Here is a 55309-nt window from a genome sequence, read left to right on the forward strand (position 1 = left end):
GGCGAACACCAGCCAGTTGAGCAGCAGCGCCGGCGCCAGGCCCAGTTCCTTCACCAGCGAGACCGGCTTCAGTTGCGGCAGCGAGGTCCAGAAGGGCATGTGCGCGGTGGCGATCACGGAGCCGGCGATGAAGGCGAGCAGGGTGACGATCATGCGCGTGCTGCCGCCGCCGACCGTGTACAGCGTGCCGGAGGCGCAGCCGCCGCCCAGCTGCATGCCGATACCGAACAGGAAGGCGCCGATGACCACCGAGGTGCCCGCGGGCGAAACCAGGCCGTTGACCGGATTGCCGAACAGCGTGCCGGCGGACAGCGCCGGGAAGAACAGCGCCACGCCGACGGCCAGCATGATCATCTGTGCACGCAGGCCGGCGCCACGGCCGTCCGCGATGAAGACGCGCCAGGACGAGGTGAAGCCAAAGGCGGCGTGGTAGAGCGCGAGGCCGAGCAGGGCGCCGACCACGAACAGCGCGGCCTGTTTGACGCTGACGGCCTGTGCCAGCCAGAGGGCGCCGATCAGGATGAGTAAAAGGGAAACGCCGAGCGGCTTCGGATTGATGTCGACACGGCGCGGAAGAGGCAAAGTTGCAGAATCGGACATGGTAAGTGTTTGAATTTGAAACGGAATCCGCTATTTTCGCGCGTTTTCGATTTTCGTGCTGGCGGCCTCTGCCCAGCCTTTGTGCACGAGGCGCGCACGATTCGAATGCGTCCTGCTTGAATCCGGCCGGGTTTTGTCCTAAGATAGTTAGGTAGCCTACCTAATATAATCATGAAGACACGAAAACCCGACCGTAGCCTGCAGGTGGCGGAAGACCTGCGCGACGCCATCAAGCTCCTGATGCGCGAAATCCGCCGCGACGCCGAACGCCACACTTCCGGCCTGTCGCTCATGCAAGCGATGCTGCTGGGCGCCGTCGGCCACCAGCCAGGTATCGGCGTGGCCGAGCTGGCGCGCATGAAGCAGGTCCGCACCCCGACCATGAGCGCGCAAGTGAAAGCCCTGGAAGAGGCGGGCCTGCTGGCGCGCGCCGCGCCCGATCCCGAAGACCGCCGCCGCAGCGGCCTGCGGCTCACCGAGGCCGGCCAGGCCATGCACAACCAGCTGCATGCGCAACGCCTGGACTGGCTGGTCCAGCGCGTCGGCCGCCTCGACGACGCCCAGTTGGATGCCCTCGCCGCCGCCATCGAACCCCTCAAGCTGATCGCACGCCCATGACCCAGACCCCGCACGCCACCGCACCCGTTCCGGCCCCGGTCACCGAAAAGGAGATCCGGTCCGTCTACTTCGCCCTGATGGCCGTGCTCGGACTGGGCGCGCTCGACCAGAGCATCGTCGCCACGGCCCTGCCGCGCATCGTCTCCGACCTGGGCGGCATGGCCCATCTGTCCTGGGTGGTGACGGCCTACGTGCTGGCTTCGACCGCCACCATGCCCCTGTACGGCAAGATGGCCGACCAGTACGGCCGCCGCCCGATGATCTTCACCGCGCTCGCCACCTTCCTGATTGGCTCGGTGCTGTGCGGCCTGGCCGGCAGCATGACGCAATTGATCGTGTTCCGCGCCATTCAGGGCATGGGCGCGGGCGGCTTCATGCCGCTGGCCCAGATCATCATCTCCGACCTGGTGGCGCCGCAGGACCGCGCCAAGCGCCAGGGCTCGATCGCGATCGTGTTCGCCGTCACCAGCGTGCTCGGGCCGGTGCTGGGCGGCTTCATGACCGACCTGCTGTCCTGGCACTGGATCTTCTTCATCAACCTGCCGGTCGGCGCCTTCGCCTGCTGGGCCATCGCGCGCTCGCTGCGCAAACCCGTCATCACGCATGCCCACCGCATCGACTATCTCGGCTCGGTGCTGCTCACCACCAGCATCGTCTCGCTGCTGCTGATCCTGGCGCTGGGCGGCACCGAATGGCCGTGGGATGCGTTCGAGATCAAGGTCTGCGCCGCGCTCACCGTGGTGCTGGGCGCCTGGCTGGTGGTGCACCTGCGCCGCGCCGCCGAGCCGGTGCTGCCGCCCGACTTGTTCGGCAACCGCGTGTTCAACCTGGCTAGCCTGGTGATGGCGCTGAGTTTCGTCGGCCTGATGGGATCGAGCGTGTTCTTCCCGCTCTACTTCCAGCTGGTGATGGGCGCCAGCCCGGCGCATTCCGGCATGCTGACGGTGCCGATGATGGTGGGGATGATCATCGCCTCGAGCCTGATCGGCCGCGCCGTCGCGCGCGCCGGCAAGTACAAGGAAGTGCAGGTGGCCGGCCTGGCGGTGGCGGTTGCGGCGTTTGCCGCGCTGACCTGGGCCATGGCCACGGGCCGCGGCTACCTGTTCATCGAGCCGCCGATCTTCTTCCTCGGCGCGGGCCTGGGCCTGGTGATGCCGAACATGACCATCGTCGTGCAGAGCGCGCTGCCGGTGGCGCGGCGCGGCGTCGGCACCGCCATGCTGACCTTCTTCCGCTCGCTCGGCGGCCTGCTCGGCGTGACCGGCTCCGGGGCGATCCTGGCGCACCAGCTGCATGCCCACGGCATCGAAGCCGCGGCCAGCGCCGGCACCGGCACGGTGCTCGACCCGGCCATGCGCGAGGTCTACCGCCAGGCCATCGCCAACATCTTCGGCGCCGGCACCGTGATCGTGCTGGCGGGGCTGGTGATCCTGCTGTTCATGCCGCATGTGCAGGTGGAGGGGGCGAAGGCGCCGCAGCCGGCGCAGGCGGAATAGTTACCCCGTCGTTCCCGCGCAGGCGGGAACCCAAGTTCGTGGATCAGTACAAACGCTTATTGTGGCTACTCGCCAAACTTGGGTTCCCGCCTTCGCGGGAACGACGAAGAAGGACGCGGGAACGACGGTTTCACTGTTTTGGTGCCATTCAATCAATGGTATTCTATGGCAATGACCATTGAGCCCGACACCACCGAACAAAAGCAACCCCGCGCCGCCTATGCCGACGGTCCGCGCCTGCTGGCCGACATCGGCGCGACCCATGCGCGCTTTGCGCTGGAGAGCGCGCCCGGCGTGCTGCGCAACGTCGCCGTGCTGCTGTGCGACGACTACCCGGGCATCGTCCCGCTGCTGAACGCCTACCTGGCGCAGACGGGCGGCGTGCGCATCAGCCATGCCGCCTTCGCGCTGGCGAATCCGATCAGCGGTGACTTCATCCGCATGACCAACCGCGACTGGCAGTTCTCGACCGACGAGGTGCGCCGCACCCTCGGCCTGACCACGCTGCTAATCGTGAACGACTTCACGGCGCTGGCGATGGCGCTGCCGGGGTTCAAGCCGGACGACCTGCTGCAGATCGGCGGCGGCAAGCCGCAGCCGCATGCGGTCGCCGGCGTGCTGGGTCCGGGCACGGGCCTCGGCGTCTCGGGCGTGATCCCGACCGTGGACGGCTTCGTCACCCTCGGCAGCGAGGGCGGCCACGTCAACTTCGCGCCGGCCGACGAGCGCGAGTTCGCGATCCTGCAGTACGCTTGGCGCGAATGGCAGCACGTATCGAACGAGCGCCTGATCTCCGGCCCCGGCATGGAGATCATCTACCGCGCGCTGGCCCAGCGCAACGGCGTGCAGGCGCCCGCGCGCACGGCCGCCGAGATCGCGAACTGCGCGCTCGAGCAGAACGACCCGCTGTGCCTGGAAGTGCTCGAATGCTTCGCCGGCATGCTGGGCGGCGCGGCGGCCAACCTGGCCGTCACGCTGGGCGCCTTCGGCGGCATCTTCATCGGCGGCGGCATCGTGCCGCGCATCGCGCCCTGGTTCGCGAGCTCGCCCTTCCGCGCGCGTTTCGAAGCCAAGGGCCGCTTCTCCGACTACCTGGCGCAGATCCCGACCTATGTGATCATGACGCCGAATCCGGCGCTGTACGGCGTCGCCAGCATCCTGTCGGAGCACCTGCGCGGCCGCACCGGCGCGAACACGCTGATGGAGCGCGTGCAGCATCTGCAGCACGAGCTGTCGCCGGCCGAGCAGCGCGTCGCGACCCTGGTGCTGGAGCATCCGCGCAAGGTACTATCCGAGCCGATCGCCGAGATCGCGAAGCTGGCCGATGTCAGCCAGCCGACCGTGATCCGTTTCTGCCGTTCGCTGGGCTTCTCCGGCCTGGCCGACTTCAAGCTGAAATTCGCGGGCAGCCTGACCGGCACCATCCCCGTGCGCCACAGCCAGGTGCGCATGACCGACAGCACGCACGACCTGTCGGCCAAGGTCATCGACAACACCGTGTCGGCGATCCTGAAGTTCCGCGACCAGCTGGACGTGAACTCGATCGATCGCGCCATCGAAATCCTGCGCAAGGCCAAGCGCGTCGAGTTCTACGCGATGGGGAATTCGCGCGTGGTGGCGCTGGATGGCCAACATAAATTCTTCCGCTTCCGCATCCCGACCTCGTCCTACGGCGATTCCCACCTGTTCTCGCTGGCGGCCGAACTGCTCGGACCCGGCGACGTCGTGATCGCGATCTCGACCACCGGCCAGCTGCCCGAGCTGCTGTCCGCGGTCGACACCGCGCGCGCGGCCGGCGCCGACGTCATCGCCATCACCAGCAGCAAGTCGGCGCTGGCGCGCAAGGCCAGCATCTGCCTGGCGGTCGACCACAGCGAAGACAGCACGACCTTCCTCTCGATGATCTCGCGCATCCTGCAGCTGCTGCTCATCGACATCATGGCGGTCGGGATCTCGCTGGGCCAGGAGAACGGCGAGAACGGCGAGGGCGACAGCGAGCGCCGGCGTTTGCTGATTTCCCACCTCGATATCTGACGGCGATGAAGCGCCCGGTCTACAAGGACGCAACACAGTAAGCGAGCTGGATCAATAACGTTTCCGTATGGCACTACACAATGGAGGACCCAGGTCCCCCATTGGAGAGCATCATGATGCACCCGGATGACGTCAAGACCCTGGCGATCATGGCCACGCTGATCATGCTGTGCGCATTGACGTCGGCCCTGGCCAGGCCGGCCGTCTTCTTCTAGCGAAGCCGCCCGGACCGCTTCGCGCCGTCCGGGCACCGGTTCGCCCCCGTACTATCCCGTTTCGCCACAAAGCGTTTGCCCGGCCATCCGGCCTGATTCATCCTTGCCTGAACAAATCAACAACAAGAGGCGAAGATGAAACGACGCGGACTATTGAAGGTTTCCCTGGGCGCTGCGCTGGCGGCGAGCGGCCTGCCCGGACTGGCCGGCGCTGCAAATGCAAAGGCGCTGCGCGCGCGCGTGCGCCCCGGCGCGGCCGGCTGGCCCAGCGCCGCCGAGTGGGACGGCCTGCGGCGCGCGACCTCGGGGCGGCTGCTGAAGCTGGCGTCGCCTTTCGCAGGCTGTGCGGCCGATGCAGCCAGCTGCGCCACACTGCGGGAACAGCTGAAGAACCCTTACGCCATCGGCGACAATCCCGCGCTGACCCAGACCAGCGGCTGGCAGGATGCCTGGCTGTCGCAGCCCAGCGCCTATGCGGTGGCGGCGCGCGAGACGGCCGACATCGCCGCCGCCGTCGACTTCGCCCGCACCCACAAGCTGCGCCTGGTCGTGAAAGGCGGCGGCCATAGCTACAAGGGCGGCTCGAACGCGCCGGATTCGCTGCTGGTATGGCCGCGCGCCATGAACGAGGTCAGCGTGCTCGACGCTTTCATCCCGCATGGCGGCACCGAGGCGGACGCGATGCCGGCCGTGCGCATCGGCGCCGGCGCCATGTGGATCGACGCCTATACCGCCGTGACCACCAAGGCCGGCCGCTACGTGCAGGGCGGCGGCTGCACCACCGTCGGCGTGCCGGGACTGGTGCAGGGCGGCGGCTTCGGCAGCTTCTCGAAGCGCTACGGGACCGCGGCGGCCAGCCTGCTCGAAGCGGAAATCGTCACCGCCGACGGACGGGTAGCCATCGTCAACGCCTATACCAATCCGGAGCTGTTCTGGGCCATCAAGGGCGGTGGCGGCGGCACCTTCGGCGTGGTCACGCGCATGACCCTGCGCACGCACGAGCTGCCCGAGTTTTTCGGCGGCGTGTTCGGCGATATCACGGCCACCAGCGACGCCGCCTTCAAGGCCCTGGTCGCGCGCTTCATCGCCTTCTACCGCGAGCGCCTGTTCAATGCGCACTGGGGCGAACAGGTGTCCCTGCGCGAGGGCAGGCAACTGCACCTTTCGATGGTGTTCCAGGGCCTGACCCAGGCCGAGGCGCGCGGCGTGTGGGCGCCTTTCTTCGACTGGGTACGCGCCAGCGGCGACTACAACTTCAATGAGCCGACGATCATGGCGGTGCCGGCGCGCCGCTTCTGGGATGCCGACTTCTGGAGCAAGGCGGCGCCGGGCATCATGGCGAAGGACGAGCGCGATGGCGCCCCAAGCCACCACGCCGTGTGGCAGGGCGACCGCGGCCAGGCCGGCTGGTACATCCACGGCTACGAATCGACCTGGCTGCCGGCCGCGCTGCTGGACGAGGGCGCGCAGGCGCGTCTGGTGAACAGCCTGTGCGCCGCCTCCAACAAGTGGTGGGTCGAGCTGCACTTCAACAAGGGCATCGCGGGGGCGCCGCAGGACGCCCTGGACCGGACCCGCAATACCGCCACCCACCCCGGCGTGCTCGATGCCTTCGCGCTGGCGATCATCGCCGGTGGCGGCGACCCTGCTTTTCCGGGCATGCCGGGCGTGCAGGTGGACGAAGCCCGGGCTCACCGCCGCGCCGCAAGCATCCGCGGCGCGATGAGCGAGCTGCGCAAGGTGGCGCCAAACGCCGGCGCCTACGTGTCCGAGAGCGACTTCTTCCAGCAGCGCTGGCAGGAAGCCTACTGGGGACCCAATTACGCGAAGCTCCTGAAGATCAAGCAGCGCTACGACCCGGACGGCCTGTTCACGGTCCGCCACGGCGTCGGCAGCGAGGCCTGGAGCGCCGATGGTTTTACACGCAAGGATTGAATCATGCGCATGACGAGAAACGATGCAATCGACCTGGGCCTGGCGATCGTTGGCGGGCTGCTGATGCGCTGGAGCTTCGGCCTGTATCCGCTTTGGTGGCTGGCCTGGATCGCGCCGGCGCCCCTGCTGGCGGCGGTCCTGCGCAGCACGGCGCGCATGGCCCTGGTCTGGTCGCTGCTGGCCGGGCTGATTGCCGCCAGCGCCAACCTGCATTATTTTTCCACCGTGATGCCGCTGCCGGCCGCTTTGCTGTCGATGGTGATGTCGGCCCTGTTATGGGTGCTGGTGGTGTGCCAGGCGCGCCGCGTGATGAAGGCGAGCGCATCGCCCTGGGCGCTGCTGGCCTACCCGCTGCTGTGGTGTGCGGCGGACACCCTGCTGGCCCACCTGCACCCGGACGGCAACTGGCCCAGCCTCGCGTATTCGCAGGCCGGCTTCGCGCCGGCGCTGCAGATCACGTCCTTGCTGGGCGTGGCCGGGCTGGTGTTCGTGCTGTCGCTGGCGCCTGTGGTTCTGGCCGCGGCCGCGGTGCGGGGCCGGCGCGCGGTGCGCTGGCCGCTGGGGATGGCTGCCGTCCTGGTGGCGGCAAGTTTCGGCTTCGGTGTTGCGCGCATTCCGTCATCGCCGGCGCCGCAGGGAGAACTGGTCGGCCTGGCTTCCATCGACGACTTCATCGGCCCGCGGGTGCCGGCCGCACAGGTGGAGCGCATCTGGTCGCAGTATGAGCGCCATGTGGAAGCGCTGGCCGGGCAGGGCGCGCATATCGTGCTGCTGCCGGAGAAGATCGCCGTGCTGGCGCCTGACGCTGCCGCCTTGCTGCGCCAGCGAATGGCCAGGCTTGCCGTGCGTAGTCAGGTCTGGCTGAGCCTGGGCGTGGGCATCGATGACGGCCGCACCACCAACCACCAGTGGCTGTTCGCACCCGATGGCAGCCTGGCAGCCGACTACGTCAAGCACCACCTGGCGCCGCCGGAGCGCAGCTATGCCACTGGGTCCGCCTTCGACGTGCAGGCCATTAACGGCACCCGCTACGGCCTGGCGATCTGCAAGGACGCGCACTTCGCGGAGATGGGCCGCGCCTATGCGGGGCTGGGCGCGCAGGCGCTGCTGGTGCCGGCCTGGGACTTCGGCGAGGATGGCGAATACGCCGCGCGCCTGTCCGCCGTGCGCGGCGTGGAAAGCGGCGTGGCCATGGTGCGCGCGTCCCGCGAGGGCCTGCTGACGATCAGCGATGCGTATGGGCGCGTGGTGATGGAGAAGGCGTCGGGGCCGCTGCCTGGGGTGACGATGCTGGGGCGGGTGCCGGCTGCGGCGCCTGGCGCGACCTTGTACAGCCGGGTTGGGGATGTGTTTGGCTGGTTGTGCACCGTGGCCGCAATCTTGCTGTTCGCCGTAGGGTGGGCACACCGTGCCCACGCGGTGCTTGCCATGACGGGGGCGTAATGCGTGGGCACATTGTGCCCACCCTACGTTAATCTTCCACGAACACCACCGCCGTCCTCGGCGGAATGCTGTAAGACCCGGTCGCCGGATCGAAGCTTGCCTGCGTCGCGCGCTTGTCGGCCGCATTCGGCGCCAGGAACACGGGATGCAGGCGCAGCGTCTTGCCGGCGGCCTGTTCGTCGGTGACGGTGTGGCCGATCTTGTCGACGTTGATGAAGTAGCTGATGCTCTTGAAACCAGCGCCCGGATAGCCTTCGCCGTTCAGCGCGGCCGCGACCACGGTCGGGTTCTGGGTCGAGCCGGTGTTGAAGAAGCGCAGGCGGCGGCGGATCTCCGCGGCGCTCGGCATCCGGAACAGGGTCGAGCTGGCGCGGATGGCGAGCAGGTCGCGGAAGGCGTCGCGCGCGAAGGCGATGTCGGCGGGTGCCGGTTTGAAGGCGGGGTTGGCCAGCAGCGGCTTGATCAGCGTAGTCCTTGCCGTTGTCTTCCGCCGGCGGCAGGCCGGTACCGAAGTAGTTGTCCTGGTAGGTCCAGTCGATGCGGTTGAACCAGTCGCCCGAATTGAAGCTGTTGCGGTCCAGGGACTTCGAGCGCAGCACGTCGATGCCGGCGTGGTAGTAGGCGATGCCCTGGGCGAAGGCATCGACGGCCATGGCCAGCACCTGCACGCGGGCGCGGTCCTGGCTCGAGGTCGATGCCGGCAGCTTGAACACGTCGATGTCGTACAGGGTCTGGTTGTCGTGGTTCTCGACGTAGTTCACCACCTCCGAAGGCTCGCTCGCATAGCCGGCCGGCTGGCCGCCGTAGTCGATACGCTCCAGCGGCACGGTCCTGTCGTCGAAGGTCTGCAGCTGGTAGCTGCGCAGCGATCCTGCCAGGCCGGCGCGCACCATGTCGGCCGCGCGCAGCAATTCGGCTTCTTCGTGCCTGCCGGCGTGGCCGTTCGGGTCGTATACCAGACCATTGATCCAGCCCTGGCGCGCGAACAGTGCTTCGCCCGAGTCGCCGGCCGAACCGCCGCGCACGGCGTCGCGGGTGCGGTCGTTGAAGGTGCCGATGCCGCTGCCGTTCAGGGACAGCTGCGACGCCTGCACGAAGCGCGCGCCGTCGGCGACTTCGCCGAAATTCCAGCCTTCGCCGAGCAGCTGTACCGGCCGGCCTGCGGCCGCATTCACCTTCTGCTGCAGGCGCTCCATCACGGCGCGCGGCTGGTGGCCCATCAGGTCGAAGCGGAAGGAATCGATCTTGTACTGGGTCGCCCACAGGGCCACCGAGTCGATCATCAGCTTGCCCATCATGAGATTTTCGGTGGCCGTGTTGTCGCAGCAGGTCGAGCGCTCGATGCCGCCCGCCGCGTTCAGGCGGTGGTAGTAGCCGGGCACCACGCGGTCGAGCACCGATTTTTCAACTTGTCCGGCGCTGAAGGTGTGGTTGAACACCACGTCCATGCCCACGCGCAGGCCGAGCTTGTGGAGACTGTCGACCATCTCGCGGAATTCGATCACGCGGCGGGCGCCGTCCGCAGGGTTGGTGGCGTAGCTGCCTTCCGGCGCGTTGTAGTGGTAGGGGTCGTAGCCCCAGTTGAAGCAGTCGGATTCCGCTGTCTTTTTCACGAGGGCCTGCTGGGCCTCGCCATCCGGCGCGCCCGACGGCTTGGGCACGGCGCAGCCGGTTTCCGGCACGCTGCCGAGGTCGTAGACGGGCAGCAGGTGGATGTCGGTCAGGCCGCTCTTCGCCAGCGCGGCCAGATGGCGCATGCCGTTCGATTCCGTGCGATTGAAGGCGGCGTACTTGCCGCGCAGGTGTTCGGGCACGCTGCGGTCGTTGATCGAGAAGTCGCGCACGTGCAGCTCGTAGACCACCATGTCGGTCGGGTTCCTGACCGTCTGTGGCGCCAGCGTCGCATCCCAGCCGGCAGGCTTCAGCTTCGGCGCATCGAGGCGCGTAATGTAGCTGCGCTTCGAATCGGTGGTGAGGCTAACGGAATAGGGATCGGTGACCAGGTTACGCACGATGCCTGCGCCATCGACCGGCACGTCGACCGCATACTTGTAGTACTTGCCGGTCAGGTCGCCGGCCACTTGGGCATTCCACGCGCCGGTGGCCGGGTCGAAGCGCATCTGGTAGACCGCGCGTGCCGTCGAGGCGCCCGTGTTGTAGATGCAGACCGCGGCCTGCTGTGCGGTCGGCGCCCACAGGCTGAAGCCGGTACGCTTGTCGGCGATATCGACACCCAGCTTGTCCAGCTTGCCCGCCGCCGCATACAGGTCGTCCAGCGCACCCGCCACCTGCACGCGCGTGGCCGCGCGCACGATGCCCTGTGCATCTTCCTGCACCAGCACCAGTTGCTGGCGGTGCAGCTCGCCCATCTTCAGGGCGTCGGCATCGCTCACCTGCAGCACCGGACCAGCGCCGACCCACTTGAAGCGTTCCGCCAGCGCCGGCGGCACACTGCCCTGGAACAGGCCAAGGTTCAGCGCACCGATGCTGCCGGCTACTTTGCCGCCGGCCGGCGCGGCGATCGAACCCGTCGGCGAGTGATAGAGCTTGAACACGCCATCGGCGGCAGCGCCGGGGAAGGCGATCAAACGCCGGTCGAGCCAGACGGCGCGCGCATCGAAGCTGGCGGCCGAAGGAGACAGCACGGTCTGGAAGGCCTTGCTGTCGCAGGCGTCCGGCGAAATGGCGGCATGGGCGCCGGCGGATGCCAGCAGGGCCAGCAGGCCGGCGGTGGTGGTGGTTCTTGTCATCGAAATAGCTTGTTTCAAAAATCAGGCAATCAGGTCGGATCTGTAGTTATTCACCATGCGGTAGCGGGTGGCGTACCAGCCGAACACCAATGCCGCAATAAAGGCGAAAGCCGCAAAGAAGTACATCTGGAAGGCCATCACGCCCAGTCCCGTATTGGCGATGTGGCCGAGCACGGCCTCGTTCTTGACGCTGGCGTTCACGATCAGCACCCACAGGCTGCCGACCGTCACCGCCAGGTACCAGAAGGCCATGATCACGCCCTTCATCGAGCTGGGCGCCTGGCTGTAGGCGAATTCGAGGCCGCTGGCCGAGACCAGCACTTCGCCCATGGTCAGCAGGGCGTAGGGCAGGATCTGCCAGGCCATCGAGACCGGCGTGCCGCCGTCCATCGCCACCTGGATGCTGCCGATCGCGACCCAGGACAGGGCCGACAGCGCGATCCCCGCCGTCATGCGGCGCAGCGCGGTCGGCTCCCAGCCGAGCTTGCGCAGCAGCGGGAACACGGCGAAGTTATTGAAAGGGATGAGCAGCATCACCAGCAGCGGATTCAGGGCCTGCATCTGCGCCGGCTCGAAGCGGAACTCGCTGCCGAACAGCGACAGGGTGGGGCGCAGCATCGAATTGGCCTGCACGATCCAGGTCGAGGCCTTCTGGTCGAACAGGGACCAGAAGGGCGTCACCAGCGCGAACACGATCAGCACGCGCAGCACGCCGCGCACGCCGTCCACGGCGTCATCCGGATGCAGGCCGCGCGCACGCTCCAGCTGCAGCGAGACGCCGATGCCGCCGAAGGCCAGCAGCAGCACCAGCGCGGTGCAGGCGGCGATCACGAAGCCCCAGCTCGGCGTCATGGCCAGCGAGACCAGCGCACCGACGGCGCCGACGCTGGCCACCGCCAGGCCCGGACGGTCTTCGCCCTCGCGCCTGGCCAGCAGGGCGCTCTTCGCCACGTTGAGGAATGAATGCGGATTGGCGGCGCTCGGCGGCACGTGCACGTACTTCTTGCGGCCGCTCCAGAACACCAGGGTGGCGATGAACATCAGGACGCCCGGGATGCCGAAGGCGACCGCCGCGCCGTAGTCGCGCAGGAAGATGGGCATCAGCAGCGAGGCGAAGAAGGAGCCGAAGTTGATGATCCAGTAGAAGGCGTCGAACACCACCTTGGCCTTGTCCTTGTTGGTGTGGTCGAACTGGTCGCCCACGAAAGACGCGACCAGCGGCTTGATGCCGCCCGAACCGAGCGCGATCAGGAACAGGCCAAAGTAGAAGCCCTGCACATTGCTCTCAAAAGCGGCCAGGCAGGCGTGGCCGGCGCAGTAGACGAGGCTGAGCCAGAACACCGTGTTGTACTTGCCGAAGTAGCGGTCGGCCAGCCAGCCGCCCAGCAGCGGGAAGAAGTAGACGCCGATGACGAAGGTGTGGAACACGTGCTTGGCTTCGCCGGCGCGATCAAGCTCCGGCAGGAACAGCAGCAGCGAGGAGATCAGGAAGGGCGTCAGGATGTTGCGCATGCCATAGAAGCTGAAACGCTCGCAGCCTTCGTTGGCGATGATGAAGGGGATCTGGCGCGGCATGCGACCGGTTTTGGCCGGCGGGGGGGTTTTGGTCATTGAGCGTCTCCGTTAATCCGTCGTCCCCGCGAAGGCGGGGATCCAAGTTCGGCTAGCGTGCTGCGAACAAACTTAGGTTCCCGCCTTCGCGGGAACGACGAGGTGATGGGATGCTATGCAAGCCTGTTCAACTTGGCAACAAGAACTTCTTCGGCAAGTTCGTCACCCTAACATTGAATGTGTAGTTTGACTACTACAGTGCCAACTATTCTTCACTATGAAAAATCATAAGGCAATGATTTAAAAGGATATTTAATAAAATCGACGATTTCGCAGGCGATTGTCATCGCAGTTTTGATGCTGTATATTGCGTAAAAAATTTACTAATCGGACATCATCATGACGAATCCTTCCGACGCTCAGAATCCGTGGTGGAAAGAAGCCATCATTTACCAGGTCTACCCGCGCAGCTATCTCGACACGAACGGCGACGGCGTCGGCGACCTGCCGGGCATCACTGCGAAGCTCGATTACATCGCCAGCCTGGGCGTGGACATCGTCTGGCTGTCCCCCTTCTTCAAGTCGCCGCAGAAGGACTTCGGCTACGACATTTCCGATTACTGCGACGTCGATCCGCTGTTCGGCAACCTGGCCGACTTCGACGCGCTGATCGCCAAGGCGCACAGTGTCGGCCTGAAGATCATGATCGACCAGGTCATGTCGCACACCGCCGATGCGCATCCGTGGTTCGTCGAGAGCCGCTCGAGCCGCGACAATCCGAAGTCCGACTGGTATGTCTGGTCCGAGCCGCTGGCGGACGGCAATCCGCCGAACAACTGGCTGTCGGTGTTCGGCGGCTCGGCGTGGCAGTGGGATACGCGCCGCAAGCAGTACTACATGCACAACTTCCTGGTCAGCCAGCCGCAGCTCAACTTCCATAATCCGGAAGTGCAGCAGGCCCACCTGGATGCGCTGCGCTTCTGGCTCGAGCGCGGCGTCGACGGCGTGCGCATGGACGCCTGCGTCTTCCACTTCCACGACCAGCAGCTGCGCAGCAATCCGCCTGCCCTGGTGCGCGACACATCGACCGTCACCGACGTGAACCCCTACGGCATGCAGGCCCACATCTACGACAAGACCCAGCCGGAAAACATCGCCTTCCTGCAGAAGGTGCGCGCGCTGCTGGACGAATTCGGCGCGGTCTCGATCGGCGAAGTCTCGTCCGACGATGCGCTGGAACAGATGGCCGAGTACACCGAAGGCGGTGACAAGCTGCACATGGCCTACAGCTTCAATTTGCTGACGCCGCAGTTCAGCGCCGCCCATATCCGCAAGCAGGTCGAGGAATTCAATGCGCGCGTGAAGGATGGCTGGGCTTCCTGGTCGGTCGGTAATCACGATGCGATCCGCGTGGCGACGCGCTGGTCCAGCGGTCCGGTAAGCCCGGCGCTGTCCAAGCTGGTGCTCGCCCTGCAGCTCTCGCTGAAGGGCACGCCCTGCCTGTACCAGGGCGACGAACTGGCGCTGCCGGAAGCCGATGTCCCGTATGAACTGCTGCAGGACCCCTACGGCATCACCTTCTGGCCGGAGTTCAAGGGCCGCGACGGCTGCCGCACGCCGATGCCGTGGAATGCCGCCGATGCGAATGGCGGCTTCACGACCGGCAAGCCCTGGCTGCCGGTACCGGCTGAGCACCTGGCCCTGGCTGAAGACGTACAGGACCGCGACCCGCAATCGATGCTGAACTTCCAGCGCAAGATCATCCACTGGCGCCGCACCATGCCGCAGATCACGCGCGGCGAGATCGTCTTCTTCGACGTACCGGAACAGGCGCTGGCGCTCCGCCGGGACCTGCCAGGCTACCCGTCGGTGCTGGCCGTGTTCAACGTGACCGATGCGCCGCTGACGTTCGAGTGGCCGGAAGCAGCCGGTGCGGACAAGCTGGAAGGCCACGGCCTGGAAGGAGAGGTTACCGGCACCACCGTGACCCTGCCGCCTTACGGTGGCTGGTTCGGCAGCGTCGCTTCGAAGGCCTGAGCGATGCAGGAGCAGGTGGCGACCGACAGCAAACACGCACGCACCGCCTTTGCCGACGGTCCGCGCCTGCTGGCCGACATCGGCGCGACCCATGCGCGCTTTGCCCTGCAGATCGCGCCGGGCGCCTACCGCTCGGTACGGGTGCTGCGCTGCGACGAGTTCGACGGCATCGTCCCGCTGCTCCGCTTCTATCTGTCCGAACATGAAGACCTGCGCCTGAACCACGCGGCGCTGGCGCTGGCCAACCCGGTCGATGGCGACTACGTCCGCATGACCAACCGGCCCTGGGCCTTCTCGACCGACGCCGTGCGGCGCGAGCTGGGCCTCACCACCCTCCTGATCGTCAACGACTTCACGGCGCTGGCGATGGCGATTCCGGGTTTGAAGGGCGAAGACCTGATGCAGGTGGGGCCGGGCAAGCCGGCGCCGCATGCGGTGCTGGGCGTGCTGGGGCCGGGCACGGGCCTGGGCGTCTCCGGCGGCATCCCGACCGTCGACGGCTTCGTCACCCTCGGCAGCGAGGGCGGCCACGTCAACTTCGCGCCCAGCGACGAGCGCGAGTTCGCGATCCTGCAGACCGCCTGGCGCGAGTGGACCCACGTGTCGAACGAGCGCCTGATCTCCGGCCCCGGCATGGAGATCATTCACCGCGCGCTGGCAGAACGGAATGGTGTCGACGCGCCGCCGCGCGACTCCGCCGGCATCATCGCCGCGGCCCTGGAAGAGAAGGACCCGCTGTGCCTGGAAGTGCTGGAATGCTTCTGCGGGATGCTGGGCGGCGCCGCGGCCAACCTGGCGGTGACGCTGGGCGCCTTCGGCGGTATCTTCATCGGCGGCGGCATCGTGCCGCGCCTGGGCGAGTGGTTCAAGACCTCGCCTTTCCGCACCCGCTTCGAGGCCAAGGGCCGCTTCTCGGGCTATATCGCCGACATCCCGACCTATGTCATCAGCACGCCGCACGTGGCCTTCGACGGCGTCGCGAATATCCTGTCCGAGCACCTGCGCGGGCGCAGCGGCGACAACACGCTGATGGACCGCATCCGCCAGCTGCAGACCGAGCTGACCCCGGCCGAGCAGCGCGTCGCCAGCCTGGTGCTGGAGCAGCCGCGCCTGGTGCTGAACGAGCCGATCGCCGGCATCGCCAGGCTGGCGGACGTCAGCCAGCCGACCGTGATCCGCTTCTGCCGCTCGCTGGGCTTCCTGGGCCTGGCCGACTTCAAGCTGAAGTTCGCCAGCTCGCTGACGGGTTCGATCCCGGTGCGCCACAGCCAGGTGCGCCACAGCGACAGCACCCATGATTTGTCGGCCAAGGTGATCGACAATACCGTGTCGGCGATTTTGAAATTCCGTGACCAGCTGGACGTGCGTGCGATCGACCGCGCGATCGAGCTGGTGAGCCGCGCCAGGCGCATCGAGTTCTACGCGATGGGGAATGCGCGCGTGGTGGCGCTGGACGGCCAGCACAAGTTCTTCCGCTTCCGCATCCCGACCGCGCTGTACGGCGACTCGCACTTGTTCAGCCTTGCGGCCGACCTGCTGGGACCGGGCGACGTGGTGGTGGCGATCTCGAATTCCGGGCGCCTGCCCGAGCTGCTGGCAGCCGTCGACAAGGCGCGCGCGGCCGGCGCCGACGTCATCGCGATCAGCAGCAGCCAGTCGCCGCTGGCCAAGCGCGCCAGCGTGGTGCTGGCGGTCGATCACGCCGAGGACAACACCAGCTTCCTGGCCATGATCTCGCGGGTGCTGCAGCTGCTCCTCATCGACATCATGGCGGTAGGCGTGTCGGTGGACGTGCACCATGCGCGCACGTCGGCATTATCATCGCCGACGCAGGCGCTCATTTCGCACCTTGATAGCTGAGGTGTGAGCAGGACGCCAATCATTTTCTGCGATGATGGCGGGCATCAGAACATGTCATTGGACGATATATCGGCGGGTCTCTAAGATGGTCACCAACGTAACCCATTCAGTCAAGGTGAACCATGTCCAACCAATCCAGTACCTTCGATCAGTCGATGTCCCTGCCGGCACTGCGCAAGCCGGGTCGTGGGTTCTTCCGCAGCTTTTTTGCGGTGTGGATTGCGGCTTATGGTAACCGTATCGATTCCCATGGCAGGATCATGATCGAAGGCTAATTTAGCCCCCAAAACGTCATTCCCGCGGAGGCGGGAATCCAAGTTGCACGCGTTTCGACGGCGCTAGCAGAACTTGGATTCCCGCCTTCGCGGGAATGACGTTTACAGGGTGCGGGCTTTTATTCGAGCACCAACACCGCTCTAAAATCGTTCACATTGGTCAGCGTAGGCCCAGTCACCACCGAATCCCCCAGCGCCCCAAAGAACCCATGCCCATCGTTGTTCTGCAACGAATCCGCCGGCTTGATCCCCAGTCCCCACGCCCGCTCCAGCGTATCCGGCGCCAGCACCGCTCCCGCAATCTCTTCCTGCCCGTCGACGCCGTCGGTATCCCCGGCCAGCGCGTGAATGCCGGCGCGGCCTTCCAGCGTCAGGCCCAGCGCTAGCAGGAACTCCACATTGCGCCCGCCGCGGCCCTGGCCGCGCACCGTCACTGTGGTCTCGCCGCCGGACAGCATCACGCAGGGTTTGGCGAAAGGCTGGCCATACTCTGCCACCTGGCGTGCGATGCCCGCCATCGCCTTGCCGAGGTCGCGCGCCTCGCCCTCGATCGCATTGCCGAGGATGTAAGGCGTGACGCCGGCTTCGCGTGCGACGGCGGCCGCCGCTTCCAGCGCCATTTGCGGCGTCGCGATCATCCGCGTTTCGCAGCGCGCCAGGCGTTCGTCGCCCGGCTTGACCGATTCGCCACGACCGCTCTCCAGCACTTCGCGCACCGCCGCCGGCAAGGCGATGCCGTAGCGCTTCACGATCGCCAGCGCGTCCGCGCAGGTGCTGGGGTCGCCGACCGTGGGGCCGGAGGCGATGTCGCAGGGCTGGTCGCCCGGCACGTCGGAGATCAGCAGGGTGACCACGCGCGCCGGATGGCAGGCCGCGGCCAGGCGTCCGCCCTTGATTGCCGAGAGATGGCGGCGCACGGTGTTCATCTCGCCGATGGTGGCGCCGGAAGCGAGCAGGGCGCGATTCACAAGCTGCTTGTCTTCCAGCGTGATGCCATCCAGAGGCAAGGGCAGCAGCGAGGAGCCGCCGCCCGAGATCAGGCAGATCACGGTGTCGTCCGCATGCAGGCCGCTCACCAGCGACATGATGCGCTGCGCAGCGTCCAGGCCGGCCTGGTCGGGCACGGGGTGCGCGGCCTCGACGATCTCGATGCGCTCGCAAGGCACCGCATAGCCATAGCGCGTGACCACCAGGCCGGACAGCGGACCGGCCCAGCTCTTTTCCAGCGCCTGCGCCATCGCGGCCGAGGCCTTGCCGGCGCCGATGACGATCGTCTTGCCCGCGCCGGGTGAGGGCAGATGCCGCGGGATGCAATGCCCGGGCTGCGCGGATTCGATCGCAGCTTCGAACATCTTTACCAACAGCTCGCGTGGACTGGCTTGCATCACTATTCTCCAAAAAAATCAGGCTGCGGGTTTAAGCTGTAGCTTGGCCGATTTCGAAGTTTGCCATCTTTTCCAGCGCGCGTACCATTGCCGAATGATCCCAGCCGCCGCCGCCGTGGGCCGCGCAGCTGTTGAACAGTTCCTGGGCGGTAGCGGTGTTCGGCAGCGAGACGCCGACTGCGCGCGCACTGGACAGCGCCAGGTTCAGGTCCTTCTGGTGCAGCTCGATGCGGAAGCCCGGATCGAAGGTACGCTTGACCATGCGCTCGCCGTGGACTTCGAGGATGCGCGAGGCAGCGAAGCCGCCCATCAGCGCCTGGCGCACCTTGGCCGGATCGGCGCCCATCTTCGATGCGAACAGCAGGGCTTCTCCCACCGCCTCGATGTTCAGCGCGACGATGATCTGGTTGGCCACCTTGGTGGTCTGGCCGGCGCCGTTCTCGCCCACCAGGGTGATGTTCTTGCCCATCAGTTCGAACAGCGGCTTGACGCGGTCGAAGGCCGCTTCCGAACCGCCCACCATGATGGTCAGGCTGGCGGCCTTGGCGCCGACTTCGCCGCCGGAGACCGGGGCGTCCACGTATTCGCAGCCCAGCGCCTTGATGCGCTCTGCAAAGGCCTTGGTCTCGACCGGCGAGATCGAGCTCATGTCGACCACCACCTTGCCCGGCGTGAGCCCGGCAGCGACGCCGTCTTCATCGAACAGCGCTGAGGCCACGTGCGGGGTATCCGGCACCATGGTGATGATCACGTCGGCGTTCTGCGCCACTTCCTTGCTCGAACCGCAGGCCTTGCCCCCGGCCTCGACCAGTTCGGCCGGCACGCTGCCGTGGGTGTACAGGAAGACGTCGTGGCCGGCCTTGATCAGGTGGCCCGCCATCGGGGTGCCCATGATGCCCAGGCCGATGAATCCGATTTTGCTCATTTGTTTTCTCCCTGATTTTTAAAATGCGTACTTGTCGCGCAGGCCTTGCGTGGCGGCGCGGAACAGGCCCTGGTCGCTGCCCACGGCCACCATGGTCGCGCCCATCTCGATGTAGCGGCGCGCGTCGGCTTCGACCGGCGCCAGGATCCCAACCGGCACGCCGGCGGCCTTGGCGGCGGCGAACACCTGCTGCATCGCTTCCTGCACTTCCGGATGGCTGGCGTTGCCCAGGTAGCCGTAGCCGGCGGCCAGGTCCGAAGGGCCGATGAAGACGCAGTCGACGCCGTCCACCGCGCAGATGGCTTCGATGTTGGCGACCGCCTTGCGGCTCTCGATCTGCAGCGCCACCGTGATGTGCTGGTTGCTGATCTTGTGGTAGTCGGCGATGGTGCCGAAGCGGTTGCCGCGCATCGATACCGAGACGCCGCGCACGCCTTCCGGCGCATAGCGGGTGGCGGCGACAGCGCTTGCAGCTTCTTCCGCGGTTTCGACGAAGGGCACCAGGAAGTTGTAGAAGCCGGCGTCCAGCAGGCGCTTGATCTGCACCGTGTCGTTGGACTGCGGACGCACCACCGGCGCGCTCGGGCTGTCCTTCAGCGCCATCAGCTGGAAGATGAAGCCGTTCAAATCGTTTGGCGAATGCTCGCCGTCCAGCAGCAGCCAGTCGAAGCCGGCCAGGCCCAGGATCTCGGTGGTGAAGGGATTCGCCAGCGAGGACCAGCAGCCGATCTGCACTTTGCCTTCGCGCAGGTCCTGCTTGAAACGGTTGGGAATGCCGCTATAGGGGGTGTTGTAGCTCATGTCGTCTCCACTCGTTTTTATTCAGCGCACCAGGCAGGGGCGTTTGTTATCGAAGGTCCAGTTCGGGACCAGGAACTGCATCGCGGCGGCATCGTCGCGCGCGCCCAGGCCCATGTTTTTATAAGCCTGATGCGCCTTCTCGAGTTCGTCGAGATCGATCTCGATGCCCAGGCCCGGCTTCGAAGGAATGCGGATCATGCCGCCTTCGATCTTCAGCGGGTCCTTGGTCAGGCGCTGGCCGTCCTGCCAGATCCAGTGGGTGTCGATGGCGGTGACCTTGCCCGGGGCGGCGGCGCCGACGTGGGTGAACATGGCCAGCGAGATGTCGAAGTGGTTGTTCGAGTGCGAGCCCCAGGTCAGTCCGAACATCTCGCACAGTTGGGCCACGCGCACCGAACCCTGCATGGTCCAGAAGTGCGGGTCGGCCAGCGGGATGTCGACCGACTGCAGCTGGATCGAGTGGGCCATCTGGCGCCAGTCGGTGGCGATCATGTTGGTCGCGGTCGGCAGGCCGGTGGCGCGGCGGAACTCGGCCATCACTTCGCGGCCCGAGAAGCCGCCTTCGGCGCCGCAGGGGTCTTCCGCATAGGCCAGCACGCCATGCTTGTCGCGGCAGACGCGGATCGCTTCCTTGAGCGACCAGGCGCCGTTCGGGTCCAGCGTGATGCGCGCATCCGGGAAGCGCTCGTGCATTGCGACGATGGCTTCCATCTCTTCGTCGGCACTCAGCACGCCGCCTTTCAGCTTGAAGTCGTTGAAGCCGTAGCGCTCGCGCGCCGCTTCGCACAGGCGCACCACGGCTTCCGGCGTGAGCGCTTCCTCGTTACGCAGGCGGAACCAGGCATTGCCGGCATCCGGCTCGCTGCGGTAGTTCAGGTTCGTCTTCCTGCGATCGCCGACATAAAAGAGATAGCCCAGCATCTCGACGGCGTCGCGCTGCATGCCTTCGCCCAGCAGGGCGGCGACCGGCACGTTCATGAACTGGCCCAGCAGGTCGAGCAGGGCCGACTCCACCGCGGTGACGGCGTGGATGGTGGTGCGCAGGTCGAAGGTCTGGTTGCCGCGGCCGCCCGCATCGCGGTCGGCGAAGGTCTTGCGCATCGCATTCAGGATGTTGTTGTACTCGCCCAGGGTCTTGCCGACGATGAGGGGCCTGGCATCCTCGATGGTCTGGCGGATCTTCTCGCCGCCCGGGACTTCGCCCAGGCCGGTGTTGCCGGCGCTGTCCGAGATCAGCACGATATTACGGGTGAACCAGGGGCCGTGGGCGCCGGAGAGATTCAGCAGCATGCTGTCCTGGCCGGCGACGGGAACGACGCGCAGGTCGGTGACGACGGGTGCGCCGGATACGTAGTTGGTCATGTGTGCGTCCTTATTGCTTGATCAGGGATTTCGAGAGGCTGACACGCTTGATGTCGCCGACGATGAACAGGTAGCAGGCGATGGCCAGCGCGGCGTTGGCGCCGACGTAGACCAGCGCGCCGGCAAACGAGCCGGTGCCCTGCACGATGAAGCCGATGACGATGGGCGTCGTGATGCCGGCGGTGTTGCCGAAGGTGTTGAACAGCGCGCCCGACAGGCCGCCGGCTTCCTTGGGCGAAGTGTCGGAGACGACCGCCCAGCCCAGTGCGCCGACGCCCTTGCCGAAGAAGGCCAGCGACATCACGGCGACGACCAGCATGTCGGTCTCGATATAGTTACAGGCGATCATGCTCATCGACAGCAGCATGCCGATCACGATCGGCAGCTTGCGCGACACCGACAGCGAATAGCCTTTCTTGGCCAGGCGGTCCGACAGCCAGCCGCCGAACACGCCGCCGAGGAAGCCCGCGATGGCCGGCAGCGAGGCCACGAAGCCGGCCTTCAGGATGGTCATGTGGCGCTCCTGCACCAGGTAGACCGGGAACCAGGTCAGGAAGAAGTAGGTCAGGGTGGTGATGCAGTACTGGCCGATGTACACGCCCAGCAGCATGCGGTTGCCGAGCAGCTCCTTGATGCAGGCGAAGGTGTTGACCTGGGCCGGGGCCTTTTGCGCGCCGTCGAGGTCGACCAGGGCGCCGCCTTCCTGGATGTATTTCAGTTCGCTCGCGCTGACCGAGGGGTGGTCCTTCGGTCCGTAGATGACCTTGAGCCAGACGAAGGCCATCACGATGCCCAGGCCGCCCATCACGTAGAACACGCTGTGCCAGCCGTAGGAGTGCACCAGCCAGCCCATGATGGGCGCGAACAGCACGGTGGCGAAGTACTGCGCCGAGTTGAAGATGGCGGCGGCGAGGCCGCGCTCATTGGTCGGGAACCAGGCCGAGGCGATGCGGCTGTTGCCGGGGAAGGAGGGCGCTTCGGCGGCGCCGACCAGCAGGCGCAGCGCGAACAGCATGGTCACCGCGGCGCCGCCGGCGAGGAAGCCTGCCGCGCCGGTCAGCATCGTGAAGACCGACCACAGGAAGATGCTGAAGAAGTAGGTGATCTTGGAGCCGAAACGGTCCAGCAGCCAGCCGCCCGGCAGCTGGGCGATCACGTAGGACCAGGCGAAGGCCGAGAACACGAAGCCCATCTGGACCGCGTCCAGGCCGAGCTCCTTCTTGATGCCCGGCGCGGCGATCGAGATCGTGGCGCGGTCCGCGTAGTTGATGGTGGTGATCACGAACAGCATCGCCAGAATCATCCAGCGCGTGCGGGTCTGCACTTTGGCCGCGGCTGCGGTCCTGATGGCTTGCGTTTGTTCCACGGGTGTCTCCTGTAGGTTGGTCATTTGCTGTTCTTATGACAGGTATAGTAGTCCCGCATTCATGCGCAACCAAACCAATGAATGTCTCGATCGATTCAAGAATTGAATCGAACTTAATTGCTGCGCGCAGGAAGGAAAGCGGGCAGGATGTCGCGCCGGAAGATGTCGAGAATGGGATTGCCGTTGTCGCGGCGGTAGGCGCAGACGGTCTGCACCGGCTCCGGCGGATCGGTCTGCATCGTGCGCAGCACCACGCCGCGCAGCTGCAGACGCGCCGCCGCGGTGGGGATCAGCGCCACGCCGACGCCCGAACTGACCAGGGCCAGCATGGTGTGGATCTGGCCGATGTGCTCGACCACCTCGGGCGTGACGCCGGCGGCGTCGAAACAGTTGTTCAGCAGCTGGTAGAAGTAGCGCGCCTCGTAGGGCGAGTACATCAGAAAGGGTTTGTCGTGCACGCAGGAAAGTAGCGGCTGCTCGGGCCAGTCATCGGCCTCGCGTTCCGGGATCGCCAGCATCAGCGGTTCGGTGGCCAGCAGCACGCTCTCGAGTTCGCCGTGGCGCGCATGCGGGCGCATCAGGCCGACGTCGAGCTGGCCGCTGTCGAGCGCCTCCAGCTGCGAGGTCGTCACCAGTTCCTTCAGGGTCAGCGAGATGCCGGGCGCACGCTCGCGCAGGCGCCGCACCAGGTCGGGCAGCAGGCCGTAGCCGAAAGCGGCGGTGAAGCCGATCGCCAGCGCGCCTTGCTCGCCCTTGGCGACCCGGCGCGCCGTCACCACGGCCTCGTCGGCCATGCGCAAAATGCGCGCAGCCTCCGGGAAGAATGCCTTGCCGGCCGCCGTCAGGCGCACGCCGCGGCTGCTGCGGTCGAGCAGGCGGGTGCCCACATGGTGTTCGAGCAGCTGGATCTGCCGGCTCAGCGGCGGCTGCGTCATGTTCAGGCGCTCGGCGGCGCGCCCGAAGTGCAGTTCTTCCGCCACCGCGACGAAGCAGCGGACCTGGCTGATCTCGAACATCGGTTCTCCTTAGAAGGTGTGGCGGATACCTAAGTTATAACCCGTGTTGCCGGTGCCGGATTCGGTATTGTTGGCCACAGTGTAGCCTGCGCCGTTCCTGTTATCGATATGGCCGTAGGCTGCGTACAGGCCGGTGCGCTTCGACAGGCTGTACAGGTAGCCGATGCCCCAGGCGTTGGCGTCCTGGTTGAAGGCGGTGCGGTCATCCTTGTGCATCACCGAGAACATCAGCTTGCCCGGACCGATCGGGGCGCTCAGGCCCAGCAGGACGCTGCGGCCGTCCGTCGACGGGGTCGGCTTGACGCCGCCGTATGGGTTGTTGCTGTTGCCGAGGGTGGCGGCATTGAAGCCCTTGTCGATGCCATAGGCGAAGCGCAGGGTCGCCACCTGCAGCTTATAGGCCGCGGTGAACAGGGTGTTGCGGCCCAGGCTGCGGTTGAGGGCGGGTGCGGTGGCGGTGGCGGCAACGTCCGTGTTCTTGGCGTTGTAGGCCACGCGCAGGGCCAGCGGACCGCTCGCATAGCCGAGCGCGCCGCCGAACTGGCGCCCGGTCGAGAAAGTGGTCTGCTCGCCCATCGCATAGGCCAGTTCGCCGTCGAAGCCGTTCACTTTCGGCGATTTGTAGGTGATCGTATTGCTGGTGCGGACGTTCGAGCCATTATCCGGGAACAGGTTCTTCGAGCTGCCCGCGTAGCCGGTGCTGAACGGGTCGATCGCGACCAGGGTCGTGTGCCAGGGCGTGTACTGGCGGCCCAGCGCGATTTCGCCGGCGCGGCCCTTCAGGCCCACCAGAGCCTGGCGGTTGAAAATCGTGCCGGCGGCGTCGACTTCGCCGGTGTCGATCCTGGCGCCGGTTTCCAGCGTGAAGAAGGCGGACAGGCCGCCGCCCAGGTCTTCGCTGCCCTTGAAGCCGATGCGCGAGGCCGAGGCCGCGCCGCTGGTGATCTTGGTGGACGGGCTGGCGACGCCGCCATGCTCGCTGACGATGGCGGCGTCGATGATGCCGTAGATTTCTACCTGCGTCTGGGCCTGGGCGGCTGCGCAGGCGGCGAGGCCGATCGTCAATGCTGCTGCTTTCTTCATTGCTGCTGTCTCCTGTTTATAGCAATTGCTGGGGCGTGCGCCAGCCGCGCCGGCCCCGTGAAGGGCAGGCGCAGCCGGTGTGAAAGGGATACGAAAGGCTTAGGTCACCGGGGCCGGATTGAACAGCGCCAGCGCGTTATGCAGGCGCCAGTGCTCGGCCCAGGTCTTCTTGCGGCCGCTGGCCACGTCGAGGATGAAGTTGAAGAGTTCCCAGCCGACGTCGGGAATCGTCGCCTCGCCGGTGGCGATGCGGCCGGCGTTGATGTCCATGAGGTCGTGCCAGCGGCGCGCCAGGTCGTCGCGGGTGGCGACCTTCACCACCGGCACCGCCGCCAGGCCGTAGGGGGTGCCGCGTCCGGTGGTGAACACGTGCACGTTCATGCCGGCCGCCAGCTGCAGGGTGCCGCAGATGAAATCGCTGGCCGGGGTGGCGGCGTAGATCAGGCCCTTCTGTTCCAGCTTCTGGCCCGGCGACAGCACGCCGGAGATGGGGGCCGTGCCGGACTTGATGATCGAGCCCATCGCTTTTTCGACGATGTTGGCCAGGCCGCCTTTCTTGTTGCCGGGCGTGGTGTTGGCGCTGCGGTCGACGCCGCCGCGCTGCAGGTATTCGTCATACCAGGCCATCTCGCGGATCATGGCCTGGGCCGTCTCTTCGTCGATGGCGCGCGCGGTCAGTTGGTCGATGCCGTCGCGGACCTCGGTCACTTCAGAGAACATCACGGCGGCGCCGGCGCGCACCAGCAGGTCGCTGGCAAAGCCGACCGCCGGGTTCGCGGTCACGCCCGAGAAGGCGTCGCTGCCGCCGCACTGCACGCCGACCACCAGGTCGGACGCGGGGCAGGTCTCGCGGCGGCGCGCGTCCAGTTCCATCAGGTGGCGCTCGGCGGTGTCCATGATGGATTCGATCATGGAGCCGAAGCCGACGTGGGCATTGTCCTGCAGGCAGACGTGATCGGGGCCGGCGACGTCGCGGATCGGCATCCATGAGGAAACGCCAGCCGCCGGGAACAGGCGCGCCGGCTGCAGCTTCTCGCAGCCCAGGCTGACCAGCATGGCGCGGCCGCCGAAGTTCGGGTTCTTCGCGATATTGCGCAGGGTGCGGATCGGGATGTCGGCGCCGGGCGCATCGATGGCCACGCCGCAGCCGTAGGTGTGGTCGAGACTGACGACGTCGTCGACGTTCGGGTACTTGGGCAGCAGCTCGCTCTTGATGCGCTTGACGGCGAATTCGACCACGCCGGACACGCACTGCACCGTGGTGCTGATCGCGAGGATGTTGCGGGTGCCGACCGAGCCGTCCGGGTTGCGGTAGCCTTCGAAGGTATAAGCCTCGAGCGGGGGCAGGGGCGCGGGGCGGATGGTGGCGATCGGCAGATTGTCCAGTTCGCGCGCCGGCGGCATGGCTACCAGGGATTCCTCGACCCAGCTGCCGGCCTCGATGTCGCGCTGGGCGTAGCCGATGGCGACGTTATAGCGCAGGATGGCCTCGCCTTGCGCAATGGGCCGCAGCGCCACTTTGTGCCCTTGCGGGACCTTGTCCTTCAAGACCAGGCCGTCGGGGAAGACAGTGCCGGCCGGAAGGCCGCCGTCGTTCGCGACGATGGCGACGTTGTCCTGGTCGTGCATGCGAATGCTGCGTGGGGTTCCAGTGTCCATCTCGATGTCTCCAGCTGGTTCTAAGTTGTCTGATGTCTTACAACATGCGGGCCAGTATAATCAGGCACAATTAAAATAGCAATCGACATGACGCTTCCTACAACACCGCGTAAACACCGCAACCTGGCCCAGCTGGTGGTGTCCCAGCTGAGCGAGCACATCCAGAATGGCGAGCTCAAGCCCGGCGACAAGCTGCCGACCGAAACCGAGATCATGGTCGAGCAGGGCGTCAGCCGCAGCGTGGTGCGCGAGGCGATCTCACGCATGCAGGCGGCCGGCCTGGTCGAGACACGCCACGGCATCGGCACCTTCGTGCTGCCGCCCCCGCCGCCGGCCATCATGGGCATCGACCCGGCCACGGTGATGACGGTGCGCGACGTGATCGCCCTGCTGGAGTTGCGGATCGGCCTGGAGACCGAGGCGGCCGGCCTGGCTGCGGCGCGCCGCAGCGAGGCACAGCTACTGGAGGTGCGCGCGGCGCTGGCGGCCCTGCAGCAGGGCGCGCAGCGCGGCGAGGACACCGTCGAGCTGGACCGGCGCTTCCACCTGGCGATCGCCCAGGCGTCCGGCAACCAGTACTTCCACGCCATCCTGCAGCACCTGGGCGAGAACATCATCCCGCGTGCGCGCATCAATTCGGCGCGGCTGACGCAGGCCGATCCGGCCAGCTATATGGAACAGGTGGGGCGCGAGCACGAGCAGATCGTCGACGCCATCGCGCGCGGCGATGCGGAATCGGCGCGGGCGGCGATGCGCCTGCATATCGGCAACAGCCGGGAGCGGCTGCGCCGGGCGCAGGAGGCGCTGGAAACGGCGCAGGCGGGTAGCCCGGCCTGATAAGACATCTGATGACTTGGCCGGGCGGGGTGTTTATCGCCTGCTCACGAGCCCCGGTCGTCCGTGTCGGCGTGGATCCTGTTCCAGCCGTGTTTCACTGCATCCTTGAAGTTTTCCCAAGGCGACAGTTTTCCGGGGTGACGCGCCTCCCAGTCCGATTTCAAGTGCGGTTCGGCGTCTTCCCAGTCATGGCTGCGGTATTTTTCGAGGCGACGCGCTTCTTCGCCGAAGAGGTAAGCCGGCGCATGCTCGTCGTAAGCGCCGCTGTCGGCGCGGTCGCCGTAGCTTGCATTCCAATGGGTGCGGTAGTAGGCGTCGTCGTCGATCTCCGGCGAGACGCTGTCCCAGCCCTGGCGTATGGCGGCCATGGCCTCGTCCCAGGCCGGGGCCTCGTCCGCTCGTGCTTCCCAGTGGCTTTTCAGCTCGGGCTCGGCTTCATCCCAGGAACGGTTGCGGTACTTGTCGCTGGCGCGCATCTGCTGGCCGTAGCGATAGGCCGCGGTGTCGCCGCTGTGGCTGCCGGCGGCGCTGGTCCAAGAGGTTTCCATGTGGCTGTGGGGTGATTTCTCGATCATCGGTTCTCCAAAAGTGTTGCCCATCGGCGGCGCCCAGGCGTGCTGGGTGCCGAAATACTGGCTGTTTTCATTGCGCTGGTATTGCAGGGATCCCGGCCCTGTGCCCGGCGGGCAGATTTCGGGCATGGCGCCGGCGCTGTCGCGGTCCCATTCGCTGGGGAGATCTTCGATGCCGACCGGGTGGAAGCGCTGGATGATACGAACGGCGCGCTCGGCATCCGGTTCGGAATCGGCCGTCAGGGTGACGACATGGCGTCCGGCCATGGACGCGCCGGCATCCGCCGCCGATTGCGGGTGCTGCCTGGCGAACAGCCGCGCCAGCCTGTGCCGGACCGAGGCGCGAAGTCCTTCCGCGTTCGAAATTTCCGTATCGGTGCGCGAATAGCCGGAAGCCAGTAATTCGTCCAGCACGTGCTGGGCATCGCGCCGGCGATCGAAGACTGCTTTCAAGGTATGCCGCATGATGGCCTCCCATGTCATCGTTGCAGGGATACTAAAAGCATACGCCGAATGGATACACGATGCGCGCACGCGCTGTGCTATGGTGCGCCCTCGGAAGCGCCGATGAGCCTGATTCAGGCTTTCGCAAGCGGCTTCATTCTGAAACTGATCCCCATCCGGTTAATGGCATTCATTGCTGCAATCACAAGTGTAAGTTCGACCAGATCCTTTTCCCCGAATACCGACAGCGCTGCGGCGTATGCATCGTCGGAAGCATGTGTTTCGCTGACCTGTGTGACTTCTTCCGTCCATGCCAGGGCTGCCTGTTCCTGGTCCGAAAAGAGATAGTTCGCCTCCTCCCACACGGGCACCAATACGATCTTGTCGACCGACATGCCGCTCTTGATCAGGTCGCGGGTATGAATATCGATACAGTGCGCGCAGCCGTTCAGCTGCGAGGTTCTTAAAAAAACCAGATGGATCAAATCGTCCGGCAGGTTCGTGCCGGTTGTGACGTAATGATGAAGGGCGCCTACGGCCTTCGCACCTTCAGCAGAGACCTGGAACCAGTTTGGGCGTTTCATGAATCCTTCCTTATGTGAAGTCGGCGCCGACGATTCGCGTCACCGTTGCTTGTAAGACGGCTTGATTCGTCCATTTGTGACAGATGGCAGGCGGTTGCACCCGGCTCGCAAATAGTGCACGCCGAACTATTAAGCCAACGAACAGCTTCAGTTTGTGCATACTGATCACCCGACCATTCCCGATCCGTCGTCGTGCTCATTTCCTCCGCCACCGATTTCCGCGCCGCGGCGCAGCGCGTCCTGCCGCCTTTCCTGTTTCATTACATCGACGGCGGCGCCGGCGCGGAGGACACGATGCGCGCCAACGTCGAGGACCTGCAAGCCGTCAAGCTTCGCCAGCGTGTGCTGCGCGGCTCGGAGGCGCTCGACCTGGGCGTCGAGTGGTTCGGCCAGCGCTATGACCTGCCGATCGCGCTGGCCCCGGTCGGGCTGACCGGCATGTACGCGCGGCGCGGCGAAGTGCAGGCCGTGCGTGCCGCGGACCGCCGCAACATTCCCTTCATCCAGTCGACGATGTCGGTGTGCTCGCTGGCCGAAGTCGCGGCCCAGGCATCGAAGCCGCAATGGTTTCAGCTGTATGTGCTGAAGGACCGCGGCTTCATGCGCGACGTCATGCAGCGCGCCAGCGACCTGGGTGCGTCGACCCTCGTGTTCACGGTCGACACCCCTTTGCCGGGCGCACGTTACCGCGATGCGCACAGCGGCATGAGCGGGCCGCATGCCGGCATGCGGCGGATCTTCCAGGCCATGCTGCGTCCGCGCTGGGCTGTCGACGTGGGTCTGTTCGGCCGTCCTCACGATCTCGGTAATATTTCGGCCTACCTCGGCGGCGCCACCGGACTCCAGGACTTCATGGGCTGGATCGGCGCGAATTTCGATCCCGGGATCAGTTGGCAGGATCTCCAATGGATCCGTGACGAGTGGAAGGGCAAGCTGGTCATCAAGGGCATTCTCGATGAAGGCGATGCGCGTGATGCGCTGGCGTTTGGCGCCGACGGTATCGTCGTATCGAACCATGGCGGACGGCAGCTCGATGGCGCGCTGTCGACGGCCCGGGCGCTGCCGTCGATCGCCGGCGCCGTCAACGGCCGGATGACCGTCTTCGTCGACGGCGGCGTCCGTACCGGCACCGATGTGTTCCGCATGCTCGCGCTGGGCGCCGACGGTGTGCTGATCGGCCGTGCTTTCGTATATGCCCTGGCGGCGCAAGGGCAGGCCGGCGTCGAACGCCTGCTGGCGATCATGGAGAAGGACATCCGCACGAACATGGTGCTGACCGGCGTGAAGTCCCTGCGGGATGTCGGACCGGAGTTGCTGGCCGCAGCCGCTGCAAGTGAAAACCTCCCTTGCGCGCAATAACCGGGTTTTCGTATATCGTGTCACTCGACAGCAAAATCAGCTGCCCTGGAATCGAACCCGATCAGATGGAGCTTGTATGCCTATTTATCGCGTCTGGTACCGCGACAACACCGAGCCCCTGCAATTCGCTGCGCCGAATCGTTGCAGCGATGAGGAAATTCTCGACCACATATTCGCTCACGAGCAAATCGCCCCGCTTGCCGCGTCCAGCGTGAAAGAGCGCATCGAGGAAAACAATCTCGGTTCCGTGCGCTACACGGAAGACGAAAGCGAGATGAACCTCATCGAGTAGCGCCGGCCTTCTGCTAGCGAGAATGTGCGCAGAAGTGCGCGCCGTTCTCTTCCTGCCCCGAGCCGTCCTGCTGACCGTGCTCGTCTCTGACAGGCGTGACTTTCCCGCCTCCCGTCGGCCCCGTGCCGGCGGCAGTGCCTGACGTTACCGCCCGGCTCGCCTCGGGTAGCGCCATTCGCGCCGCGAGGGCGCCGGTGGCGAGCCGTTGCAAGTTGATCGCCGCGTTGACGTCGCGGTCTTGGTGCGCGCCGCAGGCCGTACAGGTCCAGGTCCGCTCGCCTAGAGTCAGCTCGCGCTTGCGCACTCCGCAGTGTGAACACAATTTGCTTGAGGGATACCAGCGGTCGGCCAGCACGATATCAGTGCCGTAGCGTGGCGCCTTGTACAGCAACTGGCGACGGAACTCGTAAAAGCCGACATCCGCGATTGCGCGCGACAGCCGAGCGTTGGCCAGCATGCCCTTGACGTTCAGGTCCTCGATCGCCACCGCTTGATTTTCGCGGCAGAGCCGGGTTGTGAGCTTGTGCGTGAAGTCGCGGCGGACCTGGGCGATCCTTGCCTGCAGGCGCGCTAGCGCCAGCGAGCCCTTGGTCCTGTTTTTTGATACCGGCAAGCGCGTGCCCTTCGGTATCCGGCCTATAATGCCGACCGCCGCCTTCGCGCTTTCCAGCTTGCGCGAAAGACCGCGCGATCGGATTCGCAGGCGTCGAAGTGCGCCTCGGAGTGGCCGTGGCGCGGCGATCTTTTCGCTGGTGGAGAGGGTTGCGGCGCTGATCACGCCAAGGTCGACGCCGACGATGCCGTTGTCAGTGCGGCGGCGCCGCGCCACGTCGTCCGGCACCTCGACCTGGACCGACAAGAACCATTGTTCCGCTTCGCGCGACACGCTTGCACCCAGGATCCGGCCGGGCCAGCGCAATGCCTCTCGCAGCGCCACGCGGCCGACCTTGGGCAGCACGGCCGTCTTTCCGTCGAGGCGGAACTTGTCGTTGGCGATATAGAAGCTATCGGTGCAGCGCCCCTTCTTTTTGAAGCGCGGCGGACGGGCCTTCTCTCCGGCGCGGCGCTGCGCGAAATAGCGGCTCCACGCCTTGGCAAGATTGGCGAAGGGCTGCGCGTGGGCGTCGCGGTGCACGGAACGCAGCCAAGGATTGCCGTCGGCATCGAGCCAGGCCGGGTCAAGGTACTTGATGGCGTTGAACTGTCTTTTGAGCGCCATCGCATTGGGCTTGCCGCCGCTGATCACCTGGCGAAGCGACTTGGCCAGCCCCCAGTTCCAGACCCGGCGTGCAGTGCCGGCCGCGCGCGCGAAATACTCGCGCTGCCCGTCCGTGGCGTCAATCCTGATCCGGTGCGCCAGCAGCATGGCCCCCGTGTCCGCGCCTAACGTGTTTTCCATTATCACGATTCGACACTTCTACGCACGCTTGGTTCGACTAGAGTCTAGCTCCATCTTCGGCAGCAGCGCCGCCAGAATCCCCAGCAGCGGCAGGAAGGACGCGATCCGGTACACCTGCTCGATGCCCGCCACGTCCGCGATATGCCCCATCGCCGCGGCGCCGATGCCGCTGACGCCGAACATCAGGCCGAAGAAGATCCCGGCGATCATGCCGACCTTGCCCGGCACCAGCTCCTGGGCGAACACCACGATGGCCGAGAAGGCCGACGACATCACCAGGCCGATTACCACCGACAGCACCGCCGTCCAGCCCAGGCTGGCATAGGGCAGGGCCAGCGTGAACGGCGCGGCGCCCAGGATCGAGACCCAGATCACGCGCTTGCGGCCGATGCGGTCGCCGATCGGGCCGCCGGCGAAGGTGCCGACCGCCACCGAGGCCAGGAACAAGAACAGATACATCTGCGCGGTGCCGACCGGGACGTGGAATTTTTCGATCAGGAAGAACGTGTAGTAGCTCGACAGGCTGGCCATGTAGATGTACTTCGAGAACACCAGCATCGCCAGCACCGCCAGCGCCTGGATCACGCGCTTGCGCGGCAGCGGCGGACCGGCATGCAGCGCCGCCTTCCTGGTCGCACTTTTCAGATGGCTGCCGTACCAGCGGCTGACGCCTACCAGTACCAGCACCGCCAGCACCACCAGGATCGCGCACCAGGCGAACTTGCCGTGGCCGCGGCCGACCAGGATCGCGGCCGCCAGCAGCGGGCCGAGCGCCGATCCGAGATTGCCGCCGACCTGGAACAGCGATTGCGCAAAGCCGAAGCGCCCGCCCGAGGCCAGGCGCGCCACGCGCGATGCCTCCGGGTGGAAAGTCGAGGAGCCGACGCCGATCATGCCGGCGCCCAGCAGCAGCATGCCAAAGCTGCCCGCCATCGACAGCAGACCCACGCCCAATAAAGTCATGCACATCCCCATCGGCAGCAGGAAGGGCATCGGGTGCTTGTCCGTGTACAGGCCGATCCAGGGCTGCAGCAGCGAAGCCGTACACTGGAAGGTCAGGGTGATCAAACCGACCTGCGCGAAGCTGAGCGCGAACTCCTGTTTGAGCAGCGGGTAGATCGCCGGCAGCGCGGCCTGCACGCAGTCGTTGAGCAGATGGACGAAGGCGACCGAGAACAGGATTTGCAGGACGGCGCCGGAGGCCTTGGCCTGGACGGGGGCGGCAGTAGAAGTGGTAGGTGTGGTCATGGCAGCCAGTGTAATATGGGCAATCCGAACGCATATTCCATTAATCGTCGCCCAAGTGACACTGAAGCCTTCTCCCCGCTATCGTCAACGCTTCAGTGCGCTGCCGCGCAGCGTCACCGCGGTGCCTTCCGAAGCCCGGCACGGCGACATGATCGAGGCCCACAGCCATCCCTGGGTCCAGCTGCTCTACGCCAGCGGCGGCACGATGCGCGTGCGGACCGAGCACGGCGTGTGGATCATCCCGCCGCGCCGCGCGCTGCTGATCGCGCCCGGCGTGCTGCACGAGCTGACCATGCTCAGCAAGGTCAACATGCGCACCCTCTACATCGACGCCGAAGCGGCCGGCAGCCTGGTTGCCGATTGCAAGGTGCTCGAAGTGAGCCCGCTGCTGCGCGAGCTGATCCTGGCGCTGGCTGCGGAGCCGGTCGACTATCCGCCGGAGAGCCGCGGCGCCGACCTGGCGCGCCTGATCCTGTCCGAGCTGGCAGCCATGGAGACAGTGCCGATCGCCGTCCCCTGGCCGCGCGACCGCCGCCTGCAGGCCCTGTGCACGGAAATCATGGCGCGGCCCGGCAGCCCGCGCCGGCTGGACGACCTGGCACTCGACGCCGGCGCCAGCGCGCGCACGCTGATCCGCCTGTTCCCGAAGGAGACCGGACTGCACTACCGCCAGTGGGTCCAGCAGGTGCATTTGGCGCACGCCTTCGAGATGCTGGCGCGCGGCGAAAGCGTGGGGGCAGTGGCGCGCACGCTGGGCTATGCCAGCCCGAGCGCGTTCACGAGCATGTTCAGGCGTTTGCTGGGCAGGACGCCGCAGCATTATTTGGCCGAATGGAAAAAATAGGCGCCGCCGGCCGGGGGAGGAGTGGCACTGTCGCACTCGCATGCGGCAGCACCTCGCGGCCAGCGGCGCTGACTACGATAAGCGCGTCATCGCGCAGGAGGTTTGCGCGGGATCAAGTTCACTTCAACTCGATGCGCTTGATATTCCGCCGCCACTCAGCCAGCGACTGCAGCGTATCGGTTTCCGCATCCTCGACCAGGATGTCCTCGCCGGTCTTGGCGACGAGGAAGCTGGCGCGGCGGTGCACGTTCTGCTTGCGGTTTTCCACGAAGCTGAGCTGGTAGTAGGGCTTGCCCTCGATGATGCGCGGCGCCGGATCGTCCTCGATCACGGCGCCGTGCACCTTGCCGCGCGAATCCTTTTCGATCTGCTCCGACCATGCTTTCAGCTCCGGCACCGCCATCAGCTGGGCGATGGCCTGGTCGCGCGTGCGCGCAGGCGCGGCGGGGGCTTCGACAGCGGCCGGTTTGGGCGGCGGCGGTGCTTCGCGCTTGCAGGCGGCAAGGGCGCAGAGGGCGAGGGCGGTGGCGCCGAGCAGGCGGGCAGGATGGATAGACATTGAAGCAGTCTACACCCAGCATAGTCTCACAGCAACTTATCGCTGGAACACGTCGAGGGTCGGAAAGTCCGCTTCCGCGCGGAGGCAATCCCACAGGTAGATGGCGAAACCGGGGTCGCCGGTCCACAGCGAATAGCGGCCCTGGCCATAGTGCGCGGCATCGCGTTCCACCTGATGGATACCGTGCATGGCGAAGGCGCGCGCCCGCTCGAGCCAGCGCGGGTCGCCGGTGCGTTGGTACAGGACCAGCAGGGCATAGCCGTTGCCGCCGGTGCCGTGGCACAGGTTCGAACCCTTCGCGAGCGGCCCGGCCGCCCACACGGTCTCGCCGGCGGCCAGCAGCAGATCGTCGAGTTCCTCGCCGGGAAAGCCGGCCAGGCAGATTACGAAGCCCGGCGCCCCATGGCAGAACTGCAGCAGCTTCTTGTCCGCTTCCCTTTGCGTGCCGAACAGCTGCGGGCGCCAGTTGGCCTGCGTCCCTTCGAGGTCGGCCGTGCGGCGCACGGTGCTGGCGATACAGCGCCGCCATTCTTCCCAGCGGTCGTCGTCGAGCAGATGGCGGCCGCGGATCAGCGGCACGGCGGCGGCGATGAAACCGTGGACCGCATCCAGGTAGCTCGAGCGGCGGCCGTACAGCTCCTGGGTCCAGTAGGCGCAGCCGTGTTCCTCGGACCATGCGAGCTGCCGCCACAGGGTGTCGGCGGTGGCGCGGAACAGTGCGGCCCAGGATGGATCGCCGCTGCGTTCGTGGAGGAAGAGTGCGGCCAGCAGGGTGCCCGGCGCGCCCCACATCAGTTCGCGCGCCGGGTGTTCGATGTTGCCGGCGATGCGTTCGTGCAGCGCCTGCGTATGGCGGGTGTCGCCCGGTTCGCGCGCCAGGGCCATCATCAGGATCGGCGTGTCGCCCATCAGCCAGGAGGCGCGTTCGCCGGCCAGCCCCTGCGCATCGAGCCAGCCGCGGTTGGCGGCCAGCAGATGCCCGACACCGGCCAGGTAATCGCGCGACAGGCGCACTGCGCCGCAATCCTGCAGGTAGTGCAGGGCCCAGACGACACCGGCGGCGCCGTGGTAGAGCGGCGTCTCGACCATGTCCGGGCCATCGCCTTCGCGGTCGAGCGGGTGCAGGGGCCAGTAGCTGCCGGCGTCGAAGCGGGCTTCGGTGCCGGCGACGATGTCCGCGATGGCAGCCCGCGCGCGGGCTTCGTCCCAGGGGCGCGGGTCCAGGGCTTCATGGCGGGTGGGGTCGTAGAGCATGGGCGTGATTCTACTCGCCCATCTCCTCCTTCAGCGACGCCATGTCGATCACATAGCGGAAGCGCACGTCGCCCTGCTCGACTTTTTTGTACGCGTCGTTGATGTCCTGGATGCGGATCATCTCGACGTCCGGGCCGATGTTGTGCTGGGCGCAGAAGTCCAGCACTTCCTGGGTCTCGGCCAGGTTGCCGATCAGCGAACCGGCAACGGTGCGGCGCTTGAAAGCCACCTGCATGTTGTCGACCGGCGCCATTGGCTCCAGCGCGCCGACCAGCACCAGCGCGGCGTTCCGCTTGAGCAGCTGGACGTAGTTGTTGATGTCGTGCTTTTCCGGCACCGTCGACAGCATGAAGTCGAAGCTCGCCTCCAGGTCCTTCAGGGCCTTCTTGTCGTCTTCGATGACGGCGTCCACGCCCAGCTTCTTCGCTTCCTCGATCTTCTCTTTCGTCGTCGTGAACATCGTCACCTCGGCGCCCATGGCCTTGGCGATCTTGGCGGCCATGTGGCCCAGGCCGCCCATGCCGATGATGCCGACCTTGTCGCCGGCCTTGACGCCCCAGTGCTTCAGCGGCGAGTAGGTGGTGACGCCGGCGCACAGGATGGGCGCGGCCACTTCGGGCTTCAGCTGGGCCGGGATCTTCAGCACGAAGTCTTCCTTCACCACCAGCATGCTGGAATAGCCGCCGAAGGTGTTGTCGACGCCGTAGATGTTCTCGCCGACTTTGCTCTTCGGCTGCATCGGACCGTTGTAGGTGGCCAGCCAGCTGTTGGGCGCCATGCAGTAGTTCTGGTCGCCGCTGGAGCAGGCTTCGCACTTGCCGCAGCTGTCGATCATGCAGCCGACGCCGACCAGGTCGCCCACCGCATGCTTGCGCACGGCCGGCCCGACCCTGGTCACGCGGCCGACGATTTCATGTCCCGGCACGCAGGGATAGACCGTGTTGTGCCACTCGTTCTTGACCTGGTGGATGTCCGAATGGCAGACGCCGCAGTACAGCACCTCGATCTCGACCTCATGCGCCTTGGCATCCTCGCGCTCGAATTCGTATTTTTTCAGGCGGCTGAACGAGTGCTTCGCCGCGTAACCGGTGACCTTGATCATGTTCCCTCCCCATGTGAAAAGTCTGAACACAGTAGGGGAGAGGCGGGCTCGGGTCTGTTAGGTTGCGCGCTTAGATTCGTCAAATTTGCGCGTCGAGTTTCCAGCAGATTGATGCGTTGCGTCCCCTCAAGCCATAGCAGTGCCTGGCAAGCAAGAATCGCCGATGCACTCAACCAATAGGAGACAGGAATGGCAGCTGACGCATATTTGCAAATCGATGGCATCAAGGGTGAATCGGCCGACGCGGGCCACCAGGGCTGGATCGAGCTCACCTCGGCTCATTGGGGCGTGACGCAGCCCCGAAGTTCCAGCGTGTCCACCGCAGGCGGCCACACCGTTGGTCATGCCGAGCACCGGACCCTGAGCTTCACCAAGCTCGTTGATCTCGCCTCGCCGGTTCTGATGCAGCACTGCTCGACCGGCAAGACAATTCCCAAGGCCAGGATCGAATTCATGCGCGCCGATGGCGACGGCAAGCCGGTGAGGTACTACCAAGTCGAGCTGGAGAATGTGATGTTGTCCCACATGGACCAGGTGATGCGCGACGGCGGCGGCATCGTCCAGGACGAGATCGGCATGTGCTTCTCGAAGGTGAAGTGGTCGTACACGCAGCAGAAGATCGGCGGCGGCAGCGGCGGCAGTACGACCGGCGGCTGGGACTTGGCTTGCCGGAAAACCTGCGCGTGAGGAGCTGACCATGGTCGTTCCAATTCAACCGAAAGACCGGCGTGGCTACTTCATGTTGCCGCAGGCGCCCGAACAGGCGGGCTATTACGTGTACGGTAACCTGCATGGAGTGTCCGGTACTGGTCGCCTTGCTCAGTATGCTCACCCCAATATGCTCACCTATATTTTCCAGATCGAGCGGGAGTGGCAGGCCATGTGTGATCGAAAGTTTGGGATCGGGAGCATCAGCATCGACGGAGGTGAAGCGTTCGACAAGCACAAGACACACCGGCAAGGTATTGAGATGGATTGCCGCCCTGTGCGTAAAGACTACGTGACGGGCCAAAGCGCTCGCTGCACCTATCGGGACAAGGTGTGTACGACCAGGAGGCAACAATTATGTTGATTCGTCTGTTCCTGGATCACCCATGGACGAGGATCGTTTTTTTCAATGACGAGATAGTACAAAAAGCACTAGGTCCAGCCCGCGTGAAATCCGTCATCAACCATAACGACCATTTCCATGTTGAACTCTGGCCGAGGTACGCATCATGAGAACGTGTTTGAAGTTTGTCGTGGGTGTGCTTGCCCTATGTTCGCTGGCCCAAGCCGCCGAGAGGCGGGAAACTTGGGACGGTAGCCCAAAGCCACTGAAGGGCGACTACCAGATATACGGCGGTGAGTTGGGTGACATGGTGCCGCCAACGAAAAAGGACCGGAAGGTGGCGTTCATGTTCAAGGAGCCCCTAGCGAAGGAGCTGTTCGACCAGATTGGGCCGGACACAAAGACCCCTTGTAGCGGCGCTGAGGATTACCGAGAGCGGAATAAAGGCGATCTTTCCTGTACTTATACCAAAAGCGATGGATATTCTTGCTATTTGGGCCTTAACGTCCCAACCGGTAAGAGTATCAACGGGGCCACCTGCTAAGCGCTGCCGGAATCACTGAAAAATCAACCCGTGCTGCCGGCACCAGGCCTCCAGCGCGACCCGGGTTTCTTTCTCCCGGAAACCGTACCATGCATCCAGCAACCCGCGCTCCTCGAGCAGGCGGGAAAAGCGGTCGTAAGGATCCTGCCGGGCAAAGATTTCCTGCAGCCGCTGTTGATCGCCCGCCAGATGGCCGGCGCCGAAACGCTGCATCAGCGCCCGGCCCAGGCCGAGCTCGCTGGCGGCCGGCACCGGCACATAGTTGCCGCCGGCCTCGATCTGGCCCGGCAGCGGCGCCTCCTCATCCATGTACTCGTCGTTGAGCAGATGGATCATGCCGGTGTCGCGTGCAACGAGCGCCTTCGCGCTGCCTTCGCCATCGTCGACCAGGATGGCCGCGTTCTCCAGTTCGTCCAGTTTCACAGCTGTCATCGCCTGCCTCCCGGAATGAAAAAAGCCCGCGGGGCGCAAACCCCGCGGGCCTTACTTTACTACTCGGTTGGCTGTGAAGCCGTCCGGCTTGATTACATCATGCCGTCCATGCCCATGCCGCCCATACCGCCCATGCCGCCCATGCCGCCGGCCGGCTTGTCTTCGGCGATCTCGGAGACCATGCAGTCGGTGGTCAGCATCAGGCCGGCGATCGAGGCTGCGTTCTGCAGCGCCGAGCGGGTGACCTTGGCCGGATCCAGCACGCCCATTTCGACCATGTCGCCGTAGGTGCCGTTGGCGGCGTTGTAGCCGTAGTTGCCGCTGCCTGCCAGCACGCCCGACACGACGACCGACGGCTCTTCACCGGCGTTCTGGACGATCATGCGCAGCGGCTCTTCCATTGCGCGCAGGACAATCTTGATGCCGGCTTCCTGGTCCGGGTTGTCGCCTTGCACGTTCAGTGCAGCGCGGGCGCGCAGCAGGGCCACGCCGCCGCCAGGAACGATGCCTTCTTCGACGGCAGCGCGGGTAGCGTGCAGCGCGTCTTCCACGCGTGCTTTCTTCTCTTTCATCTCGACTTCGGTGGCTGCACCGACGCGGATCACGGCAACGCCGCCGGCCAGCTTGGCCACGCGCTCTTGCAGTTTTTCGCGGTCGTAGTCCGAGGTCGCTTCTTCGATCTGGACGCGGATCATCTTGACGCGTGCCTCGATGCTTTCAGCGGCGCCGGCGCCATCGATGATGATGGTGTTTTCCTTGCCGACTTCGATGCGCTTCGCCTGGCCCAGTTCGTTCAGGGTGACTTTTTCCAGGGTCAGGCCGACTTCTTCAGCGATGACCTGGCCGCCGGTCAGGATGGCGATGTCTTCCAGCATGGCCTTGCGGCGGTCGCCGAAGCCCGGGGCCTTGACGGCGACGGTCTTCAGGATGCCACGGATGTTGTTGACCACCAGGGTTGCCAGCGCTTCGCCGTCGATGTCTTCGGCGACGATGACCAGCGGACGGCCGGCCTTGGCGACTTGCTCCAGCACCGGCAGCAGGTCACGGATGTTCGAGATCTTCTTGTCGCACAGCAGGACGAACGGGTTCTCGTGAACGGCAACCTGCTTGTCCGGGTTGTTGATGAAGTAGGGCGACAGGTAGCCGCGGTCGAACTGCATGCCTTCGACGATGTCCAGCTCGTCGTTCAGCGACTTGCCGTCTTCGACGGTGATGACGCCTTCCTTGCCGACTTTTTCCATCGCCTCGGCGATGCGCTCGCCAACGGACGAATCCGAGTTGGCCGAGATGGTGCCGACCTGGGCGATCTCTTTCGAGGTGGTGGTCGGCTTGGCAATCTTCTTCAGTTCTTCGACGGTGGCGGCGACGGCCTTGTCGATGCCGCGCTTCAGGTCCATCGGGTTCATGCCGGCGGCAACGAACTTCATGCCTTCGCGCACGATGGCTTGTGCCAGCACGGTCGCGGTGGTGGTGCCGTCACCGGCGTTGTCGCTGGTCTTCGAAGCGACTTCCTTGACCATCTGCGCGCCCATGTTCATGAGCTTGTCTTTCAGCTCGATCTCTTTCGCGACCGAGACGCCGTCCTTGGTGACGGTCGGGGCGCCGAACGAACGGTCCAGCACCACGTTGCGGCCTTTCGGGCCCAGGGTGACTTTGACTGCGTTGGCCAGGATGTTCACGCCCTCAACCATCTTGGCGCGTGCCACATCGCCGAAAATTACGTCTTTAGCTGCCATTTTATTAATTCTCCGTATCGGAAAGTGTTGGACTGATTACTGGGCCACGACGGCCATGATGTCTTCTTCGCGCATGACCAGCAGTTCCTCGCCGTTGACCTTGACGGTCTGGCCCGAGTACTTGCCGAACAGAACGCGGTCGCCGACTTTCACTTCCAGCGGACGGACGTTGCCGTTTTCTTGCACTTTGCCGTTGCCCACGGCGAGAATCTCACCCTGGTCCGGTTTCTCGGCCGCTGCATCGGGGATGATCAGGCCGGACGCAGTTTTGGTTTCCTGGTCGAGACGCTTCACGATCACGCGATCGTGCAATGGGCGAAGGTTCATGCAAAACTCCTTTGTGTGTTGATTGACTGTTCGTTTGAAAACCGCCCCGGTTTCGGCGGCGGGTGAGGGGCTGTTAGCACTCCTCACTAACGAGTGCTAATTATAGGGACGATAATGGGGCATTTCAAGCGGCCATGTTGGCGATTTGGCAGACTTTTTTGTGCTTGCGCAAGCGGATGACCTGGCCTGGCGCAAGGAAGCGCAGAAGCCTACCACCCATTTTTTAAATCCTGCGCACGGAACGCATCCTGTTGACGAAGAATCGCTCCCGATCCTATAGTGTTGAATGATTTCCGAATTCCAAGAACTGTCCGATAAAATCGATCGGCTCGCCCAGCTGACCCAGTCGCTGCGTAGCGAGAACTACCTGCTGCGCCAGGCCAATGCCCTGCTGAGCGCCGAAAACCTCGATTTCAAGCACCGGCTGCTGCAGGCCCAGCATAGAGTCGAAGCGATGCTGGTCCAGCTCGAACCCGGCGATGCCGATGACGATGGCGCCGGCGACGACGCATCCGCCAACCCCGACGACGCCGAGGCCGCACGATGATCCACCTGGACGTATTGATCATGGGCCAGGCCTACCGCCTGGCCTGCCGCGAGGGCGAGCAGCAAACCTTGCGCGAAGCCGTGCATTACCTCGACACCAAGATGTGCGCACTGCGCGACTCGGGCAAGGTGAAGGGCACCGACCGCATCGCCGTCATGGCTGCGCTGTCGGTGACTGCCGAATTCCTGTCCGTGAAGTCGCCGCAAGGCCCGCTCGGGGACCAGTCCATGTTGGAAGTCAAGCAGAAACTGGAAGCCATGCATTCGGTGTTGGATCAGGCTCTGGCGCCGCAAGAAAATCTCGCCTGAGCCGGAATTCGTTTGACATGGCAGTTCATCGTAGTAAACTGCCGTCTACCCTGCGGTGTTCGAGATTTGCCATATATTCCTTGAACCATTCATTCGCATAGGTTGCGGGATATGCTTGGTGGGCGTGATCGTCACTAGTTTGACGAACCCGAAATTGAGCTGACTGTGACCACCTTGAGCCGCTTAGGTTCGGGATGCCGGCAAAAACGGCACAGGCGGGGCATAATTCGGAGCGGCTGCGTACTTGATGCGCAGCCGCTTTTTTATTTTTGGAGCGAAGCGCATGCGCTACTGGTTGATGAAATCCGAACCCGACGAAGTCAGTATCGACGACGTGGCGGCCGCAAAGGACAAGACAGTCGCCTGGTTCGGCGTTCGCAACTACCAGGCCCGTAATTTCATGCGCGAGATGCGGCCCGGCGACCAGGCTTTCTTCTACCACTCCAGCTGCGCCAACATCGGCATCGCCGGCATCGTGGAGATCGTCGGCGACGCCTATCCGGACGCCACCCAGTTCGACGCCGCCAGCCCCTATTTCGACGCCAAGGCCACGCCGGAGACCCCGCGCTGGGACAGCGTCGACATCCGCCACCTGCGCACCACGCGGCTGGTGCCGCTGGCCGAACTGCGCAGCCATCCGGAACTCGAAGGCATGCGCCTGCTGGCGAAAGGCAGCCGCCTGTCGGTCACGCCGGTCGAGCCGGCGGAATGGCGCTTCATCGAACAACGGCTCCTTCAGGAATCCTGAGGCCAGGCCGCAAAACCTGATTGGACGCGCCCGCGCGGCGCCCCGTAGAGTAGCTGCTCCCTCATCCAAGGAGCAGTCATGGCAGCTATCGTCAACATCGTGAACGCCTTCGTCGACGGCGGCCGCGGCGGCAATCCGGCCGGCGTGGTGCTCGACGCCGACGCCCTGTCCGCGCAGCAGAAGCAGGCCATCGCCAGGCTGGCCGGCCTGTCCGAAACCGCCTTCGTCTCGGCGTCCAGGGTCGCCGGTGTCAAGCTCGAATTCTTCACCCCCAGCCGCCAGATCGCCCACTGCGGCCACGCCACCATCGCCACCTTCGCCCTGCTGTCCCAGCGCGGGCTGGTAAGCGGTCCCGAATCTTCCAAGGAGACCATCGACGGTAACCGCCGCATCGTGCTGCGCGGCGAGCAGGCCTTCATGGAGCAGCGCGCCCCCACCTGCGTCGACGAGGCGGACTTTCCGCCGGCCGTGACGGGCGCCCGCATCCTCGCCAGCCTGGGGCTCGGTCCCGCGGACGTCCTGGCATCGCCTTGCGTGGTCGGCACCGGCAACCGTTTCGTGCTGGTGCATGCGCGCTCGAGCGCGGTGCTCGCCACGCTGGCGCCCGACATGGGCGAGATCGCGCTTGTGAGCGAAGCCTTCGGCGCGATCGGTTACTACGTCTTCGCGACCGACGACCCTGAGTTCGCGGCGACCACCCGCATGTTCGGGCCGGCCTACGGCATCGAGGAAGAAGCCGCGACCGGCATGGCCGCCGGGCCGCTGGCCTGCTACCTGTACGACCGCCTGGGCGTGCGTGACACCGCGATGCAGATCCGGCAGGGCGCCTTCATGCGCGAGCCTTCGCCCTCGCGCATCGCGGTCGAACTGCGGCTGGAGGAAGGGCGGATCGCCGGCCTGTACGCCGGCGGCAGCGCCAGGGTCGTCAGCGCCTTGAACGTGGTCGTGTAGTCAGTCTTGCCAGGCGCGCTGCACTGCGCGCCGGGCGACACGCAGCAGGCTCGGTTTGGCGGGATCGATGGCGCTCGCGAAGTGCACGCCGGCGTCCACCGTTACGCCTTCGAGGATGCGCACGGCGTCGCCGGCGCCGGGCTTCTCCAGCAGGTCGCGGCGGATCAGCGAAAGGCCGGTTTCCTGGCCCACCAGTTCGAGCAGCAGGCTTTCATCGTCGGTGCGGATGGCGGGCGCGAAGGGGAGGCCGTGCTTCGCGAACAGCGCCGTCGTCAGGCGGAAGAAGGAGCAGTCGTCGGAAGTGCCGATCCAGGGCAGGGCGAGGGCGCCGGCCAGGCCGCCGGCGTCGACGCGGTCCTGCCAGGCGGCCGGGTAGCCGACCACGAATTCTGCCCGCCGCAGCAGGGTCGTATCGAGCGCCATCCCGTCCAGATTGCCCTCGACGAAGCCGGCGTCGAGCACGCCATCCTCGATGTTCTTCAGCACCGCGCCGGAGGTCGTCTGCACCAGCGACAGCACCACGTGGGGCGCGGCTTCGCGCATGTGGCGCAGGAAGGCCGGCAGGCGCAGGAAGGCGGGGTCGTTGACGGTGCCGATCACCAGTTCCCCGGCCACTTCGCCGTTCAGGGTATTGGCCTCGTCGCGGATCGCGTCCACCGCGTGCAGGGCGCGCTTGGCGTGGCCGAACACCGCCTCGCCGGCGGCGGTCAGCTGCATCCCCTTGGCGTGGCGGTCGAACAGGCGCACGCGCAGCTCCTCTTCGAGCTGCTTGATGTGGGCGCTGATCGCCGGCTGGCTCAGGTGCAGCAGTTCCGCCGCCCGCGCGACGGTGCCGCAGCGGGCGATGGTGACCAATGACTTCAGCTGGTGGATGTCCATCCGCCTATTTTATAACCATCACGAAAGAACGATATGGCAGTCAAAGATCTCCTTCTCGGCATTCTCGTCGCCCTCATCTGGGGCGCGAATTTCTCCGTCATCCGGCTCGGCCTGGCCGACGTCGATCCCTTCGCGCTGGCCTGCGCGCGCTTCTTCCTCAGCGCGTTCCCGCTCATATTTCTATTGCCGCGTCCCGCCACGCCGCTGCGCTATGTGGCGGGCTACGGCGCCCTGTTCGGCGGCGGCTTCTGGGGCATGGTCAACCTGGGCATGTTCGTCGGCGTGCCGGCGGGGCTGGCCTCGCTGCTGCTGCAGATGAGCGCCTTCTTCACCATCCTGCTTGCCGCCGCGGTGCTGGGCGAACGCATCGCCGCGCGCCAGTGGGCCGGCATGGCGCTGGCCTTCGCCGGCCTGGCGATCATCGTCGCGTCGAGTATCGGCAGCGGCGCCGGCTGGGGCATCGCCCTGATCGTGCTGGCGGCAGGCGTCTGGAGCGTGTGCAACGTGATCGTGCGGCGCGCGCGGCCGGACGACATGTTCGCCTTCCTGGTCTGGGCCTGCGCTTTCGCGACGCTGTCCCTGGTAGCACTGACCCTGGCCACCAAAGGCGCGGCGCCCTTCGTCCGCATGGCTGCGGCGATGTCCGCGACAGCCGTGTTCTCGGTGCTGTTCCAGGCCTGGGTGACGACGCTGTTCGGCTACTGGGTGTGGAATTCGCTGCTGAAGACCTACCCGGCCAGCCAGGTCGCGCCGCTGTCGCTGCTGGTGCCGGTGGCCGGCATGCTGACCTCCTGGCTGGTCTACGGCGAGACGATCGCTGCGGCCAGGCTGCTGGCTGCGTGCTGCATCCTGTCCGGCATCGCGGTGATGTTCTTCGGCGAGCGGCTGGTTTTATTGGGCCGGAGCGCACTGCCGCGCTGAGCGTGTCAGCAGGCGCCGGACAGGGTGTCGCGCCGGATGCGCAAATGGGTATGCGGTGCGCGGATTCCGGCGCACATGCCCCAGGCCGCGGCCCAGCGCAGGGCCTGGTCGGTGGCGGCGCCGAACGGACGCGCGGCGGCGGCCCGCTTCAGGGCGGTCGACATGCGCTGCATCGCGTACAGCTTTCTGGGTGAGATGGCGTGCTTCATGGGACCACGATAGATTCCCATGCGGCCACGAACGGTGCTCCATTTAACTCATGGATCGTTTAAAGACACTGCCAGCGGAGGGCGCCGCCGGGGCGTGCAGGAGGACGCCTAGCGAGCTTGTAAGAGTTCGTCCAACAAGGCTTCCGCCAGCTTGTTCTGGTCGGATTGGTCGATGTCCGTGTTGTTGAGCAGGACCACCGCGGCGCCGTCTACGGGCGCGTACACCAGCAGGGTCTTGTAGCCGCCGATGACGCCGCCGTTCCAGATCACCCTGCGTTTCGCTGCACCGCTGCCGACTTCGCGGACCCTGCCGCCCAGCGCATAGTTTTCTTCCGCATGCTGCACGGTGAGCAGTTCGGCGCGCGACTTGTTCGACAACAGATCGCCCGCATACACGGCATCGGCGATCGCGACCAGGTCGGCCGCGGTGCTGTAGACCGTGCCGCTGGCGGCGACCATGGGCGGCATCGCGCTCATCTTGCGCTTTGCTTTTTGCTTGTCGTAGGCCAGGGCGGCTTGCGGCAGGGAGGTCCAGGTCTCGCCGGCGAAGCCGGTGTCACGCACGCCTGCCGGTTGCAGCACCAGGCGCGCGACCGCTTGCTGGAAAGGTTCGCCGGTGACTTTTTCGACGATGGCGCCGACCAGCACCCAGTTGGTGAAGGAATAGTCGAACTTGGCGCCGGGCTCGAAGATCGGGGCGCCGGCGCCGTAACGCAGCGCGCCCTGGGACGGCGTGAGTGTCGAGCTTTCGGTCGCGGCGCGGTCCTGCTTCAAAGCTTGCGCCAGGCCGTTCGGGATGCCGCTCGTATTCGACAGCAGATGCCGCACGGTGACGCGGCCGCTTTCGCGCGGCAGTTCGGGCAGGTAGGCGGTTATTGGGCTGTCGAGTTCTATGCGGCCCTGGTCCATCAGGCGCAGTACCGCCACCGTGGTGATCCACTTGGAGATCGAGCCGACCAGGAAGCGCGTGTGAGCCTCGTTGGCGAGCGGCTGTTCGATGCGGGCCTGGCCCCGGGCGGTGACCAGTGAGGTGGCGCCGCGCGCAGGCCGCAAGAGGAGTACACCGTCCTGCTGCGCGGTCTTGAATTTGCCGGCGGCGAGTTCGGTGGCCTTGTCTTGCTGCGGCGGCGTGCTCGCGCAGCCGCCCAGTGCCAGGACGGCGGCGGCAATCAGGAGGCGGCGGCGCATGCGTCGTCGCTGTGACTTATGCGTGGACGGCGCGGGTGCCGTTGCCCTTGCGCGAGTAGGCCCAGCCCAGCATCAGCAGACCTGCCACGATCATCGGCAGCGACAGGACCTGGCCGGAGGTGATCGGCAGGCCGAGGAAGGTGGTCTCCCAGTCCGGCACGCGGAAGTACTCGGTAAAGAATCGCGCGCAGCCGTAGAGCAGGGTGTAGAGGGCGCCGACCGCCAGGCGCGGGCGCGGCTTGCGCGCGAAGAGCCACATGATCGCGAACACCAGCACGCCGTCGACCAGCATCTGGTACAGCGGCGATGGGTGGACCAGGTGGTCCGTGATGCCCGGCCACTGCATGGCCCAGGGCAGCGAGGGGTCGGCCATGCGGCCCGGCAGTTCGTGGTTGATGAAGTTGCCGAGGCGTCCGCAGGCATAGCCGATCGGGACCATCGGGGCGATGAAGTCATACACGTCGAGCAGGTTGCGCTTGCGCTTGCGGGCCCACAGCGCCATCGCCACCAGCACGCCGATGAAGCCGCCGTGGTAGGACATGCCGCCCTGCCAGGTCTTGAAGATGTCGATCGGATGCGCGGCAAAGTGGGCCGGCTGGTAGAACAGCACCTCGCCCAGGCGCCCGCCGATCACCACGCCGAGCATCCCGTAGAACAGCATGTCGTCGAGGTCCTCTTTGGTCCAGCCCTGCGCCTGGATGTGCGGCTGGGTCCTGATGCGCACGCGGCCGAGGATGATGAAGAGGGCGAAGGCGAGTACGTACATGATCCCGTACCAGTGGATGGGTACGGGACCGATGTTGAAGGCGACGGGGTCCCAGTTTGGGTGGACGAGCATGATCAGTGATTCCTCAGTAGTTCCAGAAAGCCCTGCAGCACGGGCGACGGATTGTCGCGGCGCCAGGCGATGCCGGTCTCGACCAGCGGGGTCGGGTCCGCGAGGGCACGGTATTCAACGCCGGGCCGCATCAGGTTAGACACGGATTGTGGCACAAGTGCCAGGCCCATGCCGCCGGACACCAGGCTGACAATGGTCTGCATCTGGATGGCCAGCTGGCCGATGACAGGGGTGATGCCGGCCGCGCGGAAGCAGGACAGGATGGCGTCGTGCAGGGCCGGCGAGATCTCGCGCGGGAAGACGATCAGGGGGAGGCGGGGGAGGTCCTGCAGGCGGACTTCTTTGGTGCCGGTTTCGATGAGACCCGCCGGCGCGCACAGGATCAGCGGTTCTTCGAGCACCTTCATGTAATCGAGTTCGTCCAGCGCCTTGTCGGGCAGCGGCGGAATCAGGAGGCCGGCGTCGATGCGGCCGCGCAGCAGCTCCTCGGCCTGCACGTCGGAGGTCGCTTCCAGCAGGTTCAGGTGCACGGCCGGGTAGCGTTCGCTGTAGCGGCGCAGGAAGGAGGGCAGCACGCTGTAGTCGCAGGAGGTGACGAAGGCCAGGGCGAGGCGGCCAGCCTCGCCGGCGGCCGCCCTTCGCGCCAGTTCCGGCAGCGCATCGGCCTCGAGCAGCAGGCGCCGCGCCTCGGGCAGCAGGGCGCTGCCGGCCGGCGCCAGCTCGACGGTACGCCGGTTGCGCACGAACAGCGGCGCCCCCAGCAAATCCTCGAGCGCGGCGATCGCCTGCGACAGCGGCGGCTGCGTCATATGCAGCCGCGCCGCCGCCCGCCCGAAATGCAGCTCCTCGGCGACGGTGACGAAGTAACGCAGCTGACGGAGCTCCAGATTCATGTGATATGCATTTCCCGCGAAATTCAACTCATCTATTCGCGGAATGTATCACAGGCTTGCACCAAAATTCGGGGTCAGAGCACTTTTTGGCCTTAATTCGGGGTCAGAGCACTTTTCTGAACAAGTACGAGTCCCAGAGCCTTGACACGCTGCACTCGGCCTGCAAGGCAGTACCTGACCCGAAACAATGTTTTGAAAAAGTGCTCTGACCCCGAATTTATTTACTGACCCCGAATTTATTTACGTTTGTCGAAGGTTTGCTTGACGCGGGCTTTGCGGCGCAGTTCGTCTTCCTTGTGGGCTTTCTTCTTGTCGAGGCCGAGCATTTTTTCGATGAACTCGAACCAGATGAAGGCGAGCACGGCCAAGGCGACGATCCACCACCAGGAGAGTTCGGCGAATTTCCAGACTTCGAAGAAGCGTAGTCCGACCAGGGCGACGAGCAGGAGGATGAGGGGCATGAGTGGGTCCTTTTTCAGCAGCAACAATCCTACCATTTGGTCAACCGAAATGTGTATCAGCCGTTACAGTATGTATCCCCGGCCCCTACGTATGGGAAACAGGATAGAATTTGCACAGGATTACACTTTGGAGAGTACGGAATGAAACGGTCCCTGATGATCTTGATGGCGGTCTCCGCCCTGGTGTCGACCAGCGCCTTCGCGCAGGCGGACCTGGCAAAGGCCAAGAACTGCATGGCGTGCCACGCTATCGGCAACAAGCTGGTTGGCCCGGCCTACAAGGACGTCGCCGCGAAATACGCAGGCCAGAAGGGCGCCGAGGACAAGCTGGTGGCCAAGGTCATGAAGGGCGGTTCGGGCGTCTGGGGTCCGGTGCCGATGCCGGCCAATCCGCAGGTGAGCGAGGCCGAAGCCCGCAGCCTGGTGAAGTGGGTGCTGTCGCAGAAATAATCCGCCTCAGCTCCGCAACGGAAAAGCGCCCCAGAAAACAGGGCGCTTTTTTCATGCGCGGTACAAACAGGCTTAACGCACCACGTCGAGCTTGGTCCGCTTCCCGCCCTTGTAGGTGAACAGGGTCAGCGCGCCGTCCTTGATGTCGCCGGCCTGGTCGAACTGGATGGTGCCGGTCACGCCCTCGTACTTGATCGCCTTCAGCGCCGGCAGGTACTTGGCGGGATCCGCCGACTTCGCATTCTGCATCGCGGTCGCCATCACCATCACCGAGTCGTACACGTAAGGCGCGTACAGCTGCACGTCCTGGTTGAACTTCTTCTTGTAGCGCGCGCGGAAGTCGTCCATCACCTTCTCCTGCGGCCCCTTGACGCCGCCGGCTTCGGCGCAGTACACCTTGCCTTCGCCGAGACCGTCGCCGGCCAGGCGGCCCAGCGCTTCGGTGCACATGCCGTCGCCGCCCATGAAGGTGGCCGGGATGCCCAGCGCCTTGACCTGCTTGAGCATCGGGCCGGCCACCGAGTCCATCCCGCCGAAGAAGATCAGGTCCGGCTTTTTGGCCTTGATCGAGGTGAGGATGGCGGTGTAGTCGGTCGCCTTGTCGTTGGTGAATTCGCGGCCCAGCACCTTCATGCCGGCGGCCTTGGCGCCCTTCACGAATTCGTCGGCCACGCCCTGGCCGTAGGTGGTGCGGTCGTCGATGATGGCGATGTTCTTCGCCTTCAGCGTGTCGGCAGCATACTTGGCCAGCGTGCCGCCCAGCTTGGCGTCGCTGGCGACCGTGCGGAAGGCGCCCGGGAAGCGCTGGCGGGTGTAGGCCGGCGCGGTGGTGGCCGGGGAGATCTGGACGATGCCGGCATCGTTGTAGATTTTCGAGGCCGGCACCGTGGTGCCCGAATTCAGGTGGCCGATCACGCCGTTGACCTTGGCGTCGACCAGCTTCTGCGCCACCGCCGTGCCCTGCTTGGGATCGGCGCCGTCGTCTTCCGAGATCAGCTGCAGCGTGACCTTCTGGCCGTTGATGGTGAAGGGCTTGGCGTTGAGTTCGTCGATCGCCATGCGCGCGGCATTCTCGTTGTCCTTGCCGAGGTGGGCGCTGGGACCGGAGATCGGCGCCACGTGGCCGATCTTGACGACTTGCTGGGCCCAGGCGGAGCCGGCGAAGGCCAGCGCGATGGCGGCCGGAATCAGGGTGAATTTGATAGCGTCGTGCATGTCCTCTCCAGATAATTGCGTCCATACGCCTGGAAAAGGTACATCACCGCCCGCGGCAGGTAAAGCAAAAGCTGAGAGGCGCACAGGGCAGGTGCAACACTGCCCCGCGGCGGGTCAAAAAAGGAAGAAAATGCTCAGGATTGACGCGCGATCAGGTGGGCCAGTTCCTGCTGCACGGCGCGCGCGACCACATGCTCGATCGACTGCTGCAGGGCCGAGCGCAGCTCCAGGCCGAGCCGTTCGGCGACGTGGTCGAGCACCACCGCCATCTGGTCGCGGACCTGGTCTTCCAGCACGACGTCGATGCGGGGCTGCAGGCGGTCCAGCACGCGCGTGACGAGGCGCTCTTCCAGCGCGCGCCAGGCCTCGTCGTCGAGGGCCGCCGACTGCGCCGGGGCGGCTTCGGCCGCCGCCCGTTCGGGCAGCGCATCCAGTACCGGAATCGCCTCGAGCTCCCCGGCGGCCGGCGCATCGGCTGCAGCATCAGCGGGCGGCGCGTCCTCCGCAACGGCGTCCGCAGCGCTCGATGGCACACCCGGCACGATCGCCGGCACCGGCGCCTTGTCGGCCACCACCTCGGTCAGCACCGGGATCTCGTCGAAGGATGGGGTATCGGTCATGACTGGCCTGCGACGAAGTGGGTCAGCGGGTATTCCTGTTTTCGGTAGGCGACATAGCGCGCGCGCCCGGCGGCGGCGTCTTCCTCGTCGGTCGAGATGATCTCGAACACGCGCGCGAACTGGTCGAAGCCTTCCGGCGTGCGGCGCGTCAGGTTGACCAGCATGTCGTGGTGGGGCAGGGCGGCGCGCTCGTCGAAGGTGACGATCACCGGCGTCTCCGGCGCCAGCGGGTCGCCGGCCATCACGTGCGGGATGAAATCGGTGCCGGACAGGGTCCACAGCGCCTCGTTCAACTGGTCGGCCTGGTCGCTGGTCTCGGCCAGCAGCACGACCTTGCCGCGCGCGGCATAGGCCTTGCGCGCCAGCCGGCATGCGTAACCGAGCTTGTCGGGGATATTGGTATGGAAGTCGATCCGGGTCATGGGCGTGCTATGCGTCAGAATTGAAAACCGGGCGGCGCATTACGCGGCTTTTGCGCCGGGCGGCGCGGCTGCTGTTCCGCGGCTTGCGCGGCGGCGTCATCGTCGGCCGGCGGCGCGTTCTTCGCGCGCGCGGGCGGCGCCGGCATTTCGGCGGTGGCTGGCGCCGCCGCCTGGGGCGCCGCGTACTGGTAGCCGCGCGGCAGCTGGGCCGAGCGCGGATAGGCCGCCGCGTTCAGCGCATCCTGCCAGGCCGCGTCCTGGAAGCCGGCCAGCTTGCGGCTGCCGACCAGCAGCAGCGGCAGTTCCAGCTTGCCGGTGAGCTGGCGCAGCTGTTCCTTGTCTTCGCCGGTGTCGACGGTCTTTTCGGTGAAGGGGACGCCGCGTGCACGCAGCAGCGCGCGGCCCTGGTCGCAGCCGGCGCAGGCGGTTTGCGTGGTGGTGTACAAGGTGACCGGGCTGGCCTTGACGGCGCGCGCCAGTTCGTAGGGCAGGGGCGTCTGCGCAGACCCGCCCGCGGAAGGCGTCTTGATCCGGCTGGCCTTCTGCGACGGCGGCGGGGTATCGGTGTAATGGACCGTGCCCTGGGCATCGGTCCATTTATACATCTGGGAGTAAGCAGGCAGGCACACAAGCAGCATCCATCCCGGCAGCATCCGCCACCCGCGTCCTGCGCCGCTCTTGTCCCGCCCATCCTTCATGCTCGCTCCCAATACAGGCTGTCAGGCCGCCTGCATGCCGTTGTGGCGCAGCAGCGCGTCGATCTGCGGTTCGCGGCCGCGGAAGGCCTTGAACGATTCCAGCGCCGGACGCGAGCCGCCCACCGACAGGATCTCGCGATGGAAGCGTTTGCCGGTCTCGTCCAGCGCACCGCCGCCCGCCTCGACCGCTTCTTCGAACGCCGCATAGGCATCGGCCGACAGCACCTCCGCCCACTTGTAGCTATAGTAACCCGCTGCATAGCCGCCGGCAAAGATATGGCCGAAGCTGTGCTGGAAGCGGTTGAACGAAGGCGGAATCAGCACCGAGAACTTGTTGCGCACTTCGTCGACCAGGTCCTGCACCGTCTTCTGGCTGTTCGGGTCGAAGTCGTAATGCAGGTGCATGTCGATCAGCGAGAACTCGACCTGGCGCAGCGTCTGCATCCCGGACTGGAAGTTCTTCGCCGCCAGCATCTTCTCGTAGAGTTCCCTGGGCAGCGGCTCGCCCGTCTTCACGTGCGCCGTCATGCCCTGCAAGACGTCCCACTCCCAGCAGAAGTTCTCCATGAACTGGGACGGCAGCTCGACCGCATCCCATTCCACGCCCGAGATGCCCGACACGCTCAATTCGTCGACTTCGGTCAGCATGTGGTGCAGGCCGTGGCCGAATTCGTGGAACAGGGTCGTCACTTCGTCGTGCGTGAACAGCGACGGCTGCAGCTGGCCGTCCACTAGCGCCGGCGGTGTGAAGTTGCAGGTCAGGTAGGCGATCGGCGTCTGCACGATGCCGCCCGTGGTCAGCCTGCGGCCGCGCGCGTCGTCCATCCACGCGCCCTGGCCCTTGCCCGGACGCGCATACAGGTCCAGGTAGAACTGGCCGATCAACTGGCCGTCGCGTTCGATGCGGAAGAAGCGCACGTCAGGGTGCCAGACCGGCGCCTGGTCCGGCGCGATGCTCACATTGAACAACTTCGAGATCACGCCGAACAGACCGGCCACGACCTTCGGCTCGGGGAAGTACTCCTTCACTTCCTGGGCCGAGAAGGCATAGCGTTGCTCGCGCAGCTTTTCGGAAGCGTAGGTGGCGTCCCAGGCCTGCATCTCTTCGATGCCCAGTTCGTCTTTCGCGAAAGCGCGCAGCTCGGCCAGGTCCTTCTCCGCATACGGACGGGCGCGGCGGGCCAGGTCTTCGAGGAACTCGATCACGTGCTCCGGGCTCTCGGCCATCTTCGGCTCCAGCGAGACGTCGGCGAAGCTGCGGAAGTCGAGCAGCTTGGCTTCCTCGTCGCGCAGCTTCAGGAGCTGGGCGATATTGCTGGTGTTGTCCCACTTCTCGACGTCCGAGAACACCGCGCCCATTTCGGAGGCCTTGGTGGCGTTGGCGCGGTAGATTTTCTCGCGCAGTTCGCGGTTGTCGGCGAACTGCAGCACCGGGAAGTAGGACGGGAAGTGCAGCGAGAACTGCCAGCCGCTCTTGCCATCGCGCTCGGCGGCGGCGCGGGCGGCGGCCTTCGCATCCTCCGGCAGGCCGGCCAGCTCGGCTTCGTTCTCGACCAGCAGCTTGAAGTCGTTGGTCGCGTCCAGCACGTTTTCCGAGAAGCGGGTCGACAACGCGGCCTGCTGTTCCTGGATCTCGGCAAAGCGCTGCTTCTGATGTTCAGGGAGTTCGGCGCCGCCCAGGCGGAAGTCGCGCAGGGCGTTTTCGACGATGCGTTTGCGCGCCGGCGCCAGGTTCACGAACTCGCTGCTGCCGCGCAGCTGCTTGTATTTATCGAACAGCGCCTCGTTCTGGCCCAGCTCCGTCCAGAACTCGGTCACCTTCGGCTGGTTCTCGTTGTAGACGGCGCGCAGCTCGGGCGTGTCCATCACGTGGTTCAGGTGGTTGACCACGCCCCAGGCGCGGCCCAGGCGTTCGGTCGACTCCTCGAGCGGGACCACGAAGCCGTCCCAGCTGACGCTGTCGCTCGGCGCTTCCAGTTGCTGGACCACGCCGCGCGCGTCCGCGATCAGCTGCTCGATCGCCGGCGTCACATGTTCCGGCTTGATCAGGTCGAAGCGGGGCAGGCCGGTAAAGTCGAGGAGGGGATTGCTGGTGGTATCGCTCATCGTGGTGTTCCTTCCAGGGTTCACATCAGGCCGGGCTTCGGATCCATTCCCTGCGCCTGGCCAGGCTGTGCTTGATTTTTCGGAAGCCCGCGTTCCGCGGACTCGAGGGTATTCATCAACAACATGGTAATCGTCATCGGGCCGACCCCGCCCGGCACCGGCGTAATGTGCGCGGCCACTTCGCTGACGCTGGCGAAATCGACGTCACCGCACAGCTTGCCGTCGTCGTCGCGGTTAATGCCGACGTCGATCACGACGGCGCCCGGCTTGACCATGTCCCCTAGCAGGGTATTGCGGCGGCCGACCGCGGCGACGACGACGTCGGCCTGGCGGGTGTGATAGCCCAGGTCCGGGGTCGCGCTATGGCATATGGTCACGGTGGCGTTCTGTTGCAAGAGCAGCAGGGCCATCGGCTTGCCGACCGTGTTCGAGCGGCCGATGACCACGGCATGCTTGCCGCGCAAATCGATGCCGGTGGTCTCGATCAGCTTCATGCAGCCGTAGGGCGTGCAGGGGCGGAAGCCCGGCAGGTTGGCGACCAGCTCGCCGGCCGACAGCACCGAGTAGCCGTCGACGTCCTTGGTGGTGGCGATCGCTTCGATCACCTTCGACGGGTCGATGTGCCTGGGCAGCGGCATCTGCACCAGGATGCCGTGGATGCTCGGGTCGGCATTCAGCGCGGCGATGCGGTCCAGCAGCGCCTGCTCCGAGAAATCGGCCTCGTACTTTTCCAGCACCGAGTGGAAGCCGGCCTCAAAGCAGGCCTTGACCTTGTTGCGCACGTAGACGTGGCTGGCCGGATCGTCGCCGACGATGATCACGGCCAGGCCGGGCTGGCTGCCCTGGGCGGTGAGTTCGGC

Annotated in this window: 53 protein-coding genes, 1 other RNA gene and 2 pseudogenes (2 of these 56 cut by a window edge); 22 read left to right on the forward strand and 34 right to left on the reverse strand. The window is 65.6% G+C overall.

From position 1 onward, the window contains the following. A protein-coding gene (locus LQV39_RS01470; protein WP_230019847.1) for a YeeE/YedE family protein crosses the window boundary here: on the reverse strand, positions 1-600 show its beginning. The gene continues 618 nt to the left of window position 1, outside the view; 600 of the gene's 1218 nt are visible here — the first part of the coding sequence; it begins with the start codon at positions 598-600; the stop codon falls past the left edge of the window. 171 nt (positions 601-771) lie between these two features. On the opposite strand from LQV39_RS01470, the gene LQV39_RS01475 reads away from it, so the two are divergent. The 6 genes and pseudogenes from LQV39_RS01475 to LQV39_RS01495 all read left to right on the forward strand — a co-directional run bounded on the left by LQV39_RS01475 (position 772) and on the right by LQV39_RS01495 (position 8341). Then, complete coding sequence (locus LQV39_RS01475; RefSeq protein ID WP_230019848.1) at positions 772-1218, forward strand: MarR family winged helix-turn-helix transcriptional regulator; 447 nt, start codon at positions 772-774, stop codon at positions 1216-1218. Further along, positions 1215-2714: an MDR family MFS transporter gene (locus LQV39_RS01480; RefSeq protein WP_230019849.1), complete on the forward strand. Its 1500-nt coding sequence runs from the start codon at positions 1215-1217 to the stop codon at positions 2712-2714. The genes LQV39_RS01475 and LQV39_RS01480 overlap by 4 nt, the downstream gene beginning before the upstream one ends. Before the next feature lie 171 nt (positions 2715-2885). Continuing rightward, positions 2886-4748: a glucokinase gene (locus tag LQV39_RS01485; RefSeq protein WP_230020130.1), complete on the forward strand. Its 1863-nt coding sequence runs from the start codon at positions 2886-2888 to the stop codon at positions 4746-4748. Positions 4749-5098: 350 nt separating this feature from the next. Beyond that, positions 5099-5851, forward strand: a pseudogene (locus LQV39_RS26465) (FAD-dependent oxidoreductase); the annotation flags it as partial. 834 nt (positions 5852-6685) lie between these two features. Next, on the forward strand, positions 6686-6898 hold the full coding sequence (locus LQV39_RS26470; RefSeq protein WP_374199397.1) for a BBE domain-containing protein: 213 nt from the start codon (positions 6686-6688) through the stop codon (positions 6896-6898). Between the two features lie 3 nt (positions 6899-6901). Continuing rightward, complete coding sequence (locus tag LQV39_RS01495) at positions 6902-8341, forward strand: nitrilase-related carbon-nitrogen hydrolase (protein ID WP_230019851.1); 1440 nt, start codon at positions 6902-6904, stop codon at positions 8339-8341. Between the two features lie 28 nt (positions 8342-8369). Here LQV39_RS01495 and LQV39_RS26440 read toward each other — a convergent pair whose 3' ends face one another. The 3 genes and pseudogenes from LQV39_RS26440 to LQV39_RS01505 form a co-directional block, all read right to left on the reverse strand. Further along, the gene (locus tag LQV39_RS26440) at positions 8370-8984 is read right to left on the reverse strand and encodes an alpha-1,6-glucosidase domain-containing protein (protein ID WP_307727831.1); all 615 of its coding nucleotides are present in this window, start codon (positions 8982-8984) and stop codon (positions 8370-8372) included. Between the two features lie 1399 nt (positions 8985-10383). Next, positions 10384-11091 (reverse strand): annotated as a pseudogene (locus LQV39_RS26445) (DUF3372 domain-containing protein); the annotation flags it as partial. Between the two features lie 21 nt (positions 11092-11112). Beyond that, on the reverse strand, positions 11113-12666 hold the full coding sequence (locus tag LQV39_RS01505) for an oligopeptide:H+ symporter (protein ID WP_230020132.1): 1554 nt from the start codon (positions 12664-12666) through the stop codon (positions 11113-11115). A 375-nt stretch (positions 12667-13041) separates the two neighbouring features. On the opposite strand from LQV39_RS01505, the gene LQV39_RS01510 reads away from it, so the two are divergent. The 3 genes from LQV39_RS01510 (at position 13042) to LQV39_RS01520 (ending at position 16814) form a co-directional block, all read left to right on the forward strand. After that, a complete protein-coding gene (locus LQV39_RS01510) occupies positions 13042-14679 on the forward strand; it encodes an alpha-amylase family glycosyl hydrolase (RefSeq protein ID WP_230019852.1) in 1638 nt (545 codons plus the stop codon). 3 nt (positions 14680-14682) lie between these two features. Then, positions 14683-16539, forward strand: coding sequence for a glucokinase (gene glk / locus LQV39_RS01515; protein WP_230019853.1), 1857 nt, complete (start codon positions 14683-14685; stop codon positions 16537-16539). A gap of 122 nt (positions 16540-16661) precedes the next feature. After that, complete coding sequence (locus LQV39_RS01520) at positions 16662-16814, forward strand: hypothetical protein (protein WP_230019854.1); 153 nt, start codon at positions 16662-16664, stop codon at positions 16812-16814. A gap of 119 nt (positions 16815-16933) precedes the next feature. Here LQV39_RS01520 and LQV39_RS01525 read toward each other — a convergent pair whose 3' ends face one another. The 8 genes from LQV39_RS01525 to garD all read right to left on the reverse strand — a co-directional run bounded on the left by LQV39_RS01525 (position 16934) and on the right by garD (position 26411). Beyond that, the gene (locus LQV39_RS01525; protein WP_230019855.1) at positions 16934-18199 is read right to left on the reverse strand and encodes a glycerate kinase; all 1266 of its coding nucleotides are present in this window, start codon (positions 18197-18199) and stop codon (positions 16934-16936) included. Between the two features lie 31 nt (positions 18200-18230). Then, on the reverse strand, positions 18231-19124 hold the full coding sequence (locus LQV39_RS01530; protein ID WP_230019856.1) for a 2-hydroxy-3-oxopropionate reductase: 894 nt from the start codon (positions 19122-19124) through the stop codon (positions 18231-18233). Between the two features lie 18 nt (positions 19125-19142). Beyond that, entirely contained in the window at positions 19143-19925 is a 783-nt protein-coding gene (gene garL / locus LQV39_RS01535) for a 2-dehydro-3-deoxyglucarate aldolase (protein ID WP_230019857.1), read from the reverse strand. A 21-nt stretch (positions 19926-19946) separates the two neighbouring features. Further along, the gene (gene gudD / locus LQV39_RS01540) at positions 19947-21287 is read right to left on the reverse strand and encodes a glucarate dehydratase (RefSeq protein WP_230019858.1); all 1341 of its coding nucleotides are present in this window, start codon (positions 21285-21287) and stop codon (positions 19947-19949) included. A 10-nt stretch (positions 21288-21297) separates the two neighbouring features. Next, positions 21298-22677, reverse strand: a complete 1380-nt coding sequence (locus tag LQV39_RS01545; protein WP_374199390.1) for an MFS transporter — start codon at positions 22675-22677, stop codon at positions 21298-21300. Positions 22678-22766: 89 nt separating this feature from the next. Then, complete coding sequence (locus LQV39_RS01550; protein ID WP_230019859.1) at positions 22767-23669, reverse strand: LysR family transcriptional regulator; 903 nt, start codon at positions 23667-23669, stop codon at positions 22767-22769. A gap of 9 nt (positions 23670-23678) precedes the next feature. Next, positions 23679-24752: a porin gene (locus tag LQV39_RS01555; protein WP_230019860.1), complete on the reverse strand. Its 1074-nt coding sequence runs from the start codon at positions 24750-24752 to the stop codon at positions 23679-23681. 99 nt (positions 24753-24851) lie between these two features. Then, positions 24852-26411 (reverse strand): galactarate dehydratase, encoded by a 1560-nt coding sequence (garD, locus tag LQV39_RS01560; RefSeq protein WP_230019861.1) that lies wholly within the window; start codon positions 26409-26411, stop codon positions 24852-24854. An 87-nt stretch (positions 26412-26498) separates the two neighbouring features. Between garD and LQV39_RS01565 the strand changes: the two genes are divergently transcribed. Continuing rightward, positions 26499-27248, forward strand: a complete 750-nt coding sequence (locus LQV39_RS01565; RefSeq protein ID WP_230019862.1) for a FadR/GntR family transcriptional regulator — start codon at positions 26499-26501, stop codon at positions 27246-27248. 44 nt (positions 27249-27292) lie between these two features. On the opposite strand, the gene LQV39_RS01570 is transcribed toward LQV39_RS01565, so the two are convergent. Together LQV39_RS01570 and LQV39_RS01575 are read right to left on the reverse strand one after the other, a co-directional pair. Beyond that, on the reverse strand, positions 27293-28285 hold the full coding sequence (locus tag LQV39_RS01570) for a hypothetical protein (RefSeq protein WP_230019863.1): 993 nt from the start codon (positions 28283-28285) through the stop codon (positions 27293-27295). Positions 28286-28398: 113 nt separating this feature from the next. Continuing rightward, entirely contained in the window at positions 28399-28848 is a 450-nt protein-coding gene (locus tag LQV39_RS01575; RefSeq protein WP_230019864.1) for a carboxymuconolactone decarboxylase family protein, read from the reverse strand. Between the two features lie 192 nt (positions 28849-29040). Here LQV39_RS01575 and lldD point away from each other — a divergent pair, with 192 nt between their 5' ends. Both lldD and LQV39_RS01585 read left to right on the forward strand, forming a co-directional pair. Continuing rightward, positions 29041-30207 (forward strand): FMN-dependent L-lactate dehydrogenase LldD, encoded by a 1167-nt coding sequence (lldD, locus tag LQV39_RS01580; RefSeq protein ID WP_230019865.1) that lies wholly within the window; start codon positions 29041-29043, stop codon positions 30205-30207. Positions 30208-30283: 76 nt separating this feature from the next. Next, positions 30284-30499, forward strand: coding sequence for a hypothetical protein (locus tag LQV39_RS01585; RefSeq protein ID WP_230019866.1), 216 nt, complete (start codon positions 30284-30286; stop codon positions 30497-30499). Positions 30500-30512: 13 nt separating this feature from the next. On the opposite strand, the gene LQV39_RS01590 is transcribed toward LQV39_RS01585, so the two are convergent. Continuing rightward, on the reverse strand, positions 30513-31865 hold the full coding sequence (locus tag LQV39_RS01590; RefSeq protein ID WP_230019867.1) for a transposase: 1353 nt from the start codon (positions 31863-31865) through the stop codon (positions 30513-30515). 51 nt (positions 31866-31916) lie between these two features. Next, a complete protein-coding gene (locus tag LQV39_RS01595) occupies positions 31917-33146 on the reverse strand; it encodes an MFS transporter (protein ID WP_230019868.1) in 1230 nt (409 codons plus the stop codon). Between the two features lie 55 nt (positions 33147-33201). On the opposite strand from LQV39_RS01595, the gene LQV39_RS01600 reads away from it, so the two are divergent. Further along, positions 33202-33990, forward strand: a complete 789-nt coding sequence (locus tag LQV39_RS01600; RefSeq protein ID WP_230019869.1) for a helix-turn-helix transcriptional regulator — start codon at positions 33202-33204, stop codon at positions 33988-33990. A gap of 118 nt (positions 33991-34108) precedes the next feature. Here the strand turns inward: LQV39_RS01600 and LQV39_RS01605 are convergent, their stop codons facing one another. The 3 genes from LQV39_RS01605 to LQV39_RS01615 are packed head-to-tail and all read right to left on the reverse strand — an operon-like array spanning position 34109 to position 36905. Beyond that, positions 34109-34549, reverse strand: a complete 441-nt coding sequence (locus LQV39_RS01605) for a hypothetical protein (protein WP_230019870.1) — start codon at positions 34547-34549, stop codon at positions 34109-34111. Positions 34550-34585: 36 nt separating this feature from the next. Further along, entirely contained in the window at positions 34586-35803 is a 1218-nt protein-coding gene (locus LQV39_RS01610) for a LanC-like protein (RefSeq protein WP_230019871.1), read from the reverse strand. Positions 35804-35813: 10 nt separating this feature from the next. Beyond that, positions 35814-36905: an NAD(P)-dependent alcohol dehydrogenase gene (locus LQV39_RS01615; protein WP_230019872.1), complete on the reverse strand. Its 1092-nt coding sequence runs from the start codon at positions 36903-36905 to the stop codon at positions 35814-35816. 189 nt (positions 36906-37094) lie between these two features. Between LQV39_RS01615 and LQV39_RS01620 the strand changes: the two genes are divergently transcribed. Next, a complete protein-coding gene (locus LQV39_RS01620) occupies positions 37095-37592 on the forward strand; it encodes a type VI secretion system tube protein Hcp (RefSeq protein WP_230019873.1) in 498 nt (165 codons plus the stop codon). A gap of 10 nt (positions 37593-37602) precedes the next feature. Continuing rightward, complete coding sequence (locus LQV39_RS01625; protein ID WP_230019874.1) at positions 37603-37977, forward strand: penicillin-insensitive murein endopeptidase; 375 nt, start codon at positions 37603-37605, stop codon at positions 37975-37977. Positions 37978-38512: 535 nt separating this feature from the next. Here the strand turns inward: LQV39_RS01625 and LQV39_RS01630 are convergent. The 3 genes from LQV39_RS01630 to groES all read right to left on the reverse strand — a co-directional run bounded on the left by LQV39_RS01630 (position 38513) and on the right by groES (position 40995). Continuing rightward, positions 38513-38923 carry a hypothetical protein gene (locus tag LQV39_RS01630; protein WP_230019875.1) on the reverse strand — a complete coding sequence of 137 codons (411 nt, stop codon included), beginning with the start codon at positions 38921-38923 and terminating at the stop codon, positions 38513-38515. Between the two features lie 101 nt (positions 38924-39024). Then, complete coding sequence (gene groL, locus LQV39_RS01635) at positions 39025-40668, reverse strand: chaperonin GroEL (protein WP_230019876.1); 1644 nt, start codon at positions 40666-40668, stop codon at positions 39025-39027. Between the two features lie 36 nt (positions 40669-40704). Then, on the reverse strand, positions 40705-40995 hold the full coding sequence (groES, locus tag LQV39_RS01640; protein WP_052233260.1) for a co-chaperone GroES: 291 nt from the start codon (positions 40993-40995) through the stop codon (positions 40705-40707). Positions 40996-41281: 286 nt separating this feature from the next. Between groES and LQV39_RS01645 the strand changes: the two genes are divergently transcribed. The 5 genes from LQV39_RS01645 (at position 41282) to LQV39_RS01665 (ending at position 43549) form a co-directional block, all read left to right on the forward strand. Further along, the gene (locus tag LQV39_RS01645) at positions 41282-41542 is read left to right on the forward strand and encodes a hypothetical protein (RefSeq protein WP_230019877.1); all 261 of its coding nucleotides are present in this window, start codon (positions 41282-41284) and stop codon (positions 41540-41542) included. Further along, positions 41539-41850: a cell division protein ZapA gene (locus tag LQV39_RS01650; RefSeq protein WP_230019878.1), complete on the forward strand. Its 312-nt coding sequence runs from the start codon at positions 41539-41541 to the stop codon at positions 41848-41850. Before LQV39_RS01645 ends, LQV39_RS01650 begins: the two co-directional genes overlap by 4 nt. A 44-nt stretch (positions 41851-41894) precedes the next feature. Next, positions 41895-42076: non-coding RNA, 6S RNA (ssrS, locus tag LQV39_RS01655), on the forward strand. Positions 42077-42133: 57 nt separating this feature from the next. After that, entirely contained in the window at positions 42134-42598 is a 465-nt protein-coding gene (locus tag LQV39_RS01660) for an EVE domain-containing protein (RefSeq protein ID WP_230019879.1), read from the forward strand. 78 nt (positions 42599-42676) lie between these two features. Further along, on the forward strand, positions 42677-43549 hold the full coding sequence (locus LQV39_RS01665) for a PhzF family phenazine biosynthesis protein (RefSeq protein WP_230019880.1): 873 nt from the start codon (positions 42677-42679) through the stop codon (positions 43547-43549). Here LQV39_RS01665 and LQV39_RS01670 read toward each other — a convergent pair whose 3' ends face one another. Continuing rightward, complete coding sequence (locus LQV39_RS01670; protein WP_230019881.1) at positions 43550-44428, reverse strand: LysR family transcriptional regulator; 879 nt, start codon at positions 44426-44428, stop codon at positions 43550-43552. Positions 44429-44461: 33 nt separating this feature from the next. On the opposite strand from LQV39_RS01670, the gene LQV39_RS01675 reads away from it, so the two are divergent. Next, a complete protein-coding gene (locus tag LQV39_RS01675) occupies positions 44462-45349 on the forward strand; it encodes an EamA family transporter (protein WP_230019882.1) in 888 nt (295 codons plus the stop codon). Between the two features lie 5 nt (positions 45350-45354). Here the strand turns inward: LQV39_RS01675 and LQV39_RS01680 are convergent, their stop codons facing one another. The 5 genes from LQV39_RS01680 to LQV39_RS01700 form a co-directional block, all read right to left on the reverse strand. Beyond that, the gene (locus LQV39_RS01680) at positions 45355-45558 is read right to left on the reverse strand and encodes a hypothetical protein (protein ID WP_230019883.1); all 204 of its coding nucleotides are present in this window, start codon (positions 45556-45558) and stop codon (positions 45355-45357) included. A gap of 108 nt (positions 45559-45666) precedes the next feature. After that, positions 45667-46746 (reverse strand): serine hydrolase, encoded by a 1080-nt coding sequence (locus LQV39_RS01685; protein ID WP_230019884.1) that lies wholly within the window; start codon positions 46744-46746, stop codon positions 45667-45669. Positions 46747-46762: 16 nt separating this feature from the next. Next, the gene (gene lgt / locus LQV39_RS01690; RefSeq protein ID WP_230019885.1) at positions 46763-47584 is read right to left on the reverse strand and encodes a prolipoprotein diacylglyceryl transferase; all 822 of its coding nucleotides are present in this window, start codon (positions 47582-47584) and stop codon (positions 46763-46765) included. Positions 47585-47586: 2 nt separating this feature from the next. Further along, a complete protein-coding gene (locus tag LQV39_RS01695; protein ID WP_230019886.1) occupies positions 47587-48477 on the reverse strand; it encodes a LysR family transcriptional regulator in 891 nt (296 codons plus the stop codon). A gap of 236 nt (positions 48478-48713) precedes the next feature. Next, positions 48714-48938 (reverse strand): TIGR04438 family Trp-rich protein, encoded by a 225-nt coding sequence (locus LQV39_RS01700; RefSeq protein ID WP_230019887.1) that lies wholly within the window; start codon positions 48936-48938, stop codon positions 48714-48716. Between the two features lie 141 nt (positions 48939-49079). Here LQV39_RS01700 and LQV39_RS01705 point away from each other — a divergent pair, with 141 nt between their 5' ends. Then, positions 49080-49388, forward strand: a complete 309-nt coding sequence (locus LQV39_RS01705; RefSeq protein WP_230019888.1) for a c-type cytochrome — start codon at positions 49080-49082, stop codon at positions 49386-49388. Positions 49389-49460: 72 nt separating this feature from the next. Here the strand turns inward: LQV39_RS01705 and LQV39_RS01710 are convergent, their stop codons facing one another. The 6 genes from LQV39_RS01710 to folD form a co-directional block, all read right to left on the reverse strand. Continuing rightward, the gene (locus tag LQV39_RS01710; protein WP_230019889.1) at positions 49461-50603 is read right to left on the reverse strand and encodes a branched-chain amino acid ABC transporter substrate-binding protein; all 1143 of its coding nucleotides are present in this window, start codon (positions 50601-50603) and stop codon (positions 49461-49463) included. Positions 50604-50737: 134 nt separating this feature from the next. Then, complete coding sequence (locus tag LQV39_RS01715; protein WP_230019890.1) at positions 50738-51223, reverse strand: hypothetical protein; 486 nt, start codon at positions 51221-51223, stop codon at positions 50738-50740. After that, entirely contained in the window at positions 51220-51645 is a 426-nt protein-coding gene (locus LQV39_RS01720; RefSeq protein ID WP_230019891.1) for a DNA polymerase III subunit chi, read from the reverse strand. The genes LQV39_RS01715 and LQV39_RS01720 overlap by 4 nt, the downstream gene beginning before the upstream one ends. Before the next feature lie 14 nt (positions 51646-51659). Further along, the gene (locus tag LQV39_RS01725) at positions 51660-52343 is read right to left on the reverse strand and encodes a glutaredoxin family protein (RefSeq protein ID WP_230019892.1); all 684 of its coding nucleotides are present in this window, start codon (positions 52341-52343) and stop codon (positions 51660-51662) included. Positions 52344-52364: 21 nt separating this feature from the next. Continuing rightward, the gene (locus tag LQV39_RS01730) at positions 52365-54449 is read right to left on the reverse strand and encodes a M3 family metallopeptidase (RefSeq protein WP_230019893.1); all 2085 of its coding nucleotides are present in this window, start codon (positions 54447-54449) and stop codon (positions 52365-52367) included. A gap of 20 nt (positions 54450-54469) precedes the next feature. Next, positions 54470-55309: the 3' portion of a bifunctional methylenetetrahydrofolate dehydrogenase/methenyltetrahydrofolate cyclohydrolase FolD gene (folD, locus tag LQV39_RS01735; RefSeq protein WP_230019894.1), read on the reverse strand. Its footprint extends 69 nt past the window's final position; the window shows 840 of its 909 coding nt (coding positions 70-909); its start codon lies beyond the right edge, outside the window — the gene reads right to left on this strand; it ends in the stop codon at positions 54470-54472.

The sequence above is a fragment of the Massilia sp. Bi118 genome (genome assembly GCF_918697865.1).
Lineage (GTDB): Bacteria > Pseudomonadota > Gammaproteobacteria > Burkholderiales > Burkholderiaceae_D > Telluria.

Coding starts and splice junctions, on each gene's coding strand:
- glk (WP_230019853.1), top strand. CDS start 14,683: ATGCAGGAGCAGGTGGCGACCGACAGCAAACACGCACGCACCGCCTTT.
- LQV39_RS01685 (WP_230019884.1), bottom strand. CDS start 46,746: ATGCGCCGCCGCCTCCTGATTGCCGCCGCCGTCCTGGCACTGGGCGGC.
- garD (WP_230019861.1), bottom strand. CDS start 26,411: ATGGACACTGGAACCCCACGCAGCATTCGCATGCACGACCAGGACAAC.
- groL (WP_230019876.1), bottom strand. CDS start 40,668: ATGGCAGCTAAAGACGTAATTTTCGGCGATGTGGCACGCGCCAAGATG.
- LQV39_RS01680 (WP_230019883.1), bottom strand. CDS start 45,558: ATGAAGCACGCCATCTCACCCAGAAAGCTGTACGCGATGCAGCGCATG.
- LQV39_RS01480 (WP_230019849.1), top strand. CDS start 1,215: ATGACCCAGACCCCGCACGCCACCGCACCCGTTCCGGCCCCGGTCACC.
- garL (WP_230019857.1), bottom strand. CDS start 19,925: ATGAGCTACAACACCCCCTATAGCGGCATTCCCAACCGTTTCAAGCAG.
- LQV39_RS01695 (WP_230019886.1), bottom strand. CDS start 48,477: ATGAATCTGGAGCTCCGTCAGCTGCGTTACTTCGTCACCGTCGCCGAG.
- LQV39_RS01720 (WP_230019891.1), bottom strand. CDS start 51,645: ATGACCCGGATCGACTTCCATACCAATATCCCCGACAAGCTCGGTTAC.
- LQV39_RS01730 (WP_230019893.1), bottom strand. CDS start 54,449: ATGAGCGATACCACCAGCAATCCCCTCCTCGACTTTACCGGCCTGCCC.
- LQV39_RS01525 (WP_230019855.1), bottom strand. CDS start 18,199: ATGCAAGCCAGTCCACGCGAGCTGTTGGTAAAGATGTTCGAAGCTGCG.
- LQV39_RS01570 (WP_230019863.1), bottom strand. CDS start 28,285: ATGCGGCATACCTTGAAAGCAGTCTTCGATCGCCGGCGCGATGCCCAG.
- LQV39_RS01530 (WP_230019856.1), bottom strand. CDS start 19,124: ATGAGCAAAATCGGATTCATCGGCCTGGGCATCATGGGCACCCCGATG.
- LQV39_RS01710 (WP_230019889.1), bottom strand. CDS start 50,603: ATGCACGACGCTATCAAATTCACCCTGATTCCGGCCGCCATCGCGCTG.
- LQV39_RS26440 (WP_307727831.1), bottom strand. CDS start 8,984: ATGCCTTCGCCCAGGGCATCGCCTACTACCACGCCGGCATCGACGTGC.
- LQV39_RS01705 (WP_230019888.1), top strand. CDS start 49,080: ATGAAACGGTCCCTGATGATCTTGATGGCGGTCTCCGCCCTGGTGTCG.
- LQV39_RS01545 (WP_374199390.1), bottom strand. CDS start 22,677: ATGACCAACCTACAGGAGACACCCGTGGAACAAACGCAAGCCATCAGG.
- LQV39_RS01495 (WP_230019851.1), top strand. CDS start 6,902: ATGCGCATGACGAGAAACGATGCAATCGACCTGGGCCTGGCGATCGTT.
- LQV39_RS01485 (WP_230020130.1), top strand. CDS start 2,886: ATGACCATTGAGCCCGACACCACCGAACAAAAGCAACCCCGCGCCGCC.
- LQV39_RS01475 (WP_230019848.1), top strand. CDS start 772: ATGAAGACACGAAAACCCGACCGTAGCCTGCAGGTGGCGGAAGACCTG.
- lgt (WP_230019885.1), bottom strand. CDS start 47,584: ATGCTCGTCCACCCAAACTGGGACCCCGTCGCCTTCAACATCGGTCCC.
- LQV39_RS01555 (WP_230019860.1), bottom strand. CDS start 24,752: ATGAAGAAAGCAGCAGCATTGACGATCGGCCTCGCCGCCTGCGCAGCC.
- groES (WP_052233260.1), bottom strand. CDS start 40,995: ATGAACCTTCGCCCATTGCACGATCGCGTGATCGTGAAGCGTCTCGAC.
- LQV39_RS01550 (WP_230019859.1), bottom strand. CDS start 23,669: ATGTTCGAGATCAGCCAGGTCCGCTGCTTCGTCGCGGTGGCGGAAGAA.
- LQV39_RS01660 (WP_230019879.1), top strand. CDS start 42,134: ATGCGCTACTGGTTGATGAAATCCGAACCCGACGAAGTCAGTATCGAC.
- LQV39_RS01670 (WP_230019881.1), bottom strand. CDS start 44,428: ATGGACATCCACCAGCTGAAGTCATTGGTCACCATCGCCCGCTGCGGC.
- LQV39_RS01620 (WP_230019873.1), top strand. CDS start 37,095: ATGGCAGCTGACGCATATTTGCAAATCGATGGCATCAAGGGTGAATCG.
- gudD (WP_230019858.1), bottom strand. CDS start 21,287: ATGACCAACTACGTATCCGGCGCACCCGTCGTCACCGACCTGCGCGTC.
- LQV39_RS01605 (WP_230019870.1), bottom strand. CDS start 34,549: ATGTCTATCCATCCTGCCCGCCTGCTCGGCGCCACCGCCCTCGCCCTC.
- LQV39_RS01590 (WP_230019867.1), bottom strand. CDS start 31,865: ATGCTGCTGGCGCACCGGATCAGGATTGACGCCACGGACGGGCAGCGC.
- LQV39_RS01700 (WP_230019887.1), bottom strand. CDS start 48,938: ATGCCCCTCATCCTCCTGCTCGTCGCCCTGGTCGGACTACGCTTCTTC.
- LQV39_RS01610 (WP_230019871.1), bottom strand. CDS start 35,803: ATGCTCTACGACCCCACCCGCCATGAAGCCCTGGACCCGCGCCCCTGG.
- LQV39_RS01715 (WP_230019890.1), bottom strand. CDS start 51,223: ATGACCGATACCCCATCCTTCGACGAGATCCCGGTGCTGACCGAGGTG.
- LQV39_RS01650 (WP_230019878.1), top strand. CDS start 41,539: ATGATCCACCTGGACGTATTGATCATGGGCCAGGCCTACCGCCTGGCC.
- LQV39_RS01625 (WP_230019874.1), top strand. CDS start 37,603: ATGGTCGTTCCAATTCAACCGAAAGACCGGCGTGGCTACTTCATGTTG.
- LQV39_RS01665 (WP_230019880.1), top strand. CDS start 42,677: ATGGCAGCTATCGTCAACATCGTGAACGCCTTCGTCGACGGCGGCCGC.
- LQV39_RS01520 (WP_230019854.1), top strand. CDS start 16,662: ATGTCCAACCAATCCAGTACCTTCGATCAGTCGATGTCCCTGCCGGCA.
- LQV39_RS01575 (WP_230019864.1), bottom strand. CDS start 28,848: ATGAAACGCCCAAACTGGTTCCAGGTCTCTGCTGAAGGTGCGAAGGCC.
- LQV39_RS01675 (WP_230019882.1), top strand. CDS start 44,462: ATGGCAGTCAAAGATCTCCTTCTCGGCATTCTCGTCGCCCTCATCTGG.
- LQV39_RS01510 (WP_230019852.1), top strand. CDS start 13,042: ATGACGAATCCTTCCGACGCTCAGAATCCGTGGTGGAAAGAAGCCATC.
- LQV39_RS01725 (WP_230019892.1), bottom strand. CDS start 52,343: ATGAAGGATGGGCGGGACAAGAGCGGCGCAGGACGCGGGTGGCGGATG.
- LQV39_RS01505 (WP_230020132.1), bottom strand. CDS start 12,666: ATGCCGCGCCAGATCCCCTTCATCATCGCCAACGAAGGCTGCGAGCGT.
- LQV39_RS01615 (WP_230019872.1), bottom strand. CDS start 36,905: ATGATCAAGGTCACCGGTTACGCGGCGAAGCACTCGTTCAGCCGCCTG.
- LQV39_RS01585 (WP_230019866.1), top strand. CDS start 30,284: ATGCCTATTTATCGCGTCTGGTACCGCGACAACACCGAGCCCCTGCAA.
- LQV39_RS26470 (WP_374199397.1), top strand. CDS start 6,686: ATGAGCGAGCTGCGCAAGGTGGCGCCAAACGCCGGCGCCTACGTGTCC.
- LQV39_RS01645 (WP_230019877.1), top strand. CDS start 41,282: ATGATTTCCGAATTCCAAGAACTGTCCGATAAAATCGATCGGCTCGCC.
- LQV39_RS01595 (WP_230019868.1), bottom strand. CDS start 33,146: ATGACCACACCTACCACTTCTACTGCCGCCCCCGTCCAGGCCAAGGCC.
- LQV39_RS01565 (WP_230019862.1), top strand. CDS start 26,499: ATGACGCTTCCTACAACACCGCGTAAACACCGCAACCTGGCCCAGCTG.